Below are 57,276 nucleotides of genomic sequence, written 5' to 3' on the forward strand. Positions count from 1 at the left end.
ACGACGAAGGCCCGGACCGCTGTGCGGTCCGGGCCTTCTGCCGGCGGAGGATACGAGATTCGAACTCGTGAGGGGTTGCCCCCAACACGCTTTCCAATTCCCCTCGGCTCCGTTCAGCGGGGTCCACACCAGTACTGACCTGGAGCGGTGTGATTGCCCCAGCCTCTTCCGAACGGCTTCGGACGGTGGCGAACGAGACCAGAAGTGAGACCAGCTGCCTCTGGCTTGTCGGTGGGCGTAGGCCTTCGTGTGCGTCGCGGGCTCGTCTGTTCGCGAATTCCGACCGCTCCACCTGGGGCTCTGCCAGAAGGTTCTTCAATTGGTTAGAGGAGGCAGCACTGCCAGTCGCGGCGGCGCCGTAGTGAGGGCTGCGACGGGACGAGGCTTGGGGCCGGCGGGGTCTCGAACCCCGGCTCCACGCATGGCGCCGTAACGTCGGACGGCGTGCTCTGGAGTCACCGCAAAGAGGCAACGGACAACTCGTCCGGATCGCCCCTTTGCGGGCGGAGTGCGTGCCAAACTCTCCCTCAGAGCAGTGGGATTGCTCCGATCACCCGCCCAGATCACCCAGATTCAGGCATCGCCATGGGAAGGATTGGCATGATCATGTCGTTTGATTTCGGTCGGGAACTGCGCCGACTGCGAGATGAGGCCGGTCTCACCCTTGGGGGTCTCGCCCAAGAGGTGAACTACAGCAGGAGCCATCTCAGCCGAATCGAGCGTGGCGAAAAGCGGCCCTCCGTCGGCTTGGCCCGGCGGTGCGACGCATTGTTCGGATCAGCCGGACGCTTGCAGGCATTGGTGGGCCCGCACCCGTCCAGCCGTCTCGGACGGATGCCCGGGACAGGTCGGTTGATGGCACGTCGTGGCTTGCTAGCAGCTGGAGCGGCGTCGCTGATCGGGTTCAGTCCAGTTGATGGTGAACGGATCGACCTGCCGGACGGCGTGTCACTTGTCGGGCCGTTCCGGGCGCAACTCGATCAGATGCGACAGCTCGGCCAGGCCACCGAGCCGTCCGCTCTCCTCGACCTGCTCGAAGCCCAAACCCGTACCGTTGCCAAGGTCGCCGCCAGCAGCGGTCCGCGTGACGGTGCACGACTGTTCGTCCTTGCCGCCCACTTTGCCGACTACACGGGCTGGATGGCACAGGAGGCCGGCGACAACGCTTCCGTCCTCGACTGGACCGCCAAGGCTGTTGGGCTCGCTCAGGCGGGGGGTGACCGTGACCTCGCCTTCTACGCCCTTGTCCGGCGTGCACTCGTCACCTTCTACGACACCGATGCCGAACAGACCATCGCGCTCGCGAGCCGAGCGCAGGAGAGCCGACTGCCACCGCGGATTCGCGGGCTGGCCGCTCAACGCGAGGCACAGGGACACGCCTTGGCCGGAGACGAGCAGGCCTGCATGCGCAGCCTGGACCGAGCCCGTCAGCTGCTCGACTCTGCCTCGGCACGGGCCGGCACCGGACCGGTGATCGGTACCAGCCACCTGGTCGATCCGGCCGCCATGGTGACTGGGTGGTGCCTGTTCGACCTTGGACGGCCTCGTGAGGCCGCCGAAGTCTTCGACCGGGAGTGCCTGCGCATTTCGCCGCAGGCACTACGAACCCGGGCCAGGTACGGACTGCGGCGGGCACTGGCGCACGCCGCGGCCGGCGAGATCGAACACTCCTGTGAAATTGCGGGCGAACTGCTCGATTTGGCCGTAGCTGTGCGTTCGGCCACGGTGACCGCGGACATCCGGCGTCTTGCGAAGGAGTTGGCGCGCTTTCGCACTAACCGATCTGTCCGCAATCTCCATCCTGCGCTGACCAGCGCCCTGCACCCGAGCCGGTCCTGATACCACGGGCCGGCCTGAGATCGAGGGAATCCCGCTTCACCGGATTCCCTCCTGCGTGGCACCTCCTCGTGTGGGAGCCCGATGTGACTGCTCCATTGCTGTACTCGAAAACACCGACCCTCTGGAGGGGAATCCGCCATGCCTGACATTTTCATCAACTACCGCACCGGCGATGAGGAAGGTACCGCCACCCTGATCGAGCGGGAGCTCTCCCGACGCTTCGGCAGCGAGCGCGTCTTCCGGGCCAGCAAATCGATCGAAGCAGGCCGGCGTTTCCCAGAGGCCCTGATCACCGCCGTCCGTCGCAGTAGTGTCCTGCTGCCCGTCATCGGTTCGCGTTGGGTGGACGCGCGGAGCTCGGACGGGGGGCGGGCACTCGACAATCCCGAGGACTGGACTCGTAGGGAGATCATCGAGGCGTTCGAGTCCGGTGCCCTGATCATTCCTATCCTGGTTGACCGCGCACCGAGGCTCCGACGGGTGGAACTACCCTCGGAGCTGGCTGGACTTGCGGATCACCAGTATCGGCGACTGGACTTGCGCAATGCCGATGCCGACCTCACCCGCATCGCGAACGACCTGGCCGATCTCGTTCCGCAACTGGCTGCTGTCGCCCGCCAGGAGGTCGGCGACGACCAGCGGCGGTCAGCCGAGGATGACGACCCCCGGTACCAGGGCGTCCAGATCCGAGCCCATGAGGTCCGCAGCCGTCAACGCGGCGGCATCGGCAACCTCGCCGGAGGATTCTCCGGCACCTTCGTCAGTGAGCCGAGCGGACCGGTTCACACAGGGAGCGGAGATCAGCACACAGCTCCGCGGTTCTCCGGGGACGGGATGGGCGTCACCTACATCGCTGGCAAGCACTCCGGCACCCTTCGTACCGACGTCGACAACCGCCGTCGCCCCGAGGGCGGAGCCAGGTGAGCGGCGGGGAAAATACTTGGGTCAGCGAGTCAGCGGGCCCACTCCACAGTGGGAGTGGGCCGCAGTACAACTTCTGGCACACCGCTGTCACCTCCGACCGCCTGATCCGGTCAGGCGTGAATCCGTTGGTGATCGCCCACCAGCATCGGCTGCGGCTCAGTCGCTGGTTCGTGCCGCCCGACCACTACGGCACCGCCGTCGAGAGGCTGACCGCCCCTGGTTCCGTCGTCCTGCTGGAGAGCGCAGAAGGTTGCGGTCGACGGACCGCAGCGACCATGCTGCTTCACCAACTCGACCTCCCGACAGGGAGGTTCGAGGAACTGTCGGTGGAGCGCGAAGAAGGCGGCCTGGACGCCGCTCCGCACGACCGGTTCCTTCTCGATCTGTCCGGAACGCCCGACGACAGGTACCTGAGCGCTCAGCGCGTCCTGACCTCCTACCGAGCGGTGGTCGAACACAGCGGCGCTCGTTTGGTTGTTGTTCTGCCAGCTGGTCTCGATTACCTGCTGAAAGCCGAGTTCGTGCCACTCGTCGTACGGGTCGGGAGGCCGTACGGGCCGGCGGTGCTCAGCCGATACCTCCGAGTGGCCGGCATCGGCTTCGACCCGGGAGAGCTGGACGAACCAGAACTGAAACAACTCCTGCATGAGTCCCCGATGCGCGAGCTCGCCAGACTCGCTGAGATGATCGGTCGCGCGCGGGACAGCGGCCACTACGGCTCCGAGTTCTCCTCTTGGCGCGCCGAGGCGGTTGCCGCAGTCACCAACTGGGCCGGTGAGGTGGCCAGGCAGGTCAGCACCCATCGCACCGCGCAGAATCGAGCCCTGTTGCTCACCGCCGCCATGCTGAACGGCGCCACCTCCGACGCTGTCTTTCACGGAGCACTCGGCCTACTGGCCGAACTCCAGCACAGCGGTGACGAGACGCACCGATTGGCCCAAGCCGATCTGGGTGAGCAGCTGACGTCATTACATATCCAGCGTGACCACGACAGCCGGATCGGTTTTGAGCGACTCGCTTACGACAGTGCTGTACGGACTCACTTCTGGGTCAACTTTCCAGACCTACGGGGGAACCTTCGAAACTGGGTTGGCCGGGCCGTCATGCTGCCGGCACTCACGGGTGATGACCGGTCGAACCTGGTCGTCCGCTTCGCCGAGCAGTCACTTGCTGCAGGCCGCCCTGGCGACCTCTTCACCCTGGCCGAACTGTGGACACGTCCTGGCAGCCCCAGACGGTTGAACACCGAGGCGGCGACCCTCCTTGAACAGGGACTCACCCACGAGCGGTACGGCGCCAAGGTCCGCTCGAAGATCTACGAATGGGCGGTTGGTCCGCGGCTCGGCCCGGATCTCGTCCGCGTGCTGACAGGCGTCTGCCGGCACATCATTGCCCCAACCCACCCCGATCAGGCGGTCGTGCGGCTGCACCACCTTGCACTCCGTTCTGGTGGTGAAGAGATCGACGCCGCTCGGGCGGAGCTTCTGGAACTGGTCAGGGCGAACCGGCGCCTCTACCAACAGTTGGTCGACCGGGTGCTCGCCCGATTGCGTACCGCGCCGGGACCCAACTTGACGTTGCTGCTCGAACTTCTGGAACCCGCTGGGATTCTGTTCCCGCCGCCGTGGCGGACCCTGCGTGCTGGATGGCAGGCGGTGCTCGTGCTACCCGCGGACCGCTGGGCGCCGATCGCACACGAGTGGCTCACCGCAGTAGACGCTGATGAATGGCCGCGCGCGTTGGATGTCATGCTTCAGGCCGCCGAGGGCCGCCAGTCCGTCCTGAACGACTTCTACCTGATCGCCCGTGACTGGGCCGAGGCCGGGGCTCAGGTGCCGCCCGAGCAGGCGGCCTCCCGGATGGCGACCGCATACCGGTTTTGGCAAAAGATCGACTTCGAGCAGGGTATCGAGACCCTTGACGGTCGTCTTGGTGCCTCAGAAAAGGAGCACCGATGAATTTCAAGAGCAAGTCGCTGCCCATCCTGCTCGTCCTCGTCTGCGGGTCGGCACCAGTCCTGGCTGGTCGGTTGTCGGGCTGGCCGGTCTGGTTGGACGTCTTCCTCGCAATGACCGTGGCAGCCGGCCTGTGTCTGTTGGTGACGCGCCGTCCCGTCCCGTCTCCCCAGGTGGTCGAGGTACCGCCGGAGCCGCTGTACGTCGGCCCGGGCGCTCCCGTGGAACCGCCCTTCCGAGAGACCCGGGTGGAGGGCCTGGCGCTTCCGAGTGCACTACCCGACTACAGCTTCGTGTTCTCCGCCACCGTGCGCTGGCGGCCGACCCACAACCTTTCCGACCTTGCACACGCCAACTTGGTGAACCTCGCCGTGTCCGCAGTACTGGAGCGGGCGCAGTTCGTCACCAACCACGAACATCCATACCACTCGGTCGCTGCCGGCTATCGGTTGGCGGGCACGCTGGGCGCGGAGGCCGCGGACGCGTCGGCGCGTGTCACCTCGCTGGCGACCGACGTTTCACTGACCCTGTACCCGGCTGACCACGACCGTCTTGAGAAGCTGGCAAGGCTCCACAAGACGGAGGATGCCTGGGAACAGCACCGGCACTATGAGCGGAACAGGCGGACCTACCTCGGTGAGGAGGTGCTCAAGAGCCCAGGTAGTGCGGTGGTGTGGTGGTTGACACGCCATGAAGACGAGGTCGAGAAGGCAGTGGACATGATCGGCCCGCTCGCCCAGCTTTCCGCCGCCGCCAACAACACCGAGGTCCCCGAGCCTTTCCGGCGCCTCGTGGCAGGCGCTTCGACCCCCGGGCCCGTATGCCCCATGGGCGACCCCGCCTCGCCGGAGCATCCGGCTGAGGACCGCGCTGGAGTGGCGATTCCGCTCGGCCCCAGCGCTCCGCCGGTGGTGGAACCGGACGAGGCCGTTGTCGAACATATTCGCCAACTGCTGGACGAACTCGGCCTCAAGGAGGGATCCGCCGAGCGCGAGGTGCTCGTGCACCGAATCGCGCGCTCGACCGACGCCGCCGGCCGAGTCGCCGCCGCGGAGCGAATCCGGCAACACCTGTCGGGTCGATGGCCTGGCAAGGCGTCTCCTGCTGAGGAGACGCAGGGCGAACAGTCGCAGATGCCGACCCCCTCTCCGGGCTCCGGCGGGACCGTCCAGGAGCAGCGGGCCGAGCACCAAGGCCACCGAGATCACGGTGGCCAGGTCGATCAGGTACCGATCACCGACCGAGCTGAGAGGCTCAACACAGTGGACGACTACTACGACATGAATCGCGTGACCCGGGGCGCGTTGTCGCGGCACGAGGTGACAGACGCCTCCATGCTGTCGGCAGAGTCGGAAGCTCCCGCCGGACAGGAGCCGTCGGAACGCGGCTGGGACACCGATCACTGACGTTTGCTGCGTTCTACAGCCGGTGAATCTGCCGACTGCGACCATGAAACGACGAAGGCCCGGACCGCTGTGCGGTCCGGGCCTTCTGCCGGCGGAGGATACGAGATTCGAACTCGTGAGGGGTTGCCCCCAACACGCTTTCCAAGCGTGCGCCCTAGGCCTCTAGGCGAATCCTCCGTGGGAGAGCTTAGTACATGTTTCGGGGTGGTCGCGACCACCTGTCCCGCAGGCGGAGGGATGGGGTGGCCTGTGGATCGTCGGGGCCGGGATCCGGTACTGTGGGGGTCAGCCCCTCGTGTGGCGTCATCTCTCTGAACCCCCCCAGGGCCGGAAGGCAGCAAGGGTAGGAGGGCTCTGGCGGGTGCACGGGGGGTCTTTGCGTTCCCGGGGCCGGGGCGAGGGGTGAGGGGCGACGCGTTTGTCGGTCCGTCCCGATATCGTCGGGGGTGTGTCCCTAGCCCTGTACCGCCGCTACCGCCCCGAGACCTTCGCGGAGGTCATCGGGCAGGAGCACGTGACCGCTCCGCTCCAGCAGGCCCTGCGCAACAACAGGGTCAACCACGCGTACCTGTTCAGCGGGCCGCGTGGCTGTGGAAAGACGACGAGCGCGCGCATCCTGGCCCGTTGTCTCAACTGTGAACAGGGGCCGACGCCGACGCCCTGCGGGGAGTGCCAGTCCTGCCGGGACCTGGCGACCGGCGGGCCCGGGTCGATCGACGTGATCGAGATCGACGCCGCCTCGCACGGTGGTGTGGACGACGCGCGCGAGCTGCGCGAGCGGGCGTTCTTCGCGCCGGTGCACAGCCGGTACAAGATTTTCATCCTGGACGAGGCACACATGGTGACCTCGGCCGGCTTCAACGCGCTGCTCAAGGTCGTCGAGGAGCCGCCGGAGCACCTCAAGTTCATCTTCGCGACCACCGAGCCGGAGAAGGTGATCGGGACGATCCGGTCCCGGACGCACCACTACCCGTTCCGGCTGGTCCCGCCCGGCACGCTGCGCGACTACCTGGCGGAGGTGTGCGGCCGGGAGGGGATCCAGGTCGAGGACACCGTGTTCCCCCTGGTGGTGCGGGCGGGTGCCGGGTCGGTGCGTGACTCGATGTCGGTGATGGACCAGCTGCTGGCCGGGGCCGCCGAGGGCGGCGTCACGTACCAGATGGCCACGTCGCTGCTCGGCTACACCGACTCGGCGCTGCTGGACGAGGTGGTGGACGCCTTCGCCGCGCACGACGGGGCGACGGTGTTCCAGGTGGTCGACCGGGTGGTCGAGGGCGGGCACGACCCGCGCCGCTTCGTCACCGACCTGCTGGAGCGGCTGCGCGACCTGGTGATCCTGGCCACCGTGCCGGACGCCGGGGAGAAGGGGCTGATCGACGCCCCGGCCGACCGGGTCGCGGTGATGCAGGCGCAGGCGGACGCGTTCGGCGCGGCCGAGCTGAGCCGGGCCGCCGACATCGTCAACACCGGGCTGACCGAGATGCGCGGCAACGCGGCGCCCCGGCTGCAGCTGGAGCTGATCTGCGCCCGGGTGATGCTGCCGGGCGCCTACAGCGACGAGCTGTCGCTGCAGGCGCGGCTGGACAAGCTGGAGCGACGGGCGGCGGCGGGCGGGTTCGCCGCGCCGATGGCGGCCCCGGTGGGCATGCCGATGGCGGCCCCGGCGGCGGTTGCCCCGGCGGCGGCTGCGCCGGTGGGCGAGGTGCCGGTGGCGCCCGTCCCGGCCGCGCCCCCCGTGCAGGCCGCTCCCGTGCAGGCCGCTCCCGTGCAGGCCGCGCCGCCCGTGCAGGCCGCGCCGCCCGTGCAGGCCGCGCCGCCCGCCGCTCCTGCCGGGTCGGCGCCGGGTGCGTGGCCGATCCCGCGCAGCTTCCCGCCCGCCGGTGGCGCCCCCGCTGCGGCTCCGGCGACGCCCCCCATGGCGCAGCCGCAGGCGGCCCCGGCCCAGGCGGTTCCTGCTCCCGTGCCCGCTCCGGCCCCTGCTCCGGCCGCCGCCCCGGCGGCGGCCCCCGGCGGGCAGCCGTCGGCGTCCGCGCAGCAGGGCGCCGCGCAGGTGCGGCAGCTGTGGCCGCAGATCCTGGAGGCGGTGAAGAACCGCCGCCGCTTCACCTGGATCCTGCTCAGCCAGAACGGCCAGGTGGCCGGGTTCGACGGCAGCGTGCTCCAGGTGTCCTTCATCAACGCCGGTGCCCGGGACAGCTTCGTCGGCAGCAACAGCGACGACGTGCTGCGCGCCGCGCTGGCCGAGGCGCTGGGCGTGGACTGGCGGATCGAGTGCATCGTCGACCCGTCCGGCGGCGCCGGCGGCCCGGGTGGCGGGGCTCCGAGCGGCGGTGCCCAGGGCGGCGGGGGCTGGGGAGCCCCGGCGCGCCCGGCGGCGGCCGCGCCGTCGATGCCCGCGCCCGCGCCGGCGCCCGTGCAGGCTCCGCCGGTCCAGGCCGCGCCGGCGCCCGTCCAGGCGCCGCCCGTGAAGCCCGCACCGGTGCAGGCCCCGCCGGTCCAGGCCGCGCAGGCCCGTCCGGTGCGGTCGGTGGCCCCGGAGGACGACATCCCGGAGGCGGACGATCCGGACCTGAAGGAGGACGTGTTCTCCGGGCAGGAGCTGATCATCCGCGAACTGGGCGCGACGGTGCTGGAGGAGATCCACCACCAGGGCTCCTGAGCCGGGCCCGGGGCCCCGCCCGCGTGCAACGGCACCGGTCCGGGCCCGAGCCCCGGGGCCGTCCCCGAGTCGACCCTGAGCCGCCCCGGAGCCGGGCCCCGGAGCGGTGGGCAGCACGTAGGCTCGGCGGTGACGAACGAAGCACCGCATGACAGCCGTGACAGCAAGGAGACAGCCGTGTTCCCCGGTGGTGGCCAGCCCAACATGCAGCAGCTGCTGAAGCAGGCGCAGAAGATGCAGCAGGATTTCGCCAAGGCCCAGCAGGAGCTGGCCGAGACGAAGGTGAACGGTTCGGCGGGCGGCGGCCTGGTCGAGGCGACGGTGACCGGCGCCGGTGAACTGGTGGCGCTGACCATCGCCCCGGCGGCCGTGGACCCGGAGGACACCGAGACGCTGGCCGACCTGATCCTGGCGGCCGTCCGGGACGCCAACCAGACCGCGCAGAAGATGCAGGCCGAGCGCATGGGCCCGCTGACCCAGGGCCTGGGCGGCGGCATCCCCGGCCTGCCGTTCTAGCGTCGGCCGTTCTAACGTCGGCTCTACGTTCCAGAAGGTCTGAAGTTCAGACGACGGACCTATGTGATTTATGTGGGAGTCGGGCGTCGGGCGCTGTGTCCGACGCCCGATTCGTTGGATGATGGCACCGGAGCACCACCGGCCGTCCGGTACCACCGGTCGTCCGCCACCCGGCCGTCAGGCCACCACCGGCCGCCAGGCCACCACGGACCAGCAGGCCACTACCGGCCGTCACCGGCCACCACCGGGCATACGGCACCATCGACCATCCGAGGGAAGGCGCGACGTTGTACGAGGGCGTGGTTCAGGACCTGATCGACGAACTGGGCAGGCTGCCCGGCGTCGGGCCCAAGAGCGCCCAGCGGATCGCCTTCCACGTGTTGCAGGCCGACCCGACCGACGTGCGCCGGCTGGCCCACGCGCTGCTGGAGGTCAAGGACAAGGTCCGCTTCTGCGCGGTCTGCGGCAACGTCGCGGAGGCCGAGCAGTGCCGGGTCTGCCTGGACCCGCGCCGCGACCTCGCCGTCATCTGCGTGGTCGAGGAGTCCAAGGACGTCGTCGCCATCGAGCGCACCCGCGAGTTCCGCGGCCGCTACCACGTGCTGGGCGGCGCGATCAGCCCCATCGAGGGCGTCGGCCCGGACGACCTGCGCATCCGCGAACTGCTGTCGCGCCTCGCGGACGGCACGGTCACCGAGCTGATCCTGGCCACCGACCCCAACCTGGAGGGGGAGGCGACCGCCACCTACCTGGCCCGGCTCTGCAAGCCGATGGGCCTGAAGGTGACCCGTCTGGCGAGCGGCCTGCCCGTCGGCGGGGATCTGGAGTACGCGGACGAGGTCACCCTCGGTCGCGCCTTCGAAGGGAGACGACTGCTCGATGTCTGACCGGACGATCAACCAGCAGCCCCACACCCCCCACCAGCAGTCCCACGGGGAACCGGGGGCGCACGCCCCGCACATCCACGGTCACGGTTCGGAGCCGGACGACTTCGCCGTGCAGATCGCCGACTCGGTGGAGAGCTTCGTGCTCGCCGTCACCGAGGTCGCCAAGGGCGACGAGCCCGGCAGCGCGGTCTCGCTGCTGCTCCTGGAGGTCTCGCAGCTGCTGCTGACCGGCGGCCGGCTGGGTGCGATCGAGGACGTCGTCCCGGAGGACCGCTTCGAGCCCGACGCCGGTCCCGAGCCGGACGGCGAGCAGCTGCGCGAGCGCCTCGCCGAGCTGCTCGCGCCGATCGACGTCTACCACGAGGTCTTCGACCCGTACGGCCCGCCGGAGAAGCCCAATGCCTTCCGGATCTCGGACGACCTGGCCGGCGTGGTCAGCGAGCTCCAGCACGGGCTGACCCACTACCGCGAGGGCCGGATCAGCGAGGCGCTGTGGTGGTGGCAGTTCTCGTACCTCTCCAACTGGGGCACGACCTGCACGGCGGTGCTGCGGGCCCTGCAGTCGCTGATCGCCCACGTCCGGCTGGACAGCCCGCTCGGCGCGGTGCCGGACGGCGCGGACACCGACGACGACGGGCTTACCGACGAGCAGCTCGAACAGCAGGCGGGCGACCTGATGGCGGCCGAGCTCGGCCTCGGGCGGTAGGCGGCAGCCGGTGGTCGGTCGGCGGCAGCCGGTAGGCGGTATTCCGCGACGGCCCTCCCGGATTGTGATGAATGCCTCAGTGGCCCGGCCGGAAAAGAAATCCGGCCGGATCGCCGTCCCCCGATCCGCCGATTCTTCGGAGCCGTACCGAATCGCCCGCAGACCTGACGGCGGAGCCACCCGCACGGCCGCTCACGTGCTGAAACTACCGTCTCACCATATGGAAAGCGCCGGTCGGAGCACCCCTGCTCGGTAGACTGACGACGACCGCACCCCCCTCTCCCCAGGGGGGTACGGGGGCCCGGAGCCCCCGGAAAAGACTTCGAGTCGAGGAGCGCACGTGGGCCTTGTCGTGCAGAAGTACGGCGGCTCATCCGTTGCGGATGCCGAAGGCATCAAGCGCGTGGCCCGCCGGATCGTTGACACCAAGAAGGCCGGCCATGAGGTCGTCGTCGTGGTGTCCGCGATGGGCGACACGACGGACGAGCTCATCGAACTCGCGGAGCAGGTGTCACCGCTGCCTGCCGGCCGTGAGTTCGACATGCTGCTGACCGCTGGAGAGCGCATCTCCATGGCGCTGCTGGCCATGGCGATCAAATCCCTGGGGCACGAGGCACAGTCCTTCACGGGCAGCCAGGCCGGTGTCATCACCGACTCCGTCCACAACAAGGCGCGCATCATCGACGTGACGCCCGGCCGCATCCGCACCGCCCTGGACGAGGGCAACATCGCGATCGTGGCCGGTTTCCAGGGCGTCTCCCAGACCAGCAAGGACATCACCACGCTGGGCCGGGGCGGCTCGGACACCACCGCCGTGGCGCTCGCCGCCGCGCTCAGCGCCGAGGTCTGCGAGATCTACACCGACGTGGACGGCGTGTTCACCGCCGACCCGCGCGTGGTGAAGAAGGCCCGCAAGATCGACTGGATCGCCTACGAGGACATGCTGGAGCTGGCCTCGTCGGGTTCCAAGGTGCTGCTCGATCGGTGTGTCGAGTACGCCCGTCGCTACAACATCCCGATTCACGTACGCTCGTCCTTCTCGGGTCTTCCCGGGACGATCGTCAGCAACGACAACCCGAACAAGCCCGAAGGGGGCGAGATGGAGCAGGCCATCATCTCCGGAGTCGCCCACGACACCTCCGAGGCCAAGGTCACCGTCGTCGGCGTGCCCGACAAGCCGGGCGAGGCGGCGCGCATCTTCCGCGCCATCGCCGACGCCGAGGTCAACATCGACATGGTGGTGCAGAACGTCTCCGCCGCGTCGACCGGCCTGACCGACATCTCCTTCACCCTGCCCAAGACCGAGGGCCAGAAGGCCATCGACGCGCTGGGCCGGGTCAAGGCGGGCATCGGCTACGAGTCGCTGCGCTACGACGACGCGATCGGCAAGATCTCGCTGGTCGGCGCCGGCATGCGCTCCAACCCGGGCGTCACGGCGACCTTCTTCGAGGCGCTGTCCGCCGCGGGCGTCAACATCGAGCTGATCTCCACCTCGGAGATCCGCATCTCGGTGGTCACCCGTGCCGACGACGTGCCGGAGGCCGTCCGCGCCGTCCACAGCGCCTTCGGCCTGGACAGCGAGAGCGACGAGGCCGTCGTCTACGGCGGCACCGGGCGATGACCCGGACGCGGGGCCGGATCACCGGGTCCTGCCGGGGCGCCGGGCGATGACCCGGCGTCCGAACCTCGCCGTCGTCGGCGCCACCGGCGCGGTCGGTGAGGTGCTGCTCGGGCTGCTCTCCCTCCGCCAGGACGTCTGGGGCGAGATCCGACTCGTCGCCTCCCCGCGCTCGGCCGGCCGCAAGGCGGTGGTGCGCGGGGAGGCCGTCGAGGTCGTCCCGCTGGCCGAGGAGGCCTTCGCGGGCATCGACGTGGCGGTGTTCGCCGTCCCCGACCCGGTCTCGGCGCAGTGGGCGCCGATCGCGGCGGCCAAGGGCGTCGTGGTGATCGACGGCTCGGCCGTCTTCCGCACCGCCGAGGACGTGCCGCTGGTCGTCCCGGAGGTCAACGCGGCCGCGCTGCGGATCCGCCCGCGCGGCATCGTCGCCAGTCCGGCCGCCACCGCCCTCGCGATGATCGCCGCGGTGGGGGCGCTGCACGCCGAGTACGGGCTGGCGCAGCTCGTGGTCGCCTCCTACCAGGCCGCCGACGGCGAGGGCCGCGACGGCGAGGCGGCGCTGCGCGCGCAGACCGGGCTGGTGGCGGGTGCCGCCGTCGGCCGGCAGACCGGTGACCTGCGCGCGCTGATCGCCGATCAGGGGCCGTTCGCCGCCCCGCTGGTGCTCAACGCGGTGCCCTGGACCGGCGGACTGCGCGAGGGCGGCTGGTCCGCCCAGGAGACGGGCATCCGCGACGAGTCCCGCAAGGTCCTCGGCCTGCCCGCCCTGAAGGTCTCGGCGACCTGCGTCCACATCCCGGTCGTCCGCACCCACGCGCTGGCCGTGCACGCGCGGTTCGAACGCGAGGTCACCCAGGAGCACGCGCAGGACATCCTGCGGGACGCGCCCGGCGTGGTGCTCTACGACGACCCGGCGGCCGGCGAGTTCCCCACGCCGAACGACGTGGTCGGGACGGACCCGGTCTGGGTCGGGAGGGTCCGGCGGGCGCTGGACGAGCCGGACGCGCTGGACCTCTTCCTGTGCGGGGACAACCTGCGCAAGGGGTCGGCGCTCAACCTGGTGCAGCTGGCCGAGCTGGTCGCGGCGGAGCTGACAGCGGGCGAGCCGGTGGACGCGGAGCCGGACGGGGAGTTGGACGCGGCGGCGACGGCTGAGCCGACGGGGCCGACGGGGCCGACGGGGCCGGAGAAGCCGGAGTACTAGGTCCCGGGGCCCTCGCGCGTTCCGAAGTGCCCGCTTGTGTCCACAGCTGTGTCCATACCTGTGTTCGCTCCTCGACACAATCTGTCCGGAATCCCGGGGGAATCCCCTGGAGGCCTCTTCCGCCGATGCGGAAGAATGGGCCCCGAGCCGGGCAACCATGACAGGGGATCGAGTGTCCAACGTGCGTGGCGAACGTGATGGTGGGGGCAAGGGCGGGCATCCCGGCGAGAGCCGCGGTGCCCTTCCCGTCGCGCGCCCCGTGGGCTGCGAGTAGGCCGGAAGAAGACCAGATGACGGCGGCCGCACGCGGTGCGGCGGACTCCGGCGCCGGTACCGACGCGGGTACCAGCGAGGACCTGCTCACCGAGACCTACCAGGCGCACTACCGCTCGTTGCTGCGGCTCGCGGCACTGCTCCTGGACGACCTCTCGACGTGCGAGGACGTCGTCCAGGAGGCGTTCATCCGGGTGCACGCCGCCCGGCGCAGGGTGCGCGAACCCGAGAAGACCCTGGCCTACCTGCGGCAGACGGTCGTCAACCTGTCCCGCTCCACGCTGCGCCGCCGCATCCTCGGGCTGCGACTGCTGCCGAAGCCCATGCCTGACATGGCCAGTGCAGAAGAAGGTGCCTACGATGCCCTGGAGCGCGACCAGTTGAAGGCCGCGCTGCGTGGTCTGCAACGCCGTCAGCGGGAGGTTCTGGTGCTGCGTTACTTCGTGGACATGACGGAGGCGCAGGTCGCCGAGACCCTGGGCATCTCGCTCGGCTCGGTGAAGGCCTACGGCTCCCGCGGACTCGCCGCCCTGCGCGTCCAGATGGAGGCCGGACATGGCTGAGGCGGACGACGGCCGTCGGCGACCGGTCGACGGGGCGTCCGAGCCGAACGCGTCCGAGCCGAACACGTCCGAGCCGCACGCGCCCGAGTCGACGGCGCCCGAGTCGAGTTCGCCGGGTACGCGCGCACCGAGTCCGAACGCACCGAGTCCGCACGCGTCCAGTGCGCACGCGTCCGGTCCGAACGCGGCCGGGAAGCCCGGTGCGGACGGCCCCGCGGGGGAGGTCCCGGAGCTCCTGGACCTGTCCGCCGACGAACGGGCGCTGCGCGAGCGGCTGCACGGCGCCGTCTCCGGCATCCAGCCCGCCGTGGGCGGGCTGCCGCGGATCCGGCGGGCCGTGCCCCGCCGCCGGGCCGCCCGGCGCGGCGCCTGGACCGGGGCGGCCGCACTCGCCTTCGCCGTCGCGATCGGCCTGCCCGTCCTGCACGAGGGGGAGCACCTCGGGCTCTCCGGCGGTCCCGGCTCGGCCGACGCCAAGAGCCCTGCTGCCGCGTCCCCCAGCGGTGCCGCCGGTACCGCCGGCGGTACCGGGGCGGCCGCGCAGACGGGCGCGGGCGGCACCGGCGCCGCCATCTCGCCGACCGGTACGGCCTCGGCCCCGCACACTCCCGGCGGCGGGCTGACGCAAACCGACGGCGGCGTCGCGCCCTCCGGGACCTCCGGGGCCGGCGACGGCGGCATCGTCCCGCTCTGCACCCGGACGGACCTCGGCGAAGGCGTCGCGCAGGTCGGCACGGCCGACGTCGACGGGCGGATCTACGGCTCGTTCACCGTCTACAACGTCTCCGTGCGCAGTTGCCGGCTCGGCGGGCCGGGCTCGGTGGCGGTCACCGCCGTCAGCGGCGGCGACCGCGGCCGTATCCGCACCGCCGACCACGCGCCGGGCGACCCGGCGGCCGGCCTGCCCGCGATGGACGGGGAGCCCCCGGTGCTCGCGCCGCGGGCCGGGTACCGGGTGCAGTTCGCCTGGGTCCCCGACCGGACCTGTGCCGGCTCCGGCAGCCTGACCACCCCGTCGAGCGGCGTCAACCAGGTGGCCCTGCGCTCGGACGTCCCGGCCATCGAGCCCGGCGCCCCGGCCTCCGTCCCCTCCAGCGAGCCCAGCGCCAACCCGCCGGCCTCCTCGTCCCCGTCGGCGGGCCCCAGCACGGCTCCCAGCCCGACCCCGACCCCGACCGGCGGCCCGACCGCCGCACCGTCCACCGTGACCATCGCCCACACTCCCGCCCCCGGCAGTCCGGCGGCCGCCACGGCGACCCTGCCCGTGGCGTGCAGCGGCACCGTCTACCGCGGCGGCGTTCAGAACCTGGGCGGTTCGGTGCCGCAGCCGTCGGGCTCGCCGACGGCGGGGTGACCGCGGGCGCGGCCGTGGCCCGGGGCCCGGGGGCCGGGCGGGTGTGAGGAGTGGTTACCGTGGGGGTGTGTACCGGTTCCTCCTGACTTCGCGCTGGCTCGGCGGCACCGTCGTGGCCGTGGCGGCCGTGGCGGTGTGCCTGTGGCTGGGTTCCTGGCAGCTCGGCCGGTTCGAGGACCGGGTGTCCACGCACCAGGAGGCCAAGCAGGCGGTCACCGCTTCGAGTGACGCCCGGCCGATCGACGCACTGCTCAACCAGGCGACTCCGCAGGTGAGCACGGAGACCGTCGGCAGGACGGTCACGGTGACCGGCACCTACGACAGCGAGCACCAACTGCTCGTCCCCAACCGGGTGGTGGACGGCAAGCAGGGCTACTACGTGCTCACCCCGCTGCGCACCGCCGACGGTCACGCCGTCGCCGTGGTGCGCGGCTGGGCGGGTGGGGACCCGGCCGCGGCCGGGCCGCCGCCGGGCGGAGAGGTGACGGTGACCGGGCGCCTGCAGGCCAACGAGGCCGTGGGCAGCAACGGCGCGGTGGCGGGCGGTCTGCCGACCGGGCAGCTCGGCATGATCAACCGGGCGTCGCTGCTGAACGTGCTGGAGTACGACGGCTGGTACGACGGCTGGGTGGCCGTCGACGACGCGCCCGCCGGGCTGGCCCCGGTACCGACCGTGCAGCCGCAGGGCGGCGACGGGCTCACCCTGCGCGCGTTCCAGAACCTGGGCTACACCCTGGAGTGGTTCGTCTTCGCCGGGTTCGTGGTCTTCATGTGGTTCCGCCTGGTGCGCCGTGAGGCGGAGGCGGAGCAGGACCGGGCCCTCGGGCTGGACCCGGTCCTGGACTGACCGGCGCGTCCTGGTCCGACCCCGCTCTCAGCGCTTGGTCGGCAGGGCCGGTGCCGCTGTCGGCTTGACCGCCGGCGGGGGCGCCGTCGGTGTCGGTGCCGCCGGTGTCGGCGTCGGGAGCGGCTGCTGGGTCGGGGAGGACGAGCCGGTGGGCAGCGGCGTCGGGTCGCTGTGGCAGTGGCCGTTGCCGTTGCCGCTGCCGTTGTGGTCGTCGTTGTCGTAGTGGTCGATGTGGTGGTGCACGGTGCGACCGGTCTTCGACCCCTTGGAGCCCTTCGAGCCGGAGGAACCCGAGGAGCCCGAGGAGCCGCCGGACCCCTTCGAACCCTTGGCGAGCTCGACGGTGCCATCCGGGTCGGTCGACTCGTAGGCCGCCGCCAGGACGGCCGTGCCCGCGATCCCGCCTGCGATCCCGTCTGCCCTCCCCGCGCCCGGTGCGCTCGCCTTGGTCGCCGTGGCGGGCGGGACGGCACCGGCGGGCGGGACGGCGCCGGCGAGCGGCGTGGCACCGGCGGGCGGGACGGCGCCGGTCGGCGGTGCGGTGGTGGGCGGCACGGCCGGCTTGGGCGCGACGGCCGAGGAGCTCGGCGCCGGCGGGCCGGCCGGAGGCGGGCAGGAGGCGACCGCCGGCCGCGACCCCGAGCAGCCGCTGAGCACCAGGGCCCCGGCCACCGCCACCCCCGCGAGCAGCAGCAGACGTCTCACGCCGCCCCTCCGTCTGCGTCGCTCCCGGCCGCGCCCAGGTACCGCCGGACGAACTCGATCTCCAGCCGCAGCTGCTTGATCCGCTCCTCCACCACCAGCGAGCCGTGCCCGGCGTCGTAGCGGTACACCTCGTGCGGCTTGCCGAGCTGCTCCAGCCGCTCGACGTAGTTGTCGATCTGCCGGATCGGGCAGCGCGGGTCGTTGACCCCGGCGCTGATGTACACCGGCACCCGCACCTGCTCGACGTAGGTCAGCGGCGAGGAGGCCGTGAAACGCTCCGGCACCTCCTGCGGGGTGCCGCCGAAGAGCGTGCGGTCCAGCGACTTGAGCGCCTCCATCTCGTCGGCGTACGCGGTGTGGTAGTCCGCGACTGGCACGGCGGCGACACCGAGGGCCCAGCTGTCGGGCTGGACGCCGAGGCCGAGCAGGGTCAGGTAACCGCCCCAGCTGCCGCCGGTGAGCACCAGCCGGGCCGGGTCGGCGAGGCCGCTGTCGACGGCCCAGGCGCGGACCGCCGCGATGTCCTCCAGCTCGATCAGGCCGACCCGCTCGTGCAGCGCGTCCGTCCAGGCCTGGCCGTAGCCGGTCGAACCGCGGTAGTTGACCCGGACCACCGCGAAGCCGTGGTCCAGCCAGGCGGCCGGACCGGCGGCAAAGGAGTCGCTGTCGTGGTGGGTCGGGCCGCCGTGGATCTCGAACACGGTCGGGTACGGGCCCGGCCCGGCCGTCGACGGCCGCTGCACCAGGGCGTGCACCCGCCCGCCGGGCCCGTCCACCCAGACGTCCTCGACCGGCACCGAACCGGGCGGCACCGCGCCGGGCGCCCGCAGCACGACCGTACCGGCGGTGGAACGGACGGCGGAGGGCTCGGCGGCGGAGGACCACAGGTACTCGACGGTGCCGTCCGGACGGGCGGTGGCGCCGCCGACGGTGCCGCGCGGGGTGTCCAGGCGGGTCAGCCGGCCGTCGGCCAGCCCGTACGAGAACAGCTCGCTACGCGCCTCGTACTCGTGCTCCACCAGCAGCTCACCGGCGCCGGGGCGCCACTGCGCGGAGACGTCGCCGGGCAGTTCGCGGCCCTGCTCGTCACGCAGCGGGAGGGCGGTCTCGGCACCCGTGGCGACGTCCCAGATCATCGGCTCCCAGCGGCCGGTGCGCTGGTGGGCGACCAGCAGCCGGGTGTCGCCCTCGACCGGCGCGAAGCCCAGGCAGGCGACGCCGCGCGGCTCGTCCCGGCCGGTGACCTCGTCCAGCTCGGCGACGGTCTCGACCCCGCCGTCCCCGGTGACGCGGACGACCCGGATCGCGGAGTGCATCGCGTCGCCGTGCTCGGTGTGGTCGATGGCGAGCAGGGTGCTGTCGTGGCTGAGGTCGCCGATGCCGCCGTACTCCTCGTGCCGGTAGATCTCGACCGGCTCGGCGCTGCCGGGGCGGCGCAGGTGCAGGGTGGTGCCGTCCTCGTCCGTCGAGCGGCCGACGACCACGGTGCCGTCGCGGCCGAGGGCCAGGCCGGCCGAGTAGGAAGCGGCGAGGCCGGGCACGGCCTCCTCGTCGGGGCCGCCCGCGAACGGCTGGCGGCGCCAGACGCCGAACTCGTCACCGTCGTGGTCGTCGAACCACCAGACCCAGTCGCCGTCGGGGGACAGCTCGGCGTCGGTGGTGCCGTTCGGACGGTCGGTCACCCGGCGGTGGGCGCCGGTGGCGCGGTCCCAGGCGTAGACCTCGTAGGTGCCGGTCGCGTTGGACACGTACAACGCCCGGTCGGGGGCGTCCTCGGCCCAGTCGGGCAGGGACACCCGGGCCGCCCTGAACCGCTGCTCCCACGCCGGTACGGCGCTCTTCTCCTCGCTCATCCGACCATCCAACCCGATCGGGGGGAGGGAAGGGAACGGGCGGGTGGGCTTCGGCCACCCGCCCCGCGTGCCGGGATCCCGCCACGGCCGCTCCGGGGCGTGCGGGGACCGGCCCCCGGGCGGCGTTCCCAGCGGCAGGAACCGGACCGGGCCCACGGGCACCGGCCACCGGACACTGCCGTCCGCGGCGCCGTACGCGGTGAGGGCCCGTCCGGCGCCGAGGGCAGTCCAGCGCCGAGGGGCAGTCCGGCGCCGAGGGGCGGGCGCGGTGGGGGCGGCCCGCCCTCGGGCGGCGCGGCGGTCTGCGGCTCAGGCGCCCGGCGCCCGGCACCCGGTACGCGGGTTTGCGGCTCAGGCGCCCGGTACGCGGTCGAGGAAGCCGTACACCGCGCCGATCCGGCCGTCCGGGGTGGCCGCCAGAACGTCGAAGCCGATCACCACCGGCTCCGCGCCGGCCGGGCCCAGGTTCCAGGTGAAGCGGGCGACGTCGTGGTGGGCGTCGACCGGGCCGAGGGTGAACTCCAGCCCCGGGAACTGGGCCTGGGCGGCGCCGATCAGCGCGTCGACGGCGTCCCGGCCGGTGACGGCGGCCAGCGGGTCGGTGTAGCGGCCGTCCTCGGCCCACACCTCGTCGACCAGCTTGCGGCGGGCCGCCGGGTCGGTCTCGTTCCACACCGCGAGGTAGCGCTCGGCGAGCTGCTGGAGGGCGGCGGTGGTGATCTCGGTCATCGTCATCTCCCGTTTTCCGGTGGGTGGTTGGCCGGGTCGTTCCCGGTGCTCACCACGGTACGGACGGGCGGCGGGCGGCGAATCCGTCACGTATGGGCATGGGGGTACGTAGCCTCCGCCGGGGTGTGCCGGGGCGCGCGGCGGTGTGCCGGTACCGGTGCCGCTAGTGGCGTCGCTGCCGGTGCCGACGGCGGTGCGGGCCCGGGTGGGTAGGGTCGGGGCATGCTGTACGGGAGGGAAGGCGAACAGGCCGCCGTGGACGGCCTGTTGGACGCGGCGCGGGCCGGCCGCAGCGGGGTGCTGCTGTTCCGGGGCGAGGCCGGCATCGGCAAGACCGCGCTGCTGGACGACGCGGTGGCGCGGGCGGGGGAGTCGTTCCGGGTGATCCGGGCGGCCGGCGTTGAGTACGAGGCCGAGCTGCCGTACGCCGGGCTGAGCCTGCTGCTCGCACCCGGCTTGGACCGGCTGGACGCCCTGCCCGGTCCGCAACGGCGGGCGCTGGAGGCGGCGTTCGGGCTCTCCGACGAGGGCCGGCCGGGCGGCCACGGGGCGGACGGCGTTCCGGCCGCCGGTGGCTCGGTCGCCGGTGGCCCGGCCGCCGGTGAAGGGCGCGCCGACCGGCTGCTCGTCGGACTCGCCACGCTCGGTCTGCTCGCCGAACTCGCCGCCGACCGGCCCCTGCTGTGCGTCATGGACGACGTGCAGTGGCTGGACCGGGCCTCACTGGAGGCGCTGCTGCTGGCCGCCCGACGCCTCCAGGCCGAGGGGGTGGCCCTGCTGCTCGCCGCCCGCGCCGCCGGTGCCCCCGGGGCCACCGGCGGCGCGGCGGAGCGCCCGCTGGGGCTGCCCGAACGACAGGTGACCGCACTGTCCGAGGCCGACGCCACCCGGCTGCTGGCCCGGCGGGCCGGCCCCGGCCTGCCCGCCACCGCGCGCGACCGGCTGCTCGCCGAGGCGGCCGGCAACCCGCTCGCGCTCACCGAACTCCCCGTCGCCGTCGGGCCGCACATGTCGGCGCCGGGCGGCCTGCCGCTCACCAGCCGGCTGCTGATCGCCTTCCACGGCCAGGTCACCGGCCTGCCCGCGGCCACCCAGACGCTGCTGCTGGTCGCCGCCACGGAGGAGAACGGGGCGCTGGACGTCGTCCTGCCCGCAGCGGCCGCCCTCGGCGTCACCGCCGAACACCTCGCGCCCGCCGAGGAGTCCGGCCTGGCGACGGTCACGGCCGACCGCCGGATCGCCTTCCGGCACCCCCTGCTGCGCTCCGCGATCCTCCAGCGCGCCCCGCACCACCAGAAGACGACGGCCCATCAGGCCGTGGCGAGGGCCCTGCCGGACGGCGACCGCCGCACCTGGCACCTCGCGCTGGCCGCCACCGGCCCCGACGCGGGCCTCGCCGACGCGCTGGAGCGCGCCGCCGTCCGCGCCGAGCGCCGCGGCGGCCACGGCGGGGCCGCCGCGTACGAGCGCGCCGCCCGCCTCACCCCGGACCGCGACAGCGCCACCCGCCGGCTCGTCCTGGCCGCCGAAGCCGCCACCGAGGAAGGCGAGTTGGAGCGCGCGGAGAAACTCGCCGACGAGGCCTCCGGCCGGACCGACAACGTCCTGGCGCACGCCCTGCTCGACCAGGTCCGGGCCACCGCGCACTTCTGGCGCGGCGCGCACCCGACCGCCCACCGGCTGCTGCTCGACGCCGCCGGCACCGACATCGACCCGATGCACGCCGCCCGGATGCTGCTCCAGGCCTTCCACGCCGCCTGGTACGCGGGGGAGGAGCCGGTGGTCGCCGTCCTGGACCGCCTGGCGGTCCTGCCGCTCGCCGCCGACGACCCCCTCGCCCCGCTCGCCCGCCACCTGCCCGCGGCCGTCCTGCCCGCGCTCGGCCGGCCCGCCGCGCCGCTTCGGCCCGTCCGGGAGGCCGTGGAGGCCGCCCGCCGGGCAGGGGCCGACAGCCCGGTCGACCTGGTCCAGCTGTGCGGCGCCACCCTGGTCCTCGGGCGCGACGAGGAGACCGCCGAACTCGCCGCAGAACTGATCGCCGAAGCCCGCGCCAAGGGCACCGTCGGAGTGATGCCCACCCTGCAGTTCTTCCTGGCCGAGGCCGAACTCTTCCACGGCCGGCACCGCGACGCCGAACTCACCGCCACCGAAGGCCTCGGCCTCGCCCGGGACACCGGCCAGCACCAGTGGGTCAGCCAACTCACCGCGCTGCTCGCCTGCCTGGCCGCGCTGGACGGCCGCACCGACCGCTGCGCCGAACTCGCCGCGACCGCCCTCGCCACCACCGGCCCGCAGACCGCCGCCCCCGCGGCCGGCCTGGCCTGGGTCCAGTGGGCGCTCGCCCTGCTCGACCTCGGCCAGGGCCGCGCCGGCGACGCCGCCGACCGGCTGCACACCCTCACCACCGGCCCGCACCGGCACCACATCAGCGCCACCCGGGCCGTCCCCGACCTGGTCGAGGCCGCCGTCCGCCTCGGCACCCCCGAACGCGCCGCCGAACCCTACGAGCGCTTCGCCCGCTGGACGGCCGCCGCCGACCGCCCCTGGGCCGAGGCCCTCCGCCTGCGCTGCCAGGCCCTGCTCGGCCCCGACGAACTCGCCGAGACCGCCTACCGCGCCGCCCTCTCCCGGCACGCGACGGCCCACCGCCCCTTCGAACAGGCCCGCACCGCCCTCCTCTACGGCGAATGGCTGCGCCGCACCCGCCGCCGCACCGACGCCCGCCCCCACCTGCGCGCCGCCCTGGAGACCTTCGACCGCCTCGGCGCCCACCCCTGGGCCGCCCGCGCCCGCACCGAACTCTCCGCCACCGGCACCCCCGCCCCGGCCACCCCCACCGGCACCCCGCAGTCCCCCCTCACCCCCCAGGAACTCCAGATCGCCCGCCTCGCCGCCCAGGGCCTCACCAACCGCGACATCGCCGCCCAGCTCTTCCTCAGCCCCCGTACCGTCGCCCACCACCTCTACAAGGCCTACCCCAAGCTCAACATCACCTCCCGCACCGAACTGACCACCGTCCTCTGACCCGACGCCGCCCGGCGCACGGCGTCCACTCGCGCCCGCGTGCCCGCCCCACTGGTGGTCCGAGGCCCTTCCCGCCGTCCGCTCCGGAGCTTTCCAGGGGCCGAACACGGTGCGAACCACGACCTGTTCCGGGGGGCCGCGCGGCGGGCCCCTCCGCGACGATCGCGATGGCCCCGTCGATGCCGAGCGCGATTCCGGGGCCGGAGCGGAGGCGGCCGCGGGCGAACCGGCCGGCGACGGCACCACAGGCGTCCAGGGAGCTCCGACGGGCCGTCCGGACGGGGCGTCGCCGCAGGTCCGCGATCCGGAGCCCGGCCGACGGCCGGACCCGGCACACCTGGCCGGCGGAACCCGCCGGCCACCGACCGGCGGACTCGGCGGCAGGCCCCCGCCGCCGGAGCGGCTGAGGATCGGTCACCCGGGCGGCCCCGCACAACGACAGAGGGCCTGCCGGATTTCTCCGGCAGGCCCTCTGTACTGGGTCGGGGTGGCGGGATTTGAACCCACGGCCTCTTCGTCCCGAACGAAGCGCGCTACCAAGCTGCGCCACACCCCGGTCTTGCGGTTTGTCGCTCCGTCTCCTTCGCGACGAGTAGAACTCTACCGGACGCTCGCCGAGACACGAAATCCGGTTTCGGGCGGGCGTCCGGCGGGGGTCAGCGGGGGGCCGGGACGAGGGTGAGGAGGGTGGCCTCGGGCGGGCAGGCGAAGCGGACGGGGGTGTAGCGGTTGGTGCCGCAGCCGGCCGAGACGTGGAGGTGGGAGCGGTGGCCGCCGGCGGTGTGGGTGGAGAGGCCCTTGACCCGGCGGGTGTCGATGTCGCAGTTGGTGACCAGGGCGCCGTAGAAGGGGATGCAGAGCTGGCCGCCGTGGGTGTGGCCGGCCAGGATCAGCGGGTAGCGGTCGGCGGTGAAGGCGTCGAGGACGCGCAGGTAGGGCGCGTGGACGACGGCGAGGGAGAGGTCGGCGTCGGCGGAGGGGCCGCCGGCGACGTCGCTGTAGCGGTCGCGGCGGATGTGGGGGTCGTCGAGGCCGGTGAATTCCAGGTCGAGCCCGTTCACGGTGAGCCGGCCGCGGGTGTTGGTGAGGTCGAGCCAGCCGGCTCCGTCGAAGCCGTCGCGGAGCTTCTCCCACGGGTTGTGGACGGCTCCGGTGATGCCGCGGCGGGCGGTGCCGTCGGGGTTGTTCATGCCGTGGGCGCCGCTGCGCATGGCCTGGAGGTAGCGTGCCGGGTTCTTGCGGGCCGGGCCGTAGTAGTCGTTGGAGCCGAAGACGTAGACGCCGGGGAACTCCATGAGGGGCCCGAGCGCGTCGAGGGTGGCCGGGACGCCGAGCGGGTCGGAGAGGTTGTCGCCGGTGTTGACCACCAGGTCGGGGCGCAGGCCGGCCAGGCTCTTCAGCCAGCGCTGCTTCTTGCCCTGCCCGCTCACCATGTGGATGTCGGACACCTGGAGGACCCGGATCGGGCGGGCGCCGCGCGGGAGGACGGGGACCTCGATCCGGCGGAGGCGGAAGGCCCGGACCTCGTACCCGACGGAGTAGGCGAGGCAGGCGGTGCCGGCGGCGGCGATGCCGAGGGGAACGGAGTACAGCGGTCGCATCAGCCCATGCTCTCAGACGGTGGATCAGCGGGCGCACGCCCGGAGTCGGCGGGGAGGGCGGCGGCCGGGGGCGTCTCCTCGGTCTCCCGGCGGGCGCGCAGGGAGCGGACCTTGTGGCGGTTGCCGCAGCGTTCCATCGAGCACCAGCGCCGGCGGCCGGGGCGCGAGGTGTCGACGAAGATCAGTCGGCAGTCGTGGGCGCCGCATTCCCGGATCCGGTCCGCGTACGGGCCGGTGAGCAGGGCGATGGCGTCCCGGGCGAGGGTGGAGGCCAGCTGGGCTCCGTCGGCGGGTGGCGGGGCGGCCGCGGTGCCGTCCGGGGCGATCCGGGGGACCAGCGGCGGGTGCTCGGCGGCCCGGTTGAGGACGGTGTAGTCCTCGGGTTCGCCGGGGCGGCCGTGGGCGCGGGCGGCGGCCAGGTGCCACAGGGCGTCGCGCAGGGTGCGGGTGGCGGTGAGCTCGGCGGGGGAGATCCGTACGGCGTCGGCGGGCAGCCGCAGCCGGGACGGCGGGAGCCAGGCGGCGAGGTCGGCGGGCCGGTGCAGCACCTCGTACCGGGCGTACGGGCCGGGTCCGCCGGTGGTGAGCAGTTCCAGGCAGAGGGCGCCGGGGTCGAAGTGGAAGCGGCTGCCTCCGGGGGTGGTGAGGACCAGCCCGGGCGGGGCGTGCCGGCCGGCCGTGCCGTCGGGCGGTGCGGCGGCCGGGTCGGCAGGGCCGGTCGCGTCGGCCGCGTTCTGGGGGACCGGGTCGTCTCCGTCGGTCATGCGCCCCAGGATAGGTGTAACCGGGAAGACGGGTTACGGGGCCGGAGGGGAACGGAGAGGGGTGGGCCGCTGCCGGGCGGAAGGGCTGACCCTTGGTCAGGAGGTTCCGCCCGGAGGTGCGGAGCACCCCGTCGCCCGGCGCCCCCGTCGCCCGGAGCGGCACTCCGGGCGACGGGGGCGCGGGCCGGCCTCAGGCCGGAATGGCGTTGACGTACTCGCGCATCATCCGGGGGACCCGGTACGCGTACTGGTGGCCACGATTCACCTGGACGACGGAGAAGTCGACCAGTTCGGCCAGGACGTCGAGGTTGCGGGAGGGCTCCCGGCCGGCCGGGCCGCCGCCGTCGACGGGCTCCTGCCGGATGTCGTCGATGGAGAACTCCTCGGGGAACCGGGAAAGCCGTCTGAGTGCCCGGCGCTGCCGTTCGTCGAGCAGTCCGTACGCCCAGGCGAGGCTGCGGTGCAGCGAGCGGTGGTGGGAGAGCCCGCCGACCTCCTCCTGGCCGAGGATCGGCAGCACCCGGCACTCGTCCACCAGGACGTGCAGGGGCACCGAGCGCATCCGCACGGCGGCGTTCTCGATCGCGAGCGCCAGGCCGCCGAGGCGTCGGCAGAGCTCGACCACCTGCGGCATCTGGTCGCCGAGGTCGAGCGTCGGGGCGACCGAGTGCACCCGGTGGCAGAACAGCTCGGCGGCCGGCGGGCAGCCGTAGGGGCCGTCCGGGTGGTCGACCGACAGCGGCGAGACCTCCCACAGGTCGGCGGGGACCCCGGCGGGCGCCCGCAGCGAGGTGATCATGATATGGAGTGCCGGGTGCCGCGCCAGCAGTGTCCTGACCTGCCGGGCCACCGTGTCGATGACGTGCTCGGCGTTGTCGACGACCAGCAGCAGCTGCAGCTCGGGGCCGGTCCGCGGGTCGCGGCCGAAGCCCCGGAGGAGGGCGTCGAGCGCGCGCTGGGCCTGGGCCGAGGCGGCCGCCGGGTCGACGGCCTCGGGGGTGACCGAGCCGAGCTCCAGGACCACGACGCCGTCCCGGAAGCGGTCCAGCAGGTGGGCGGCCGAGTCCAGCGCCAGCCGGGTCTTGCCGACCCCGGCCGGTCCGGTGAGCACCAGCGGACGGCCCGGTCGCAGGGCGGTCACGACGTGCAGCAGGTCGGCCCGTCGGCCGACGGTGATGTCCGTCTTGGGCCGCAGTCCCCGCCACCGCGCGTTGTCCGGGAGCTCGGCGACGCGGGCCGGGAATCCGGGTTCCGGCCGGGTGGGCGGCAGCCCGGCCGGGGCGCCCGCGTGAACGACCTGGGAGAGCAGGGTGTCGTCCCGGTTGGTCGCCGCGGCGAACAGCGCGCCCACCAGGAGTTCCACGGAACTGCGGCGCGGATTCTTGATGGCGCCGGTTTCCAGGTTGCGAATGGTGCGGACGCTGACAGTGGAGTGTTCGGCTAATTGCTCCTGGCTCCAGCCGACCATCTTCCGTTGGGTCACCAACATCGATCGAAGCTGATTGTTGTCCATTCCCCCGCGCTTCCTGCTGTTGTGAGCAGAATAAAAGTCAGAACTCGATGCGCCGCTTTTACGGCGCCCATCGCTCCGAAAAGCGATCACTGTCGCCGGGCGGTCGGGCAGCCGGGCGGAGCGCAGGCGTGCGCGCTCGTTCCGGCAGGGGGCGCAAGGGACCCGGGCCGCCAGGTGTCAGGGCCGCCAGGTGCCTGGGCGGCAGTGTGCCAGTGCCGTGGAATAATGAATCGGGGACGTGATGACGGGTTGTCGCAGTTGTTCGTGGCGGTCTTCGGCGATGATTCGACGGTGATTCGAGGTGAGGTGATCGCCGCCATCGGCTGCTCAAGCGACGCGCGAACGAGTGTACTACGCGGACTATTTTCGGCGAAGCGGTCACAGCGTTCGATTTGCCCCTCCGGGACCGGCAACTTCGCTCCGGATCCGGCAATTTTCGGCATTGCGGCCGATATTGTGCAAGCATTATCGGCCACCGTGGCCGAATCCCGTCGCTTGTTCCCGGAGTCGGGCATCGATTGTTCATGGAATCGACCGCCGCCCGTTCCCGGGTCGGATCGGCACCGTCCGGCGGGCTGTCGGGCGCCCTCGGCCGGGGTTGTCGGGGATGCCGGCCGGGGTTCTCGGGGGATACTCGTTCAACTGCGGAAACCCCGGTGGACGCCCAGGGAAACCCGGTTGAGCCCACCCACAGCCGAAGGATAAGAAGAGGAAATGACAACGCTCAAGGAGCAGCTGCACGAGAACCTCACGGCTGCCATCAAGGACCGGGACGAGCTGCGCGCGTCCACCATCCGGCTCACGCTCGCCGCCGTCACCAGCGAGGAGGTGGCGGGCAAGCAGAAGCGCGAGCTGTCCGACGCCGATGTGCTGAAGGTGATCGGCCGCGAGGCGAAGAAGCGCCGGGAGGCGGCCGAGGCCTTCGACACGGCGGGCCGGACGGAGCAGGCGGCCCGGGAGCGGGCCGAGGGCGAGGTGCTGGCGACCTACCTGCCCAAGCAGCTCTCCGACGAGGAACTGGCCGCGATCGTGGCGGCCGCCGTGGCCGAGAGCGGTGCGAGCGGCCCGCAGGGGATGGGCGCCGTCATGAAGCTGGTGAAGCCCAAGGTCGACGGCCTGGCCGAGGGCGGCCGGGTCGCCGCGGCCGTGAAGGCCGCCCTGGCCTGAGCCGGGTGCCGGACGCCCCAGTGGGCGCCGGTCCGCCGGTCCTGTCCCGTCGCCCAGGTGACGGGACAGGTGACGCCCCCAGGTGACGCGCCGCCCCGGTGACGCCCCGCCTCGGTCATGCACCGCCCGGCGATGCGCCGCCCCGGCGACAACGCCGAAGGGGCGCCCTCCGCACTGGAGGGCGCCCCTTCGCCGTGCCGGCCGTTCGCGGCCCGGACGGGTCAGCCGTTCCCGTTGCCGCCGCCGTGCCGGCCGCCGTTCCCGTTCCCGTTGCCGGGGAAGGGCGGGAAGGTGAACCCGCCGGGGAAGCCGCCGGGCAGTCCACCGGGGAGCCCGCCGGGCTGGCCGCCGGGCTGACCGGGGTTGCCGCCCTGCTGCGGCGGCGGGGGGTTGCCGCCGGGCTGCGGGGCGTTCGGGTCGGTGGCCGGTGCGGTGGCGCCCGCCGGGGGAGTGGCCGGCAGCGGGTCCGGGATGTTGGCGGTCTGGATCGGCTCCAGCGGCGTTCCCTTGAGCGCCTGGTTCATCGCCATCGCCCAGATCGGGCCGGGGCCGTCGGCGCCGAACACCTCGGGGTAGTACTTGCCGCCGATGGTGATGTTCTTCATCTTGACGCCGCCGGCCGGGCCGCCGAGCCAGACCGCGGCGGCCAGCGACGGGGTGTAGCCGCTGAACCAGGCGGCCTTCTTCTCGTCGGTGGTACCGGTCTTGCCGGCGATCTTGCGGCCGTCGTCCATGGTCAGGGCGGCCGCGGTGCCCTTCTCGGTCACGTTGAGCAGGACGGCGTTGAGTGAGTCCGCGGTCTGCTCGGAGAAGGCCTGGCTGCACTGGGACTGCGGGACCGGGATGTCCTTGCCGTCCACCGTGGTGATCTTGTTGATCGCGATCGGGGTGCAGTACTTGCCGCGGGCGGCGAAGGTCGCGTAGACGTTCGCCATGGTCAGCGGGGAGAGCTCCAGGGTGCCGAGGACCATCGAGGGCACCTCCTGGAAGGCGTCGCCCTTGGCGGACTGGGTGATGCCCAGCTTGTTCGCCATCTGCTTCATCGCGCAGAGGCCGACCTGCTGCTCCATCTGCACGAAGTAGGTGTTGACCGAGCGGGCCATGGCCTCCTTCAGCTGGTACGGCCCGACCTCGCTGTCCTGCTCGTTCTTCACCGTCTCCTTGGGCTTGACGGTGTTCTTCCAGGTGCCCGAGCAGGTGGACATCTGCGGGTACTCGATCTTGTTCTCGGACGGGAACGCCTGGGTGTTCGACATGCCCGACTCCAGCGCGGCCGTGGCCAGGATCGGCTTGAAGGTCGAACCGGTCTGGAAGCCGTTGCCGCCGCCCATCGCGGCGTCCACGTTGAGGTTGACGACGGTCTGGTTCTTGTTCGGGTCCAGGCCGTACGGGCGGGTCTGGGCCATCGCCAGGATCTTGCCGCTGCCCGGCTCCATCATGGTCGCGGCGGCCGACACCGTGTCGGTCACGTTGACCTTCTTGGTGACGGCGTTCTGCGCGGCGGCCTGCTTGTCCGGGTCCAGCGTGGTGTAGATGTTCAGGCCGCCGGTGTTCCACACCTTCTTGCGCTCGTCGGCGTTCTTGCCGAAGGCCGGGTCCTGCTTGACCACGTGGCGGACGTAGTCGCAGAAGAAGCCCATGCCGGCCTGGGCGGTGATGCAGCCGTTCTGCGGGTCCTTGTACTTCAGGCCCAGCGGGGCGGCCTTCGCCTCCTTCGCCTGGTCGGCGGTGATGTGCTTGTTCTCCAGCATCTTGTCGATCACGACGTTGCGGCGCTTGACCGTGTTCTCGGGGTAACGCACCGGGTCGTAGGACGACGGGTTCTGCACCATGCCGGCCAGGGTGGCGGCCTCGGCGACGGTCAGGTCCTTGTTGCTCTTGCTGAAGTAGCGCTGGGAGGCGGCCTCGACCCCGTAGGCCTGGTGGCCGTAGAAGGTGATGTTGAGGTAGTTGGTGAGGATCTGGTCCTTGGACAGGTCCTCCTCCAGCTTGATGGCGACCTTGAGCTCCTGGATCTTGCGGCCCAGGGTCTTGCGCTGGGCCTCCAGGACGGCCGCCTGGTCGTCGCCGGCCTTCTCCACGTTGACGTTCTTCACGTACTGCTGGGTCAGGGTGGAGGCGCCCTGGGAGGCGGTGCCGCTCTCCGCGTTCTTGCTGACCGCGCGGAGGATGCCCTTGAGGTCGACGGCGCCGTGCTCGTAGAAGCGGGCGTCCTCGATGTCCACCTGGGCGTGGCGCATGAACTGCGACATCTGATCGGCGGTCAGAACCGTGCGGTCGCGCTCGTAGACCTTGGCGATCAGCCCGCCCTTGGCGTCGAAGATCTGGGTGGCCTGGGTGAGCGGCGGGGTCTTGAAGTCGTCCGGGATGTTGTCGAAGCTCTCCGCCGTGTCCTTGGCGGTCAGCCCGATGGCGCCGACGGCGGGCAGGGCGAGACCGGCCAGCAGGACTCCGGAGAGCACGCTGACGCCCAGGAACTTCACGCCGTTGCCGGCGTGCTCCAACGGTGATCCGCCGGTCCTGCCGCGCGGAGCTCCGGTGTTGCCTGGGGGCTGGGGTGCCTGTGGGCGCTTCGGTGCCATGGGGAGAACCCTACGTCGCGGATTCCCGCACACAGCGGCAGGCGTTCGCCTAGGCTTGTCACAAGCTTGCGACAGCTTCGGTGCGTCAACATCGCTCACTCTTGTGGGCGAGGAGACTTGCCCGAAATGCCCCGTGATGGCCGGGTTTTGAGGCAGCTGTGGCCTGCTGTACCCGTGTGTTCAGTCACGCTCCGTGGTGACTCCTGTGGCGAGAGTGCGGGCTCCGCTTTTGGCAAGGCGTGCGACCTGCGATCACTCCAACGAGTGAGCTGATCGATACCCATAGTCCAATCGGGTCATTCGAGATTGAGCCCGAAGGGGCTGTTGCAAGCTGTCGTTCTTCCGTAACGTCCTCAACTGGCAACGGTGAATATGCCGTTGCCGCCGTGGGGGAGCCTCGAAACGGGAGAGGACGGCGCCGGCATGGGCTGGGTTGACGACTGGAGTGCGCAGGCCGCCTGCCGCACGAGTGATCCGGACGAACTGTTCGTCCAGGGGGCGGCGCAGAACCGCGCGAAGGCGGTGTGCAGCGGCTGCCCCGTCCGGACGGAGTGCCTCGCGGACGCCCTGGACAACCGGGTGGAGTTCGGGGTGTGGGGAGGGATGACGGAGCGCGAGCGCCGTGCGCTGCTGCGCCGACGTCCGACCGTCATCTCGTGGCGGAGGCTGCTGGAGACGGCACGCACCGAGTACGAGGAGTCCCTCGCGACCGGAGTGATACTGACGGACTACGCCCAGGCGGGCTGAGCCCGGCCGCACCGCGCGGTCCGGGCCGGTCGGCCCCCGGGCGCGGGCTACACCGCGCCGTTGAGCCGGTCCCCGATGGCCCGGAGCCCGTCCAGGTCGTGCACGTCGCCCGGCAGCGCCGGCACCTCCACGATCGGCACGTCCGGGTACACCGAGACGAAGCGGTCGCGGGTACGGCGTTCGCGCCCCATGATCTGCATCCGCTCGGCGTGCAGTCGCAGCAGCCCGGCCGCGAGCAGTTCCGCAGCGGGCGAGGCGTGCTCCGAGCCGTTCTCCTCCAGGGCCTCGGCGGCCGCCAGCGCCCGCTCCGCGGTGAGCTGCGGTGCCCCCGTGTCGTGCACCCGGTTGAGCACCAGCCCGGCCAGCGGCATCCGGTCTGCGGCCAGCCGGTCCACGAAGTACGCCGCCTCGCGCAGCGCGTCCCGCTCCGGCGCGGCCACCACCAGGAACGCCGTGCCCGGCGCCTTGAGCAGCTGGTACGTGCGGTCCGCGCGCTCCCGGAAGCCGCCGAACATCGAGTCCATCGCGCTGACGAAGGTCTGCACGTCGGTCAGCAGCTGAGCACCGAAGATCTTGCCCAGGGTGCCGGTGAGCAGTCCCATCCCGACGTTCAGGAAGCGCATCGCGCTGCGCCCGCCGACCTTGGCCGGGGCGGTGAGGATCCGGATCACCCGGCCGTCCAGGAAGGACCCGAGCCGGTTGGGCGCGTCCAGGAAGTCCAGCGCCGAGCGGGACGGCGGGGTGTCCACGACGATCAGGTCCCACTCCTCGGCGGCGCGCAGCTGACCGAGCTTCTCCATCGCCATGTACTCCTGCGTGCCCGCGAAGCCGGCCGACAGGGACTGGTAGAAGGGGTTCTCCATGATCGCCTTGGCCCGCTCGGGCTCGGCGTGGGCCAGCACGACCTCGTCGAAGGTCCGCTTCATGTCCAGCATCATGGCCTGGAGCTCGCCGTCGCCGGTGACCCCCTTGACCACCCGGGGGGTGTTGTCGAGTTCGGTCAGGCCCATCGACTGGGCGAGCCGGCGGGCCGGGTCGATGGTCAGCACCACGACCTTGCGGCCGCGCTCGGCCGCCCGCAGGCCGAGCGCCGCGGCGGTGGTGGTCTTGCCGACGCCGCCGGAGCCGCAGCAGACGATGATCCTGGTCTTCGGGTCGTCGATCAGCTCGTCCACCGCGAGTCGCCGCCCGGTGCTCCGCACCCCGCTGTTCGAGGTCATGCCGCCCCCTGCCGCTTCAGTTCGCCCGCCAGCCGGTACAGCCCGCCGAGGTCCACGCCCTCGCCCAGCAGCGGCAGTTCGTACGTCGGGAGCCGCAGCTGCTGGATGTCGGCGCGCTGCGCGCGCTCCAGCTCGACCCGCTCGGCGTGCTCCCTGGCCTGCGCCAGCAGGGGGTCGATCAGCGGCTCCACCGCCGCCCGGACCTTCTCCGCGGCGCGCGTGCGGCCGCCGAGTCCGGCCTCGCCGAGCGCCACGGCGACCTCCTCGCGGTGGTCCCCGTCCACCGCGGCCACCGCCGCCGCGTCCAGCACCGGCGGCCGGACCATGTTGACCATCACCCCGCCCACCGGGAGCTTGGCCTCGCGCAGCTCCCCGATGCCGTCGACCGTCTCCTGCACCGGCATCTCCTCCAGCAGGGTGACCAGGTGCACCGCGGTCTCCGGTGACTTCAGCACCCGCATCACGGCCTGCGCCTGGGTGTGTATCGGGCCGATCCGGGCCAGCCCGGCGACCTCCGCGTTGACGTTCAGGAACCTGGTCAGCCGCCCGGTCGGCGGGGCGTCCATGACCACCGCGTCGTAGCGCCGCCGGCCGTCCGGGTCCTTGCGCCTGGTCGCCTCGCAGGCCTTGCCGGTGAGCAGGACGTCCCGCACACCGGGCGCGATGGTGGTGGCGAAGTCGACGAAGCCGACCTTCTGGAGCGCCTTCCCGGCCCGGCCGAGCTTGTAGAACATCTCCAGGTACTCCAGCAGCGCCAGCTCGGTGTCGATCGCCAGCGCGAAGACCTCGCCGGGCCCGCCCCCACTGGCGGCCAGCCCCAGCTGGGCGCGGGAGACCGAGGCGATCCGGCGCTCCTCGTACGGCAGCGCGGCGATCCCGAACAGCTCGGCGATGCCCTGCCGGCCCTCGACCTCGATCAGCAGCACCCGTCCGCCGTCGGCGGCGAGCGCCAGGGCCAGCGCCGCGGCCAGCGTGGTCTTCCCGGTGCCGCCCTTGCCGCTGACCACGTGCAGCCGGACGCCCTCCCAGTCGGGGTCGCGCCGGGCCGCCTGGCCGGGGGTGCGTGCCACGCTCCGTCTCCGTCCGTCTCCGTCCTACGGGCGTCCCCTCCTGACGAGGGTGCCCCTCACCAGGGTCCCCTCCCGACGGGGGTGCCCTTCACCAGGGTGCCCTCTCGCGAGGGTAACCAGGGAGCGCACCGGATGCCCGGAGCACCTGGGCCGTCAGGCCGGATCATGCCCTCTTTGTGCCCCACCTCACACGCCTCGCGGCCGTCGGAGCGGATCACCGCGACGGCTCGTCTAGAGTCTGGCCATGACCAAGTGGGAATACATGACGGCGCCCCTGCTGGTGCACGCCACCAAGCAGATCCTGGACAACTTCGGCGAGGACGGCTGGGAGCTCGTCCAGGTCGTGCCCGGCCCGAACCCGGAGCAGCTGGTGGCCTACTTCAAGCGGGAGAAGAACGCATGAGCAAGGTCGAGGAGAAGCTCGCCGAGCTGGGCCTGACCCTGCCTCCGGTGGCCGCCCCGGTCGCCGCCTACGTGCCGGCCGTGCACTCCGGCGACCTCGTGTTCACCTCCGGCCAGCTCCCGGTCGTCGGCGGCAAGCTGCCGACCACCGGCAAGGTCGGTGCCGAGGTCTCCCCGGAGGAGGCCAAGGACCTCGCGCAGATCTGCGGGCTGAACGCCCTGGCCGCCGTGAAGTCCGTGATCGGCGACCTCGACCGGATCGAGCGGGTCGTCAAGGTCGTCGGCTTCGTCGCCGCCGCCCCCGACTTCATCGGTGTCCCGGCCGTCGTCAACGGCGCCAGCGAGCTGCTCGGCAAGGTGCTGGGCGACGCGGGCGTGCACGCCCGCAGCGCCGTCGGCGTCGCGGTACTGCCGCTGGACGCCCCGGTCGAGGTCGAGCTCGTGGTGCGCGTCAAGACCGTCTGAACGTGATCGCGGGGGCGGGGCCGGGACCGTCCGGCCCCGCCCCCGTGTGGCCGGAGTGTGTCCGATCGATCCGTGAGCCTGGCGGGAATCGCCGGGCACGCCCTAGCATCCGGGCATGGACCATCGAGCGACGACGCTCCCGATGCCGCCCGGCTGGCCCGCCCGGATCCGGGCGGTCGCATCCGGCGCGGTGACCCCGCCGGTGCCCAGGCCCGCCGCGACCGTCGTGCTGCTGCGCGACGCCGCCGGGGGGCCGGAGGCCTACCTGCTGCGCAGGCGCACCTCGATGGCCTTCGCGGCCGGGATGTACGCCTACCCCGGCGGCGGGGTGGACCCGCGGGACGCCGAGGTCGAGCCGGGCTGGGCCGGGCCGACGCCCGGGGAATGGGCGCGACGGCTCGGGGTGGACGCCCGGACGGCGCGGGCGGTGGTCTGCGCGGCCGTCCGGGAGACCTTCGAGGAGGCCGGCGTGCTGCTGGCCGGCCCGGACGCCGACAGCGTCGCCGCGCCGCGCGACTGGTCCGCGGAGCGGGCCGCGCTGGAGGCGCACGAGCTGTCCTTCGCCGAGTTCCTCCGCGACCACGGCCTGGTGCTGCGCAGCGACCTGCTGGGCGGCTGGGCCCGCTGGATCACCCCCGAGTTCGAGGAACGGCGCTACGACACCTGGTTCTTCGTCGCCGCGCTGCCGGCCGGCCAGCGCGCGGCCCTGGAGGTCGGCGAGGCCGACCGGGTCGCCTGGCTGACCCCCGCCGAGGCGGTGCGCGGCCACCGGGAGGGCCGGTTCGGCATGCTGCCGCCGACCGTGACGGTGCTGCGCGAGCTGTCCTCGGCCCGGACCGCGGCCGAGGCACTGGCCGCGGCCGCCGACCGCCCGCTGACGCCGGTCCTGGGCCGGGCCGAGATCCGCGGCGACCGCCTGACGGTCCGCTGGCCCGGCTACCAGGAACTGACCATCGACGGGGAGTTCCCCGAGGGCTCCTGACCGTTCCACCGGTGGGGCCACCCGGGCCCCGTCCGGCTGCGGGTCGTACACCCCGCAGGACGCGACCTTCCCGTACCGACGCAGAGAGAGGACCGACGCCCGATGACCCACAACGACGTGGCTCGCCGGACGGCGCCCGAGATGCCCGCCCGCCGTCTGACTCCCCGTGACCCCGCCTGCGAGAGCCAGGTCCCGTTCGTCGAGGTGGCGCAGCGCGCCCTCGTCCGGGCACTGCCGCTGCGGGCCCTGCACCGAGACGGCGGAGGCGGCCGGTGAGCGGACTCCTGCCGGGCGACCCCGCCGCCGCCGTCGGCGGCGAGGCCACCCCTCGGGCGCTGTGCGTGCTGGCACCGAACCCGTCGCCGATGACGCTGGACGGCACCAACACCTGGCTGCTCTCCGAGCCCGGCTCGGACCTCGCGGTGGTGATCGACCCGGGCCCGCTGCACGAGGGCCACCTGCGCCGGGTGGTCGACCTCGCGCGGGAGCGGGGCAAGCGGATCGCGCTGACCCTGCTCACCCACGGCCACGCCGACCACTCCGAGGGCGCGGCCCGCTTCGCCGAGCTGACCGGCTCCGAGGTGCGGGCCCTGGACCCGGCGCACCGGCTGGGCTCGGAGGGCCTGGTGGGCGGCCAGCGCCTGGACGTCGGCGGCCTCGACCTGCGGGTGGTGGCCACCCCGGGGCACACCTCGGACTCGCTGACCTTCCACCTGCCGGACGACGGCGCGGTGCTCACCGGCGACACCGTGCTCGGCCGCGGCACCACGATGGTCGCGCACCCCGACGGCCGGCTGGGCGACTACCTGGACTCGCTGCGCCGGCTGCACACCATGGCCTCCGACCACGGCGTGCGCACGGTGCTGCCCGGCCACGGCCCGGTGCTCGGGGACGCGCTGGGCGCCGTCGACTTCTACCTGGCCCACCGGGCCACCCGGCTCGCCCAGGTGGAGACCGCGGTCGAGGCGGGCTGCCGGACCGCGCCCGAGGTGGTGGCCCGGGTCTACTCCGACGTGGACCGGGCGCTGTGGCCGGCCGCCGAGCTGTCGGTGCGGGCCCAGCTGGACTACCTGGAGGACCACGGGCTGATCCCGGGCGCCGAGTGATCCCCCGACCGCGGGAACTGCGGGGGTGAACGCGGAGGGGCCCGTCCGGATCGGACGGGCCCCTCCGCGTTCGCGGGCGTCAGCGGCGTTTCACCGGCGTCAGCGCGAGCGGCGCGACAGCCGCTCGACGTCCAGCAGCACCACCGCGCGGGCCTCCAGCTTCAGCCAGCCGCGGCCGGCGAAGTCGGCGAGCGCCTTGTTGACCGTCTCGCGGGAGGCGCCGACCAGCTGGGCCAGCTCCTCCTGGGTGAGGTCGTGGGCGACGTGGATGCCCTCCTCGGACTGCACGCCGAACCGGCGGGAGAGGTCCAGCAGGGCCTTGGCGACGCGGCCGGGCACGTCGGAGAAGACCAGGTCGGACATCACGTCGTTGGTGCGGCGCAGGCGGCGGGCGATGGCCCGCAGCAGCGCGATGGAGACCTCGGGGCGGGCGTGCAGCCAGGGCTGGAGGTCGCCGTGGCCGAGGCCCAGCAGCTTGACCTCGGTCAGCGCGCTGGCGGTCGCGGTGCGCGGACCCGGGTCGAACAGCGACAGCTCGCCGATCATCTCGCTGGGGCCGAGCACGGCCAGCATGTTCTCGCGGCCGTCCGGCGAGGCGCGGTGCAGCTTGACCTTGCCCTCCGCCACGACGTACAGCCGGTCGCCCGGGTCGCCCTCGTGGAACAGCGACTCCCCACGGGCGAGGGTGACCTCGGTCATGGAAGCGCGCAGCTCGCCGGCCTGTTCGTCGTCGAGTGCCGCGAAGAGTGCGGCGCGCCGCAGAACGTCGTCCACGTGCTTCCTCCTTCTCGGCCGTACGGCGGGTGGGCCGTCCGGCGCAAGTTCCGTTCAGTGTTCTGCATCACCAAGCATGGCGCATGTCGCTCCGATCATATGAGGAGGGGGTGTGCCGAGGTGCGCCGTGCGGGGCCATTCGTACCGGGGGGTCACCGGCCGGACCCGGTGACGGGAGCCCGGGGGAGGCCGCCGATCGAACCTTTGTCCATTCGATTCGAACAGGGAAACGGACCCCGTCGTGCGGGCGTGTCCCGCCGCCGGACCGCCCGGCGACGAGCGCCGGCGGAGCCCCTCGGTCCGCCCCCGGTCCGCCCGGCTCAGGGTCCGGGCGGACCGTACCGGAGCCGGGCGATCAGCCGGTGAAGCCCAGCTCGGCGAGGGCCCGGTCGATCCGGGCGCGGTGCGCGGCCTCCCAGTCGTCCAGGGTCTCGGCCGCCTCCTTGGCCAGCTTCGCCCGGGCCGCCTCCAGGACCCGCGCCCGCTCGGCGGCGGGCACCACCACGACGCCCTCCTCGTCGGCCACCACGATGTCGCCGGCCGCCACCGACACCCCGGCGCAGGTCACCGGGGCGCCGTGGGTGCCAAGCCGCTCCTTCGCCCCGGGGATCGGGATCACCCCGCGGGCGAAGACCGGGAAGGCCAGCTCCCGCACCTCGGCGAGGTCCCGGATCAGGCCGTCGGCCACGAAGGCCGCCACGCCCCGGCGCTGCGCCACCGCGCAGACGTTGCCGCCGGCCAGCGCGTGGTCCGGGTCGCCGGACTCCACCACGATCACCGAGCCCGGCCCGGCCCGGTGGATCGCCGCGTGCAGCATCAGGTTGTCGCCGGGCGGGCACCGCACGGTGAAGGCCGGTCCGGCCACCCGGGGCATGCCCGTCCACAGCGGGCGCAGGCCGGCGTCCATGACCTGGGCGCGGCCCAGGACGTCGGCCAGGGTGGTGGTGGGGATGTCTTTGAAGTCCTCGTCCATGCTTCCTCGTTGGTCGTTCGTCGTTGGTTGTCCGTCGTTGCTTGTCCGTCGGGTGGGTGCGCGCCGGAGATGCGACGCCGGGGATCGTCGGAAGACCGGACGGTGCCCCCGGGCCGCGCGTCAGGCGTAGAACTTCAGCAGTTCCGGCGCCAGCACCTCGGCGGACACCTCGTGGGTCTGGCCGTCCAGCGTCCGGTACTCGGCGTCCGGCACGGCCGCCGCCACCGCGCGGGCCGGGGCCCGCAGCGTCTCCGGGCTGGCGCCGCCGTCCAGGACCAGGGTCGGCACGGCGATCGTGGCCAGCAGGTCGACCGGGACGACCGCGCCGGTCCGGTCGCCGAGCGCCGCCGCGTCGTACGCCAGGGTCGGGGCGACCGCCTCGAACAGCGGCCACACCGGCGCGCCGCGCATCCCGTCCACCATCTCCGCCGGCGATCCGGCGTAGACCATGAGGGCCGCGACCGCGTCCCCGCGGCGCCCCTCGGCGAGCGCCGCCGTCAGCTCGGCGACGTACTGGCGGAAGCGCTCGCTCTGCGCCTCCCCGGTGCTGAACGGCGGCTCGTAGACGGCGAGTCGGGTGATACCGGTACCCGCGGCGGCGGCCCGCAGCGCGAGTGCGGCGCCGGAGGAGTGGGCGAGGACGTGGGCCGAGCCGCCCGCCGCCGCGATGACGGCGGCCAGGTCCTCGATCTCGCGCTCCACCGCGAAGGGCGGGGTGTCCCCGCTGTCGCCGCGACCGCGCCGGTCGTAGGTCCACACGGTGTGCCGCGCCGCCAGCTGTTCGGCGATCGAGGCGCTCGGCCCCATGCCGCGGTGGCACAGCGCGCCGTCGACCAGGACGGCGGCGGGGCCGGATCCGGTGACGGAGCACGCGAGGACGGTGCCGTCGGTGGAGACCACGGTGTTCATGGGTGTTCCTTACTGTCGTACGAGTCGGTCGTGGAGGTAGACCGGGGTTCGCCGCAGAACTCATCGCTCCGGCCGAAATTTTCTTCCGGACCCTCCGGACCCCTGTGGAGAGGTGTCCGAGCGCATATGTTTCACGGGTAAATTACCTGCTAACCTTTTTTGCATGGTCACAACCGCCCAGTTCCGCCAGGCACTTCGGGTCGGTCCGGCCGGGGACGGCTGGCACAAGCCCGCGCTCAGCGCCGTGGTCACCCTCGGCGCGCTCAACCTCACCCTGCTCGGCCTCGGCCGGCTCGACCTGGCCCTCTACACCTCGGCCGGCGGCCTGGGCGCGCTGTACGGGCACGGCCTGCCCTACCGGGCCCGGGCCCGGACGCTGGCCGGCGTGCTGCTCGGCACCGTGCTCAGCACCGGCGCCGCCCTCACCGCCGCCGCACTGACCCGCGACGCCGCCGTCCTGGTCGCGATGGCGGCGGTGCTCGCCGCCCTGCACAAGCTGTTCTGCGACGCCGCCCGGATCGGCCCGCCCGGCAGTCTGATCATCACTTTCACCTCCGCCAGCTGCGCCTTCCTCCCGCAACGGCTCGCCGAGGTCCCGCCGCACCTGGCGCTCACCGCGCTCGGCGCCGCGCTGGCCTGGCTGGTCTGCATGGCCCCGGCCCTGGTGCGCCCGTACGGGCCCGAGCGGATCGCCACCGCCCGCGCCCTGGAGGCCGCCGCCCGGCTGCTGCGGACCAGGCCCGGCCAGCCGGAGCCGGACGCCGCCGTCCGAACCGCCCTGGTCGGCGCGGTCGAGACGGCCTGGCAGAGCCTCGCACTCTCCACCCCGTCCCGGCGGCGCGACCTCGGCGACGCGCCCGAGCGGCTGCTGGTGCGCGCGGAGTCAGCACTGGCCGGACCGGCCCGGCCCGAGGACGCCGCGCGGTACCTCGGCCTGGCCCGCGACCTGCGGCGCGGGCGCCCGCTGCCGACGCTCGACCTCACCGAGGCGGAGGCGGCCGAGCCTTCCGCCCGCCGTCCAGGCCCCCGACCGCCGCTGCGGCGGGCGCTGCGGCCCGGTTCGGCGCTGCTGCCGATCGCGCTGCGGGTCGCCGTCGGCTGCGCCGGTGCCGGGTGGATCTCGCTGGCGCTCGGCGTCGGCCGGCCGTACTGGGCGGTGGTCACCGCGGCCTCGGTGTTCCAGGCCAACAGCACGCTGTCCTGGCAGCGCGCGCTGCAGCGGGTGCTGGGCAACCTGCTCGGCCTGCTGCTGTTCACCGCCGCGCTGCCCGTCGCGCACACCGGCCCGCTGGCGCTGATCGGGCTCGGGCTGGTCTGCCAGTTCGGGGCGGAGGCGACGATCGCCCGGAGCTACTGGCTGGCGACGGTCTTCGTGACCCCGATGGCGCTGCTGATGACGGAGTTCGCGGGCCCGCAGCCGGCCGGGGTGCTGATCGCCGACCGCTGGCTGGACACCTGCGTCGGGGCGCTCGCCGGCCTCACGGCCTGCCTGCTGGTCACCAACCGCCGCACCGCCGCCCGGCTGACCCGCGCGCTCGCTGGAGCGGAAGCGGCCGGCCGCCGCGCGTCGGCCGCCGTCCGCGCCGCCTCGCCCGTCGCGGCCGCCTCGCCCGGCCCGGGCGTCCGGGCCGTCGCGGGCGCCCTCGCCGCGAGCACCCCGGACGCCCTCGCCGCCCGCACCGGCCTCGCCGCGGCCCTGCTGGAGCTGCGCGAGGCCACCGACACCGCCGCCGGCGAGTGGCGCCGGCCCGCCCTCCCGCACCAGCGCGCCACCGCCACCGAGCAGCAGGCCCACCACCTGCTGGCCGCGCTGCTGGAACACCGCGGCCGCGGCGGCCTGTCCGATCCCGGCCCGGCCCTGCCGGACACGGCCCGGGCCGCGACGGGCACGGCCGGGGCCGCGACCGGCACGCCCTAGGATCGAAGCCGAACGGCAGGCCGCAGAACGGGAGCAGCACACGTGGAGGACGTCGTCGCAGGTGTGCTGCGCCAGTGGGAGCGGGCCTACCCGGGGCTGGACACCGCTCCGATCGCCGTCCTCGGCCGGATCAACCGCTGTGCCGCGCTGCTCCAGCAGACCCCCGACCCGCTCACCCGGGCCGGCCTCACCCGCGCCGAGTTCGACATCCTCGGCGCCCTGCGCCGCCTCGACCGCGAGCTGACCCCCACCCAGCTGGCCCGGGAGAGCTTCGCCTCCGGGGCCGCCGTCACCAAGCGACTGCGGCTGCTGGAGGAGCGCGGCCTGGTCAGCCGCCGCACCGACGACCGGGACCGCAGGGTCGCCCACCTCGCGCTCACCGAGGAGGGCCGGACGCTGGTGGACGGTCTGATCCAGGAGCTCGTCGCCTACGACCGCGCCCTGCTGGCCGGACTCACCCCCGCCGAGCAGGACCGGCTCGCCGAGGCCCTCAGCGGCCTGCTGAACAGCCTTGAGGGGACGATCGGCCGCACCCCGGCCTGAGCCGGCGAACTGTGGCGGAGCGTCAACGGTGGTGCTCCGGCGGGAAACTATGCTCGTGGTGCGGGCGTACGGGGGCGCCGGGTGCGCGGCGGGCTCCCGCTGGGCGCGCGGTGTGTCGAGCCGTCTACCGGGAGTTCCCCTTGGGCCACAGCGCGGACCGAACCGACACCGATCGCTCCCGTCCGAAGCACGCCGGCGGATTCGGCAGCCCCGGCAGCGCCGGCGGCTCCGGCGGCTTTGGCAGCTCCGGCGACCCGCTCGCGCGGCTCACCCGGGGCATCGTGGCCATGGTCGCCGTCGGCTTCTGCGCCGCCTCGGTGGTGGCCACGGTCCGCAACCACGACGGCCTGGCCTACCAACTGCCCGCCGTCGCACTGCTGCTGGTCCTGCTCGGCCTGCAGATCGGGCACGCCGGTCCGTGGCGTCTGGCGCGGCGCTGGTGGCCGTGGAGCCTGGTCGTCCACGGGGTGCTCACCTACCTGCCGTTCCTGTTCTTCGACGGGGCGTGGGTCGGCATCCCCGGGTCGTTCGCCGGTTCGGTGCTGCTGACCGTCGCACTGCCGCGTTCCTGGGTGCTGTTCGTCGCACTGGTGGCCGCCCAGTACCCGCTCTGCGCGGCGCTGGGCGGGAACCCCGGCCAGTGCGTCAACGCGTCGGTGTCCACCGCGGTGGGCGGCATCGTGGTCTACGGGGTGGCCCGACTCGCCGATCTGACAGCCGAGTTGAGGGCGGCCCGGACCGAGCTGGCCGAGCTCGCGGTGGACCGGGAGCGGCTGCGTTTCGCGCGCGACCTGCACGACCTGCTCGGCTCCAGCCTCTCGGTGGCGGCGCTGAAGTGCCAGCTCGCCGAACGGCTGGCCGCGGAGGAGCCGGAACGCGCCCGCGCGGAGATCGCCGAGGTGCTGGCACTGGTGCGGCAGGCGATGGCGGACGCCCGCCGGCTCCCCAGCGGCGACCTCGGGATGTCCCTGGCGCGGGAGGCGCGTTCGGCGGTCTCGGCGCTGCGGGCGGCCGGGATCGGGGTCGAGGCCGAACTGGACTGCGAGGGGCTGCGGCCCGAACTCGACGGGGTGCTGGCCACCGTGCTGCGTGAGGCGGTCACCAATCTGCTGCGGCACAGCGCGGCCCGGCGCTGCGGGATCCGGGCCGGCCGGGACGAGTTCGGCGCGGTGCGCCTGGTGGTCTCCAACGACGGCGTGCCGCCCGAACCGGGCGGCGCACCGCGCGAGGACGGCGGCGGCCACGGCATCGGGAACCTCACCGAGCGGCTGCGGGCCGTCGGCGGCCGGCTGACCGCCGAGCGGGACGGAGCGGGCTGGTTCCACCTCACGGCCGTCGTCGAGGCCGAGCCCGCCCGGGAAGCCGCTCGCGCCGCCTGAGCGGGGCCCGGCCCGGGGCCGCTACTCGCGCGCCCCCATCGTCTCGATCGGCTTCCGGCGCAGCGCCAGCCGGGTGGTCAGCAGGACGGTGCCCATCCCCAGCAGCGCCGCCCCGCCCAGCACCGCGGCCACCCAACTCCCGGGCGGCGCGGGCCAGGCCGTCCCGGTGAGCGCCAGGCTGACCGGGACCAGGACGGCGGCGGTGACCGCCGTACCGAGGGCGAGGGCCACCGCGACCGTGATCCCGCCCTCCCAGGCCGCCATCCGCAGCACCTGCGGCCGCGTGGTGCCCACCAGCCGCAGCAGCGCGAACTCGCGCCGCCGCTCGCCGGTGGCCATCACCAGGGTGTTGACCACGGCGATCGCGGTGAACAGGCCGATCATGCCGAGCAGCAGCCGTCCGACCGCGGTGGCGGACTCCTGCCGCTGCCGGCGGGCCGCGTCGTACTCGGCCCGGTCGCCGACCCGGGCCATCGGGTAGGCCGCGGTGAGGTCGTGGAGTTCCCGGCCGACCTGCCGCGGGTCGGTTCCGGGGGCGGTACGGACCAGGACGGTCGGCGTGAGCGGGTCCGGGGCGTGGGCGGCGGCGAAGGGGGCGGGCAGCAGGGCGTCCGCGAACCGCGCGTCGCGGTCGTACACGGCGGCCACCGTCGCGGTGCTGCCGGTGCCGTCCGGCCATTCGATCCGGACGGTGGTGCCGACGCCGGCCTTGAGTGCGGCGGCCGTCCGCTGCCCCAGCGCGATGTCCGCGTCGCGCAGCCCGTCCAGCGAGCCGGCCGTCACCCCCGGGTCGACCAGCTCCGCCAGCCCTCGCGGCTCGACGATCCGGGCGTTCAGCCCGTACTCGTCGGCGTCCCCGGCGGAGGCCCGGACGGTCGTGGAGACCGTGCCGTCGGCCGCCGCGACGCCCGGCAACCGCCGTATCGCGGCGGTGAATTCCGGCGGCAGGCCGATCCCGACGGCCTGGACCACGTGGTCGGCCAGCAGCCGTCGGCCGTCCTCGGCCGCGGTGGCCCGGGCCTTGACCACCGGGACGAACAGCACCGTGCCGGTGAAGGCCACCGCCAGCACCAGCGGGGTGACGGCGGCGGCGAAGCGGCGCGGCTGGGCCCGCAGCGCGGCCGAGGCGAGGAAGCCGGCCGCCGGGAAGAGCCGGCCCACCGGCCCGCCGATCGCCACGCTGGCGACCCGGCCGATCAGCGGTCCGAGCAGGGCCACCCCGAGCAGCAGCACCAGCACCATGCTCTCGGCCGTCCCCGCCCCGCGGTGGCCGTCGGTCGAGTCGGCCAGCACCGCGCCGGACCCGGCGAGCGTCACGAGCCCGAGCCCGGTCCGGATCCGGCCGATGCCGGGCGGCGGAGCCGAGGCGTCGCGCAGCGCCCGGGTGGGCTCGACCCGGGAGGCCCGGCGCGCGGCGGCCGCGACGGCCAGCTGCGCGGTGACGACGACGCCGCCGAGGACGATCAGCGGGGCGGTCGGCCCGATGTGCAGCGGCACGTCCGAGCCGACCACCCCGCGGTCGACCAGTTCGCCCCGCAGCAGCGCGGCGAGGCCGGTCCCGGCGGGGAGGCCGACGACCGCGGCCGCGAGGGTCAGCACCAGCGTCTCCAGGGCGATCATCCGCCGCACCTGTCCGGTGGTGGCGCCGACCGCCCGCAGCAGGGCCATCTCGCGCAGCCGCTGCTGGACGGAGAGCGCGAGCGCCCCCGCGACCACGAAGGCCGCGACGAACAGCGACAGCACGCCCGTCGTCCCGGCCAGCGAGGAGAGGCCGTCGCCGGGCCCGGGAGTGCCGGAGAACTCCAGCTCGCCCCGCTCGTCGCCGGTGTGCACCCGGGGTCCGGACCAGTCCGGCGCGCCGGCGCGGTCCCGTGCCGCGGCGAGCACCCGCCGGGCCTGCTCGGCCGGTGCCCGCAGGTCGGTCCCCTCCCGCACGGTGAGCCCGATCGCGTCCGCGCCGGCCGCCGTCCCGGCGAGCCGGGCGGCCTGCCCGGGGCTGAGGAAGAGCGCGCTCTGACGGGCCAACTCCTGCGGTGCCGCGGCCAGTCCGGTCACGGTGTAGCCGCGGGGCGCCTCGGTGGTGGCCAGCCGTACGGTGCCGCCGACCGTGACCCCGGCGCGGGCGGCCGTCGCGGTGTCGAGGACCACCTCGTCCGGCCCGGTCGGGGCGCGGCCGGCGGTCAGCCGGAACGGGGTGAGGGCGGCGCTCGTCCAGGAGTGCCCGAGCGAGGGGCCGCCCTGCGGTCCGGTGAGGACCTGCCCGGAGGCGGTGACCACGGCGGCCGGGAAGGAGACCTCCGGGACGGCGGCCGTGACGCCGGGCAGCCGGGCGAGTTCCGCGGTCAGCGGTCCGGCGTCCGGGATGCGGGTGCTGTCGCCGACCACCACCGGGGCCCCGGCGTAGCGCTCGGTGGGGGTGCCCGCGCGCAGGGCGGACTCCAGCAGGACCCCGCAGGCGACGGTCAGGACCAGGGCGCAGACGAGCGCGGTGAAGGCGCCGGCGAAGCCCGTCTTCCGGGCCCGCACCGTTCGCCAGGCCAGCTTCAACACGCGGCTCTACCCCCCGGTGGTTCGCCCTCGATGACATCGCGAGCCTAGCTCCGGGGGTATCGGCCGGATTTCGGTTCGTCGGCGAAGGGAGGCCTGGTTGAGACGGTCCATGGGCCGTCCATGGGCGGATCCATGCGAAACGCACGGTCCGTCGAACCGGCGGGGCCGTCCTGCAGGGGTGTTGGGGCGGCGCCGGTCGCCGAAAGCGCGCGGGGCGCGGGGCGCGCGGGGCGCGGGGAGTGCCGGGGGCTACGCCGTCGGCAGCCAGCCCATCTCCTCGGCGATCCGGATCGCGTCGACCCGGCCGCGGCCTCCGGTCTTGGCCACCGCGGCGGCCAGGTGGTTGCGCGCGGTGCCCGTGGAGATGAACAGCCGGCCGGCGATCTCGGTGGCGGAGTCCCCCTGCGCCGCGAGCCGCAGGACCTCCGACTCCCGGGGCGTCAGCGGGTTCTCCCGGGTGTCCAGGGCGGCCAGCGCCAGCTCCGGGTCGACGACGCGCTCGCCGGCGGCCACCTTGCGGATCGCCGCCGCCAGTTCCTGAGCCGGGGCGTCCTTCCCGAGGAAGCCGAGCGCGCGGGCGGAGAACGCGGCGCGCAGGTGGGCGGGTCGCACCAGTCCGGTGAGGACCAGCGTCCGGCACCCGGGGAGCTTCTCGTGCAGTTCGGCCGCCGCCCGCAGCCCGTCCAGTCCGGGCAGGTCGATGTCGAGCACCGCGACGTCCGGGCGCACCTCCAGGGCGGTCGGCACCACCAGGTCCCCGCGCTCCACGTCGGCGACGACCTCCAGGTCCTCCTCGTACGCGAGGAGGGCCACCAGCGCGCCGCGCACCATGCTCATGTCCTCTGCCAGCAGGACTTTGATCATCCGTACTCTCCCCCTGTCAGGTGACGGCCACGGGCGGACTTCATTAGACAACAGGCCTTGCCAGGGCCGGTTTCCGTGCTTGATCGGCCGCGAGCGGTCCGCCGGTCGGCGTAGCCTTCGTGCATGGCAGAGAGCAAGGTCCGGAAGGCCGCGGCGCAGGAGCCGGTGGCGAAGAAGGCGGCGGTGAAGCCGAGGAAGCCGGAATCGCGCCTGGCGATGGTGCGGCGGGCCCGGCGGATCAACCGCGAGCTGGCGGAGCTGTACCCGTACGCGCATCCGGAGCTGGACTTCGAGAACCCGTTCCAACTGCTGGTGGCCACCGTGCTGTCGGCGCAGACCACCGACCTGCGGGTGAACCAGACCACCCCGGCGCTGTTCGCGAAGTACCCGACGCCGGAGGACATGGCGGCGGCGAACCCGGAGGAGCTGGAGGAGATCATCCGCCCGACCGGCTTCTTCCGGAACAAGGCGAAGTCGCTCCTGGGTCTCTCGATAGCGCTGCGCGACGAGTTCGGCGGCGAGGTCCCCGGCCGGCTGGCCGACCTGGTGACCCTGCCCGGCGTCGGCCGCAAGACCGCCAACGTCGTCCTCGGCAACGCCTTCGGGGTCCCCGGCATCACGGTGGACACCCACTTCGGGCGGCTGGTCCGGCGGTTCGGCTGGACCACCGAGGAGGACCCGGTGAAGGTCGAGGCGGCCGTCGCCGAGATCTTCCCGAAGTCGGAGTGGACGATGCTCTCGCACCGGGTGGTCTTCCACGGCCGCCGGATCTGCCACTCCCAGAAGCCCGCCTGCGGCGCCTGCCCGATCGCGCCGCTCTGCCCCTCGTACGGCGAGGGGGAGACCGACCCGGAGAAGGCACGCAAGCTGTTGAAGTACGAGATGGGCGGCCGGCCCGGGCAGCGGCTGCGGCCGCCGGCCGACTTCCCCGGCGAGGCGGCCGCCCGCGCGGACGCCGCCGGCCACCACGGGCACGTCGCGGACCTGGCGGTGGACGCATGAGCGGGCGGTGGGGCCACCCCGGGCCGGAGGCCGGGGGAGTCGCCCGGGGCATCGAGCCGGACGGGCTGCCGGGCTGGCTGGAACCGGTCCGGGAGGCAGCCGAGCGGGTGCTGCCGGAGCAGCTGAGCCGCTTCCTGCCACCGGCCGAGGGCGGCCGGCCGGCGGCCGTGCTGATGCTGTTCGGCGAGGGACCGGAAGGTCCGGACCTGCTGCTGATCGAGCGGGCCCGCTCGTTGCGCTCGCACGCCGGCCAGCCGTCCTTCCCCGGCGGCGTGCTGGACCCGGAGGACGGCGACCCGAACGGCCCGGGCCCGATCGCGGCGGCGCTGCGCGAAGCCTGGGAGGAGACCGGCCTGGACCCGGCCGGGGTGCAGGTGTTCGCAGAGCTGCCCCGGCTGTACATCCCGGTGAGCAGCTTCGTGGTGACCCCGGTGCTCGGCTGGTGGCGCGAGGAGACGCCGGTGCGCCCGGTGGACGCGGCCGAGACCGGCGCGGTGTTCCGGGTCACGATCACGGAGCTGGCCGACCCGGCGAACCGGGTACGGCTGCGCCACCCGTCGGGGCACATCGGGCCGGCCTTCGCGGTCGCCGGGCGGCTGGTCTGGGGCTTCACCGCCGGGGTGATCGACCGGGTGCTGCACCACGGCGGCCTGGAACTGCCCTGGGATCCGTCCCGGATCGTCGACCTCTCGGACGACGCGCTGGCCCTGGTCCAGGGAGACCTCGAACACTCCCGGGTGCTGCCGGGCGGCGACGCCGACGCTTCGTGACCGGACGTCGGCGCGTGCGGCGCGCGGACCGTGGGAGGGTGTCCGAGTGAACGTCCTGGATGTGCTGCTGATCGCCGCGGCCGTGGCATTCGCCGTGTCGGGCTATCGGCAGGGCTTCGTGGTCGGCGTGCTCTCGTTGGTCGGCTTCCTCGGCGGCGGCCTGCTCGCCGTCGAGCTGCTGCCGCTGCTGGTGCTCGACCACATCGGCCCGGGCACCACGGCCTCGGTGGTGGCCGTCGTGGTGGTGATCGTCCTCGCCGCGATCGGCCAGGCGATCACCGCGCACTTCGGCTGGAAGCTGCGCGGACACATCGGGCGCCGCCCGGCCCGGGTGCTGGACGCGAGCGGCGGCGCGGTGGTGAACGTCGTCTCGATGCTGCTGGTGGCCTGGCTGATCGGTTCGGCGCTGGCCGGGGCGTCGCTGCCGACGGTCTCCAAGCAGGTGCGCTCCTCGGCGGTGCTCGGCGGGGTGCAGAACGCGCTGCCCGGCGACGCGCCGAACTGGTTCTCGGACTTCTCCAAGGTGCTCGCCCGCAACGGCTTCCCGCAGGTCTTCAACCCCTTCGAGCACGAGCCGATCACCCAGGTCGACACCCCCGACCCCGCGCTGGCCAACAGCCCGGCGGTGACGCGGGCCCGGCAGAGCCTGGTCAAGGTGGTCGGCACGGCGACCTCCTGCGGCAAGACCCTGGAGGGCAGCGGCTTCGTCTTCGCCCCGCACCGGGTGATGACCAACGCCCACGTGGTCGGCGGGGTCAACGAGCCGACCGTGCAGATCGGCGGGGTCGGCCAGCTGTACGACGCGACGGTGGTCCGCTACGACTGGCAGCGCGACATCGCCGTCCTGGACGTGCCCAAGCTGAACGCGCCCGCACTGACCTTCGCCGGCGAGGCGAAGACCAACGACAGCGCGATCGTGGCGGGCTTCCCGGAGAACGGGGCCTTCAACGTCCAGCCGGCCCGCATCCGCGGCCGGATCCAGGCCAACGGCCCGGACATCTACCACCGCGGCCAGGTGGTCCGCGACGTCTACTCGGTGCGCTCGGTGGTCCGCCAGGGCAACAGCGGCGGCCCGCTGCTCACCCCGGACGGCGAGGTGTACGGCGTGGTCTTCGCCAAGTCGCTCGACAGCGCGGACACCGGCTACGTGCTGACCGCGGCCGAGGTGCGCGAGGACGTCGAGCAGGGCGGCGCCGCGACCGTCCGGGCGGACACCCAGGGGTGCGCGCTCTGACGGGTGCCGGCGGGGGCGGGGCCGGCGAGGGGCGGGGCCGGAGTGGGGTTGGGGCTGGGGTGAGGTCGGGTTGGGGCTGGGGCTGGGGTGAGGTCGGGTTGGGGCTGGGGTCGGGCTGTGGCCTGGAGGGCGCGCCGGGCCGGGTCGTCCGATATCCGTCGCCCCGTCAGGCAGCCCTGGTAGCCTCGGCCGCGCTCACCCGTTCGGCTCAACCGGGCGCCGTCCCGGCGTGGGCCCGACGAGAGGTCGTGGCAGTCCGATGATGGGTCACTCGCACGCGGTGAGCGGGGCGATGCTGTACGCGGCCTCGGCTCCCTTCCTGCCCCCGCTGCTCCTGCACACCACCCTGCAGCCGGCGGACATACTGATGGGCACGGTGCTGTGCGCGGGCGCGGCCCTGCTGCCGGACCTCGACCACCACGACGGCTCGATCGCCAACTTCCTCGGCCCCGTCTCCAAGGTGCTCTGCCGCTTCGTGGCCTGGATCTCCGGCGGCCACCGGCACGCCACCCACTCGCTGCTGTTCGTCGCGCTGATGGGCGCCGGCACCTGGGCCGGCGTCACCTACCTGGGGCGCAACTTCACCCTCGGACTGACCTTCTTCCTGCTGGCGCTCGCGATCCGGGCCCTGCGGCTCTGCCCGCCGGGCGACGGACCGGAGGCCTGGATCACCGTCATCGGCCTGGCCGCGCTCGGCACCTTCGGGATGAACACCTGGATGCCCAACTCGCCCGGCTGGCTGCCGTACGCGGTGGCGCTGGGCACGCTGGCGCACCTGCTCGGCGACTGCCTGACCAAGAAGGGCGCACCGCTGCTCTGGCCGCACAAGGAGCGCTACGAGGTCGTGCTGATCAAGCGCAGCGGCAACAGCGTCGAGACCAAGGTGCTGGTGCCGATCATGTCGGTGGCGACCTTCGTCCTGCTCTGGTTCACCGCGCTGTCGCCGACGATCGTGAACTGAACGGGCCGTGCCGGTCGGCCGGCACCGGGCGCACTGGTGCTCGGTGTGCCGGTGTTCGGCGCACTGGTGCTCGGTGTACCGGTGCTCGCTGTGCCGGCCGATGCGATGCGGCGCGGGGCCTCAGGTCTCGCGCCGCAGCCGTGCGCCCACCCAGCGGGCGCGCCGGCCGAGGATGCGGGGGATGCCGAGCTGCCGCCGTTCCGTGCGCCGGCGGCCGTCGGGGCCGTCGAAGCCGAGGTCGTCCGCCCGGTCGGGCCGGTGGGCGGAGCGCTGGGGGCTGTTGTGACGTCGGCCGCGCGGGGCGCCGCCGCTTTCGGGCATCCAACTCATACCGGAATGGATGCCCCTGGGCCGGTGGAGGTAACCGCCCGGGCCGCGCCGAAATTGGCCTATGCGGTTGTCATATGAGCGTCAACATAAGGGAGTTGGGCCCGAGAGCCCTCCCGGTCGGCCGAGCGTCCGACCGCACGTACGGCCGCGTCCGGCGGCGTACGGGATCCCCGGTTCCGCGCGCCCGTGCGGTGGTGTCCGGTCGCGCCCGGTGGCGTCCGGTCGCGTCCGGGGTCACTCCTTGTGGCGGCCGACCCAGTCCAGCAGCTCGGCGGTGAACTCCTCCGGCGCCTCCTCGTGCGGGAAGTGCCCGACGTCCGGCAGCAGCCGCCAGCGGTACGGCGCCGCCACGTACTCGCCGCCGCCGAGCGCGGTGTGCGACAGCAGCACCGGGTCCGCGGCGCCCTGGACGTGCAGGGTCGGCGCGGTGATCGGCTTCTTCATCCGCCGGGCGAACTGGATGCCGTCCGGCCGGGCCAAGGAGCGCAGCAGCCAGCGGTACGGCTCGATCGAGCAGTGCGCCGTGCTGGGGATCTGGATCGCCTGCCGGTACGCGTGCAGCGCGGCCTCGTCCAGGCCGTTCGGACCGGTCCACGAGGTCAGGTAGCGGCCGACCTGCTCGGCGTCGTCGGCGACCAGGCGGCGCTCCGGTATCCACGGCCGCTGGAAGCCCAGCACGTGCTCGAAGGCGGCGAACTGCCGGCGGTCGGTCAGCAGCGCCCGGCGCAGGTCCCGCGGGTGCGCGGCGGAGACCACGGTGAGGCTCTGGATGACGGACGGCCGCATCACGGCCGCCACCCAGGCCAGGGTGCCGCCGGAGGCGTGCCCGACCAGGTGCGCCCGGCGCTCGCCGAGCGAGCGGATCACCCCGGTGATGTCCAGGGCGAGGTTGCCCGGGTCGTACCCGCGCGGGGTGCGGTCGCTGCCGCCGATGCCGCGCAGGTCGAGCGCCACCGCCCGGTAGCCGGCCTCGGCGAGCGCGGTCAGCTGGTGGCGCCAGGCCCACCAGTACTCGGGCCAGCCGTGCACCAGCAGCACCAGCGGGCCGGAGCCCAGCTCGGCGATGTGGAAGCGGGCGCCGTTGGCCGCGAGGTCGCGGTGCGTCCACGGGCCGGTCTGCCGGATGCTCCAGGCCTCCGCGTCGCCCGCGGCCGGGGCCCCGGAGGAGGCCGCCGCGAAGGCTTCCCGACCGGTCTCCCGCCCGCTCTCCCGCCCAGGCTTGCGCGCGGGTGCCGGGCCGGTGCCCCCGGGGGCGGCGCCGGGGTCCTCGGGACCGGCCGGGCCTTCGGGGGTGAGTCCGGCGCCGGAGTCGGGGCCGGATTCGGCGGACGGCTGCGCGGGCACGGGCTTCTGGTCAAGCGGCATACCGAGAGCGTGTCACATCCCGGCGCCGGACACGTGCCCGGCACTCGTGGTCGGCGGGTTCGGAGCGCGCCCGGGCGGCCTCTCCCCGCTCACGGCGCGGCGCCGTCCCCGCCCGCCCGGGCCGGTCACCGGCGCCCCGCCGACACCGGGTCGGTTACGGGATGCGGCCGAAGGCCCGGTCGATCTCCTCCTGGGTGGCCGGCCGCGGCCGGGCGTTCTTCAGCACGTCGGCGGTCTTCTGGGCGCCCTCGATGCTGCGCACCGGCTTCTCGATCTTCTTGAACGAGCGCCAGGCCAGCATCCCGAGCAGCACCGCGAGCAGCAGGTAGGCGCCCGCCACGACCAGGAAGGACCAGCCCAGCGACAGGCCCAGCGCGTGGATGCCGAAGGCCGCCGCGGCGCTCAGCATCGGGATGGAGAACAGCGCCACCACACCGGCGACGATCAGCGAGACGCCGCCGGAGACGCCGCGCTTGACGTCCGCCCGGATCTCGGCCTTGGCGAGCGCGATCTCGTCGTGGACCAGCGCGGACAGGTCGGCGGTGGCCGCCGCGAACAGCTGCCCCACCGAACGCTCGCCCTCGTAGGGCACCCGGCCGTTGCTGGACGGGTCTGCGGCTCCTGCGGGCATCAGCGGTTCTCCTCTGCGGCTGTGCGGCGTGACGCCGCCGCGGGTGTGCGGTTCCGGGGCCGCTGGGGGGTCCGGAGGCGTCTGTGGGTTGTCGACAGTTCAGAATCATGCCCCTACCGGTCAGTCGGACACCACTCCGGGGCCCCGCCGGAGGGATGTGTCCCGGCGGCGGGGGTGCTCCGGGCGCCTGCGCCGGGGCCTGCCGGAGGTCGTCGTCCCCGGTCGCCGGGTGCCTCGGTCGGGCCCGCCGGACCGTTCCCCGCCCCGGTCCTCCGGGTGCCGGCCGAAGGCCTTCCGCGGCCCCGGCAGGGAGGCCCCGGGCGGGGGCTTCCGGCTGGGGCGCCCCAGCCGGGGCTTCGGGGAGGGGCGTCGGGGGAGGGATTCGGTCAGGGGCGTCGGGCAGGGCTTCAGCCGGGGAGTCTCAGTCGGTGCGGCCGGGCCGACCCTGGTGGCGGGGGCCGGGGTTGCCTTCCTCACCGGTCGCCGGGCGGGGCGACTCGCCGACCCTGGCCTGCCAGGCCGGGTCGTCCTCCTGGTAGATGTCGGGGATGCCGTCCCCGTCCACGTCCCGGTCCTCCTCCTCGCACAGCTCGCGGTAGTGCCGGTTGCGCAGCTTCAGCAGGACCGTGGCGACGACCGCGGCGAGCACCGAGCCCACCAGCACCGCAGTCTTGGCCCGGGCGGCGAGCGCCGGGTCGTCCGGGAAGGCCAGCTCGCTGATCAGCAGCGAGACGGTGAAACCTATGCCCGCGAGCACCGAGACCGCGACCATGTCGGCCCACTTGAGCCGCGGGTTCAGCTCGGCCCTGGTGAACCGGGCGGTCAGCCAGGCCCCGCCGAACACGCCCACGGACTTGCCGACCAGCAGGCCGATCACGATGCCCAACGGGGCGGCCTGGGTGAACACCTCGCGCAGTTTCGGGCCGGAGACGGCCACTCCGGCCGAGAACAGCGCGAACAGCGGGACGGCGAGGCCGGCCGAGAGCGGGCGGACCAGGTGCTCGATGTGCTCGCCGGGGGAGTGCTGCTCGTCGCCCTCCCGGTGGCAGCGCAGCATCAGGCCCATCGCGACGCCCGCCACCGTGGCGTGGATGCCGCTCTCGTGCATCAGCGCCCAGGTCACGAAGGCCAGCGGCACGAAGAGGTACCAGCCGTGGACGCCGCGCCGGTGCAGGAACCAGAACAGCGCCAGCCCGACGAAGGCGAGGCCGAGCGCCCAGAACTTGATGCCGTGGCTGTAGAAGATCGCGATGATCAGGATCGCGATCAGGTCGTCGACCACCGCCAGGGTGAGCAGGAAGGCGCGCAGCGGGGACGGCAGGTGGCTGCCGACCACGGCCAGCACGCCGAGTGCGAAGGCGATGTCCGTGGCGGTCGGGATCGCCCAGCCACTGGGATGCCCGCCGCTGCCGGAGTTCACCAGGGCGAAGAGGATCGCGGGCAGCGCCACCCCGCAGACGGCGGCGACCACGGGCAGCAGCGCGGCACTGGGCGTGCGCAGCTCACCCGCGACGAACTCGCGTTTGAGCTCGATCCCGGCGACGAAGAAGAAGATCGCCAGCAGGCCGTCCTTGGCCCAGGTGGCCAGGGAGAGGTTCAGGTGGAGCGGGGCGGAGGGGCCGACGGTGTAGTCGAGCACGCTCTGGTAGGCCTGCGGCCAGGCGTTGGCCCAGATCAGTGCGACGACGGCGGCGCCCAGCAGCAGCATGCCGCCGACCGTCTCGGTGCGCAGGGCGTCGGTGATGAAGGTGCGCTCGGGCAGTGACAGCCGGCCGAGGAACTGCCGGCGGCGGGTCGTCGGCTCATGGACGGGCGGCTGGTCGGTCACGCGGGACCTCCTGGGGCTGGGAGCGGCAATGGATGCACGTGTGGTGCAGTTGCCGACCAGACTTCCCGGCGCGCCCTGTGACGCCCGCGACTCCCGTCAAGGGATCTTGATGCGTCCTTAATAGTCTAGCGGGACGTTTGGGTGACATCCGGATTGTCCTAACAAAGGACTTAATCCCTGCGGGCTGGTTTCGCACTCCGGGGGAGCAGCGGCCCGTCCGTGGAATGGCGGCCTGTCCTCGGAACGGCGGCCGCGTACCCGACGGGCGGCCCCGTGCTCGAACGGCGGCTCGGCACCGGACGGCGGCCGGGTCGCTGGGAGAAGGCGGGATGCCCGGGTGGGCCTCGCTGTCCGAACGGGTGACCGACGGGACGACTGTGCCCCGGGCGGTGATCACCGCCCGGGGCACAGTCGTCGTCTCAGTGGCGCTCGGCGGTTGCCGGGGCCGCGGGCTCAGCCGTTGTCGTGGGCTCAGCCGTTGCCGTTGCTGTTGTCGGAGGGCGGCAGCTGGGCCTGGATCTGGCTCATCACCGTGCTGTCGGCCAGGGTGGTGGTGTCGCCGACCTCGCGGCCCTCGGCGATGTCACGCAGCAGGCGGCGCATGATCTTGCCGGAGCGGGTCTTCGGCAGCTCGCCGACCACCTTGATCTGCTTCGGCTTGGCGATCGGGCCGAGCGTGCGGCCGACGTGCGCCCGCAGCTCATCGACCAGCTCGGGGCTCTCGGTGACGCCGCCGCGCAGGATCACGAAGGCGACGATGGCCTGGCCGGTGGTGGCGTCGGTCGCGCCGACCACGGCGGACTCGGCCACCGAAGGGTGGCCGACCAGGGCCGACTCGACCTCGGTGGTGGAGATGTTGTGGCCCGAGACGAGCATGACGTCGTCCACCCGGCCGAGCAGCCAGATGTCCCCGTCCTCGTCCTTCTTGGCGCCGTCGCCGGCGAAGTAGCGGCCCTCGAAGCGCGACCAGTAGGTGTCGATGTAGCGCTGGTCGTCGCCCCAGATGGTGCGGAGCATGGACGGCCACGGCTCGGTGAGCACCAGGTAGCCGCCGGAGCCGTTCGGCACCTCGACGGCGTTGTCGTCCACCACGGTGGCCGCGATGCCCGGCAGGCCGCGCTGGGCCGAGCCCGGCTTGGTCTCGGTGACGCCCGGCAGCGGGCTGATCATGATGGCGCCGGTCTCGGTCTGCCACCAGGTGTCCACGATCGGACAGGTGCCGCCGCCGATGTGCTCGCGGTACCAGACCCAGGCCTCGGGGTTGATCGGCTCGCCGACGCTGCCCAGCACCCGCAGCGAGGACAGGTCGAACTTCGCGGGGATGTCGTCGCCCCACTTCATGAAGGTGCGGATCGCGGTCGGCGCGGTGTAGAGGATGGTCACGCCGTACTTCTGGACGATCTCCCAGAACCGGCCCTGGTGCGGGGTGTCCGGGGTGCCCTCGTAGATGACCTGGGTGGCGCCGTTGGAGAGCGGGCCGTAGACGATGTACGAGTGGCCGGTGACCCAGCCGATGTCGGCGGTGCACCAGTAGACGTCGGTCTCCGGCTTGAGGTCGAAGACCGCGTGGTGGGTGTAGCTGGCCTGGGTGAGGTAGCCGCCCGAGGTGTGCAGGATGCCCTTGGGCTTACCGGTGGTGCCCGAGGTGTAGAGGATGAACAGCGGGTGCTCGGCGTCGTGTGCCTCGGGGGTGTGCTCGGTGGACTGGCGCGCGGTGATCTCGTGCCACCAGACGTCGCGGCCCTCGGTCCACGGGACGTCCTGCTCGGTGCGGCGGACCACCAGGACGTGCTCGACGCCGTCGACCTTGGTGAGCGCCTCGTCGATGGCCGGCTTCAGGGCGGAGGGCTTGCCCCGGCGGTAGCCGCCGTCGGCGGTGATGACGAGCTTGGCCTGGGCGTCCTGGATGCGGGAGGCGACGGCGTCGGAGGAGAAGCCGCCGAAGACCACCGAGTGGGTGGCGCCGATCCGGGCGCAGGCGAGCATCGCGACGACCGCCTCGGCGATCATCGGCAGGTAGACGGCGACCCGGTCGCCCTTGCGGACACCGAGCTCCAGCAGTGCGTTGGCCGCCTGCGAGACCTCGTCCTTGAGCTGGGCGTAGGTGATCGAACGGCCGTCGCCGGGCTCGCCCTCGAAGTGGATCGCGACCCGGTCGCCCAGGCCGTTCTCCACGTGGCGGTCGACGCAGTTGTACGCGACATTGAGCTTGCCGTCGGCGAACCACTTGGCGAAGGGAGGGTTGGACCAGTCGAGGGTCTCGGTCGGCTCGACGGCCCAGGTGAGGCGACGGGCCTGCTCGGCCCAGAAGCCCAGACGGTCCTCGGAGGCCTGCGCGTACGCGGCCGCGGTGACGTTGGCGGCTGCGGCGAGCTCTGCCGGCGGGGCGAAGCGCCGCTCCTCCTTGAGCAGGTTGGCCAGGCTCTCGTTGCTCAACGCGCACTCCTCATCGAGTCATGATCGGGGGCGTTCCCGTGCGTGGGGATTGTCCCGTGTGTCCCAGCGCACAGCTCACCAGGCGAACGGGGCAGTTGACAAGAGGCTCCTGGGAATTGGTGTAGACC

General features: G+C 73.3%; 47 protein-coding genes, 2 tRNA genes and 1 other RNA gene. 29 read left to right on the forward strand and 21 right to left on the reverse strand.

The annotated features are described in order from the left end of the window. Positions 1-600 precede the first annotated feature (600 nt). The 4 genes from ACFVVA_RS13460 to ACFVVA_RS13475 all read left to right on the forward strand — a co-directional run bounded on the left by ACFVVA_RS13460 (position 601) and on the right by ACFVVA_RS13475 (position 6,124). On the forward strand, positions 601-1,839 hold the full coding sequence (locus ACFVVA_RS13460) for a helix-turn-helix transcriptional regulator (protein WP_387688887.1): 1,239 nt from the start codon (positions 601-603) through the stop codon (positions 1,837-1,839). A gap of 138 nt (positions 1,840-1,977) precedes the next feature. Beyond that, entirely contained in the window at positions 1,978-2,763 is a 786-nt protein-coding gene (locus ACFVVA_RS13465) for a toll/interleukin-1 receptor domain-containing protein (RefSeq protein ID WP_387688889.1), read from the forward strand. A 116-nt stretch (positions 2,764-2,879) separates the two neighbouring features. Continuing rightward, positions 2,880-4,721, forward strand: a complete 1,842-nt coding sequence (locus tag ACFVVA_RS13470; RefSeq protein WP_387688891.1) for a hypothetical protein — start codon at positions 2,880-2,882, stop codon at positions 4,719-4,721. Further along, positions 4,718-6,124 (forward strand): hypothetical protein, encoded by a 1,407-nt coding sequence (locus ACFVVA_RS13475; RefSeq protein WP_387688893.1) that lies wholly within the window; start codon positions 4,718-4,720, stop codon positions 6,122-6,124. Before ACFVVA_RS13470 ends, ACFVVA_RS13475 begins: the two co-directional genes overlap by 4 nt. 92 nt (positions 6,125-6,216) lie before the next feature. Here the strand turns inward: ACFVVA_RS13475 and ACFVVA_RS13480 are convergent. Further along, positions 6,217-6,301 (reverse strand) — tRNA-Ser (locus ACFVVA_RS13480). A 110-nt stretch (positions 6,302-6,411) separates the two neighbouring features. Between ACFVVA_RS13480 and ffs the strand changes: the two genes are divergently transcribed. From ffs to ACFVVA_RS13530, 10 genes are all read left to right on the forward strand, one after another. Beyond that, positions 6,412-6,502: signal recognition particle sRNA small type (ffs, locus tag ACFVVA_RS13485), an RNA gene on the forward strand. Positions 6,503-6,572: 70 nt separating this feature from the next. Then, positions 6,573-8,783: a DNA polymerase III subunit gamma and tau gene (locus ACFVVA_RS13490; RefSeq protein WP_387688895.1), complete on the forward strand. Its 2,211-nt coding sequence runs from the start codon at positions 6,573-6,575 to the stop codon at positions 8,781-8,783. 177 nt (positions 8,784-8,960) lie between these two features. Beyond that, complete coding sequence (locus ACFVVA_RS13495) at positions 8,961-9,299, forward strand: YbaB/EbfC family nucleoid-associated protein (RefSeq protein ID WP_359905653.1); 339 nt, start codon at positions 8,961-8,963, stop codon at positions 9,297-9,299. A 287-nt stretch (positions 9,300-9,586) separates the two neighbouring features. Further along, a complete protein-coding gene (recR, locus tag ACFVVA_RS13500) occupies positions 9,587-10,186 on the forward strand; it encodes a recombination mediator RecR (protein ID WP_316522617.1) in 600 nt (199 codons plus the stop codon). Then, entirely contained in the window at positions 10,179-10,892 is a 714-nt protein-coding gene (locus ACFVVA_RS13505; protein WP_387688898.1) for a DUF5063 domain-containing protein, read from the forward strand. Before recR ends, ACFVVA_RS13505 begins: the two co-directional genes overlap by 8 nt. 340 nt (positions 10,893-11,232) lie before the next feature. After that, positions 11,233-12,513, forward strand: a complete 1,281-nt coding sequence (locus tag ACFVVA_RS13510) for an aspartate kinase (RefSeq protein ID WP_359905659.1) — start codon at positions 11,233-11,235, stop codon at positions 12,511-12,513. A gap of 46 nt (positions 12,514-12,559) precedes the next feature. Then, positions 12,560-13,714 carry an aspartate-semialdehyde dehydrogenase gene (locus ACFVVA_RS13515; protein WP_387688900.1) on the forward strand — a complete coding sequence of 385 codons (1,155 nt, stop codon included), beginning with the start codon at positions 12,560-12,562 and terminating at the stop codon, positions 13,712-13,714. 197 nt (positions 13,715-13,911) lie between these two features. Continuing rightward, positions 13,912-14,550, forward strand: coding sequence for a SigE family RNA polymerase sigma factor (locus ACFVVA_RS13520; RefSeq protein WP_387688902.1), 639 nt, complete (start codon positions 13,912-13,914; stop codon positions 14,548-14,550). Then, a complete protein-coding gene (locus ACFVVA_RS13525) occupies positions 14,543-15,904 on the forward strand; it encodes a hypothetical protein (RefSeq protein ID WP_387688904.1) in 1,362 nt (453 codons plus the stop codon). The genes ACFVVA_RS13520 and ACFVVA_RS13525 overlap by 8 nt, the downstream gene beginning before the upstream one ends. 67 nt (positions 15,905-15,971) lie before the next feature. Then, complete coding sequence (locus tag ACFVVA_RS13530; protein WP_387688906.1) at positions 15,972-16,751, forward strand: SURF1 family protein; 780 nt, start codon at positions 15,972-15,974, stop codon at positions 16,749-16,751. A gap of 27 nt (positions 16,752-16,778) precedes the next feature. Here the strand turns inward: ACFVVA_RS13530 and ACFVVA_RS13535 are convergent, their stop codons facing one another. The 3 genes from ACFVVA_RS13535 to ACFVVA_RS13545 form a co-directional block, all read right to left on the reverse strand. Next, positions 16,779-17,456, reverse strand: coding sequence for a hypothetical protein (locus tag ACFVVA_RS13535; RefSeq protein ID WP_387688908.1), 678 nt, complete (start codon positions 17,454-17,456; stop codon positions 16,779-16,781). Continuing rightward, a complete protein-coding gene (locus ACFVVA_RS13540) occupies positions 17,453-19,309 on the reverse strand; it encodes a S9 family peptidase (RefSeq protein ID WP_387688910.1) in 1,857 nt (618 codons plus the stop codon). The genes ACFVVA_RS13535 and ACFVVA_RS13540 overlap by 4 nt, the downstream gene beginning before the upstream one ends. Before the next feature lie 351 nt (positions 19,310-19,660). Further along, the gene (locus ACFVVA_RS13545) at positions 19,661-20,038 is read right to left on the reverse strand and encodes a nuclear transport factor 2 family protein (protein WP_387688912.1); all 378 of its coding nucleotides are present in this window, start codon (positions 20,036-20,038) and stop codon (positions 19,661-19,663) included. A gap of 222 nt (positions 20,039-20,260) precedes the next feature. On the opposite strand from ACFVVA_RS13545, the gene ACFVVA_RS13550 reads away from it, so the two are divergent. After that, complete coding sequence (locus ACFVVA_RS13550) at positions 20,261-23,062, forward strand: ATP-binding protein (RefSeq protein ID WP_387688914.1); 2,802 nt, start codon at positions 20,261-20,263, stop codon at positions 23,060-23,062. 482 nt (positions 23,063-23,544) lie between these two features. On the opposite strand, the gene ACFVVA_RS13555 is transcribed toward ACFVVA_RS13550, so the two are convergent. The 4 genes from ACFVVA_RS13555 to ACFVVA_RS13570 all read right to left on the reverse strand — a co-directional run bounded on the left by ACFVVA_RS13555 (position 23,545) and on the right by ACFVVA_RS13570 (position 26,910). Then, a tRNA-Pro gene (locus ACFVVA_RS13555) sits at positions 23,545-23,618 on the reverse strand. 100 nt (positions 23,619-23,718) lie between these two features. Continuing rightward, positions 23,719-24,663 (reverse strand): metallophosphoesterase, encoded by a 945-nt coding sequence (locus ACFVVA_RS13560; protein ID WP_380358346.1) that lies wholly within the window; start codon positions 24,661-24,663, stop codon positions 23,719-23,721. Beyond that, a complete protein-coding gene (locus ACFVVA_RS13565) occupies positions 24,663-25,427 on the reverse strand; it encodes a CGNR zinc finger domain-containing protein (protein ID WP_387688916.1) in 765 nt (254 codons plus the stop codon). The genes ACFVVA_RS13560 and ACFVVA_RS13565 overlap by 1 nt, the downstream gene beginning before the upstream one ends. A gap of 190 nt (positions 25,428-25,617) precedes the next feature. After that, entirely contained in the window at positions 25,618-26,910 is a 1,293-nt protein-coding gene (locus ACFVVA_RS13570) for a helix-turn-helix domain-containing protein (protein ID WP_387688918.1), read from the reverse strand. Positions 26,911-27,654: 744 nt separating this feature from the next. On the opposite strand from ACFVVA_RS13570, the gene ACFVVA_RS13575 reads away from it, so the two are divergent. Then, positions 27,655-28,107, forward strand: coding sequence for a GatB/YqeY domain-containing protein (locus ACFVVA_RS13575; protein WP_359905693.1), 453 nt, complete (start codon positions 27,655-27,657; stop codon positions 28,105-28,107). Between the two features lie 221 nt (positions 28,108-28,328). Here ACFVVA_RS13575 and ACFVVA_RS13580 read toward each other — a convergent pair whose 3' ends face one another. Next, on the reverse strand, positions 28,329-30,611 hold the full coding sequence (locus tag ACFVVA_RS13580) for a transglycosylase domain-containing protein (protein ID WP_387688920.1): 2,283 nt from the start codon (positions 30,609-30,611) through the stop codon (positions 28,329-28,331). 501 nt (positions 30,612-31,112) lie between these two features. Here ACFVVA_RS13580 and ACFVVA_RS13585 point away from each other — a divergent pair. After that, complete coding sequence (locus ACFVVA_RS13585; protein ID WP_030240986.1) at positions 31,113-31,436, forward strand: WhiB family transcriptional regulator; 324 nt, start codon at positions 31,113-31,115, stop codon at positions 31,434-31,436. Between the two features lie 47 nt (positions 31,437-31,483). On the opposite strand, the gene ACFVVA_RS13590 is transcribed toward ACFVVA_RS13585, so the two are convergent. Continuing rightward, positions 31,484-32,656, reverse strand: a complete 1,173-nt coding sequence (locus ACFVVA_RS13590; protein WP_359905699.1) for an ArsA family ATPase — start codon at positions 32,654-32,656, stop codon at positions 31,484-31,486. Beyond that, complete coding sequence (locus tag ACFVVA_RS13595; RefSeq protein ID WP_387688923.1) at positions 32,653-33,726, reverse strand: ArsA-related P-loop ATPase; 1,074 nt, start codon at positions 33,724-33,726, stop codon at positions 32,653-32,655. Before ACFVVA_RS13595 ends, ACFVVA_RS13590 begins: the two co-directional genes overlap by 4 nt. 244 nt (positions 33,727-33,970) lie before the next feature. Here ACFVVA_RS13595 and ACFVVA_RS13600 point away from each other — a divergent pair, with 244 nt between their 5' ends. From ACFVVA_RS13600 to ACFVVA_RS13620, 5 genes are all read left to right on the forward strand, one after another. Continuing rightward, positions 33,971-34,129 (forward strand): DUF4177 domain-containing protein, encoded by a 159-nt coding sequence (locus ACFVVA_RS13600; RefSeq protein ID WP_094743074.1) that lies wholly within the window; start codon positions 33,971-33,973, stop codon positions 34,127-34,129. Further along, positions 34,126-34,593 carry a RidA family protein gene (locus ACFVVA_RS13605; RefSeq protein ID WP_380541469.1) on the forward strand — a complete coding sequence of 156 codons (468 nt, stop codon included), beginning with the start codon at positions 34,126-34,128 and terminating at the stop codon, positions 34,591-34,593. Before ACFVVA_RS13600 ends, ACFVVA_RS13605 begins: the two co-directional genes overlap by 4 nt. Before the next feature lie 115 nt (positions 34,594-34,708). Continuing rightward, the gene (locus ACFVVA_RS13610) at positions 34,709-35,575 is read left to right on the forward strand and encodes an NUDIX hydrolase (RefSeq protein ID WP_359905707.1); all 867 of its coding nucleotides are present in this window, start codon (positions 34,709-34,711) and stop codon (positions 35,573-35,575) included. Between the two features lie 102 nt (positions 35,576-35,677). Continuing rightward, the gene (locus ACFVVA_RS13615; RefSeq protein WP_387688926.1) at positions 35,678-35,851 is read left to right on the forward strand and encodes a hypothetical protein; all 174 of its coding nucleotides are present in this window, start codon (positions 35,678-35,680) and stop codon (positions 35,849-35,851) included. Further along, positions 35,848-36,681 carry an MBL fold metallo-hydrolase gene (locus ACFVVA_RS13620; RefSeq protein WP_387688928.1) on the forward strand — a complete coding sequence of 278 codons (834 nt, stop codon included), beginning with the start codon at positions 35,848-35,850 and terminating at the stop codon, positions 36,679-36,681. Before ACFVVA_RS13615 ends, ACFVVA_RS13620 begins: the two co-directional genes overlap by 4 nt. Before the next feature lie 99 nt (positions 36,682-36,780). Here the strand turns inward: ACFVVA_RS13620 and ACFVVA_RS13625 are convergent, their stop codons facing one another. The 3 genes from ACFVVA_RS13625 to ACFVVA_RS13635 form a co-directional block, all read right to left on the reverse strand. Beyond that, entirely contained in the window at positions 36,781-37,455 is a 675-nt protein-coding gene (locus ACFVVA_RS13625) for a Crp/Fnr family transcriptional regulator (protein ID WP_030288117.1), read from the reverse strand. 355 nt (positions 37,456-37,810) lie between these two features. Continuing rightward, the gene (locus ACFVVA_RS13630; protein WP_387688930.1) at positions 37,811-38,428 is read right to left on the reverse strand and encodes an RraA family protein; all 618 of its coding nucleotides are present in this window, start codon (positions 38,426-38,428) and stop codon (positions 37,811-37,813) included. Positions 38,429-38,548: 120 nt separating this feature from the next. After that, complete coding sequence (locus ACFVVA_RS13635; RefSeq protein WP_387688932.1) at positions 38,549-39,337, reverse strand: alpha/beta fold hydrolase; 789 nt, start codon at positions 39,335-39,337, stop codon at positions 38,549-38,551. A 163-nt stretch (positions 39,338-39,500) separates the two neighbouring features. On the opposite strand from ACFVVA_RS13635, the gene ACFVVA_RS13640 reads away from it, so the two are divergent. From ACFVVA_RS13640 to ACFVVA_RS13650, 3 genes are all read left to right on the forward strand, one after another. Beyond that, on the forward strand, positions 39,501-41,255 hold the full coding sequence (locus tag ACFVVA_RS13640; protein WP_387688934.1) for an FUSC family protein: 1,755 nt from the start codon (positions 39,501-39,503) through the stop codon (positions 41,253-41,255). A 42-nt stretch (positions 41,256-41,297) separates the two neighbouring features. Continuing rightward, positions 41,298-41,798, forward strand: coding sequence for a MarR family winged helix-turn-helix transcriptional regulator (locus ACFVVA_RS13645; RefSeq protein ID WP_387688936.1), 501 nt, complete (start codon positions 41,298-41,300; stop codon positions 41,796-41,798). A gap of 140 nt (positions 41,799-41,938) precedes the next feature. Next, the gene (locus ACFVVA_RS13650) at positions 41,939-43,177 is read left to right on the forward strand and encodes a sensor histidine kinase (protein ID WP_387688938.1); all 1,239 of its coding nucleotides are present in this window, start codon (positions 41,939-41,941) and stop codon (positions 43,175-43,177) included. Between the two features lie 21 nt (positions 43,178-43,198). Here the strand turns inward: ACFVVA_RS13650 and ACFVVA_RS13655 are convergent, their stop codons facing one another. Both ACFVVA_RS13655 and ACFVVA_RS13660 read right to left on the reverse strand, forming a co-directional pair. Next, positions 43,199-45,727, reverse strand: a complete 2,529-nt coding sequence (locus ACFVVA_RS13655; protein ID WP_387688940.1) for an FtsX-like permease family protein — start codon at positions 45,725-45,727, stop codon at positions 43,199-43,201. A gap of 249 nt (positions 45,728-45,976) precedes the next feature. Continuing rightward, entirely contained in the window at positions 45,977-46,591 is a 615-nt protein-coding gene (locus ACFVVA_RS13660; protein ID WP_387688942.1) for a response regulator, read from the reverse strand. A gap of 123 nt (positions 46,592-46,714) precedes the next feature. On the opposite strand from ACFVVA_RS13660, the gene nth reads away from it, so the two are divergent. The 4 genes from nth (at position 46,715) to ACFVVA_RS13680 (ending at position 50,558) form a co-directional block, all read left to right on the forward strand. Then, positions 46,715-47,593, forward strand: a complete 879-nt coding sequence (nth, locus tag ACFVVA_RS13665) for an endonuclease III (RefSeq protein ID WP_380357878.1) — start codon at positions 46,715-46,717, stop codon at positions 47,591-47,593. Further along, entirely contained in the window at positions 47,590-48,363 is a 774-nt protein-coding gene (locus ACFVVA_RS13670) for an NUDIX hydrolase (protein ID WP_387688944.1), read from the forward strand. Before nth ends, ACFVVA_RS13670 begins: the two co-directional genes overlap by 4 nt. A 46-nt stretch (positions 48,364-48,409) precedes the next feature. Beyond that, a complete protein-coding gene (locus tag ACFVVA_RS13675; RefSeq protein WP_387688946.1) occupies positions 48,410-49,597 on the forward strand; it encodes a MarP family serine protease in 1,188 nt (395 codons plus the stop codon). Between the two features lie 259 nt (positions 49,598-49,856). Then, on the forward strand, positions 49,857-50,558 hold the full coding sequence (locus ACFVVA_RS13680) for a metal-dependent hydrolase (RefSeq protein WP_359901991.1): 702 nt from the start codon (positions 49,857-49,859) through the stop codon (positions 50,556-50,558). Between the two features lie 120 nt (positions 50,559-50,678). Here the strand turns inward: ACFVVA_RS13680 and ACFVVA_RS13685 are convergent, their stop codons facing one another. The 5 genes from ACFVVA_RS13685 to acs all read right to left on the reverse strand — a co-directional run bounded on the left by ACFVVA_RS13685 (position 50,679) and on the right by acs (position 57,148). Next, positions 50,679-50,888, reverse strand: a complete 210-nt coding sequence (locus ACFVVA_RS13685; RefSeq protein ID WP_359901994.1) for a hypothetical protein — start codon at positions 50,886-50,888, stop codon at positions 50,679-50,681. 234 nt (positions 50,889-51,122) lie between these two features. Next, positions 51,123-52,253: an alpha/beta fold hydrolase gene (locus ACFVVA_RS13690; RefSeq protein WP_387688949.1), complete on the reverse strand. Its 1,131-nt coding sequence runs from the start codon at positions 52,251-52,253 to the stop codon at positions 51,123-51,125. A gap of 154 nt (positions 52,254-52,407) precedes the next feature. Further along, entirely contained in the window at positions 52,408-52,884 is a 477-nt protein-coding gene (locus ACFVVA_RS13695; protein WP_387688951.1) for a phage holin family protein, read from the reverse strand. Positions 52,885-53,305: 421 nt separating this feature from the next. Continuing rightward, positions 53,306-54,712, reverse strand: a complete 1,407-nt coding sequence (gene nhaA / locus ACFVVA_RS13700; RefSeq protein ID WP_387688953.1) for a Na+/H+ antiporter NhaA — start codon at positions 54,710-54,712, stop codon at positions 53,306-53,308. A gap of 471 nt (positions 54,713-55,183) precedes the next feature. Further along, on the reverse strand, positions 55,184-57,148 hold the full coding sequence (gene acs / locus ACFVVA_RS13705) for an acetate--CoA ligase (RefSeq protein ID WP_387688955.1): 1,965 nt from the start codon (positions 57,146-57,148) through the stop codon (positions 55,184-55,186). Positions 57,149-57,276 lie beyond the last annotated feature (128 nt).

Source organism: Kitasatospora sp. NPDC058048 (genome assembly GCF_042885555.1).
Taxonomy (GTDB): Bacteria; Actinomycetota; Actinomycetes; order Streptomycetales; family Streptomycetaceae; genus Kitasatospora; species Kitasatospora lactacystinica.

What these genes read in the sequence shown, in the direction of transcription:
- ACFVVA_RS13460 (WP_387688887.1), top strand. Translation starts at nt 601, where the DNA reads ATGATCATGTCGTTTGATTTCGGTCGGGAACTGCGCCGACTGCGAGAT.
- ACFVVA_RS13465 (WP_387688889.1), top strand. Translation starts at nt 1,978, where the DNA reads ATGCCTGACATTTTCATCAACTACCGCACCGGCGATGAGGAAGGTACC.
- ACFVVA_RS13475 (WP_387688893.1), top strand. Translation starts at nt 4,718, where the DNA reads ATGAATTTCAAGAGCAAGTCGCTGCCCATCCTGCTCGTCCTCGTCTGC.
- ACFVVA_RS13505 (WP_387688898.1), top strand. Translation starts at nt 10,179, where the DNA reads ATGTCTGACCGGACGATCAACCAGCAGCCCCACACCCCCCACCAGCAG.
- ACFVVA_RS13515 (WP_387688900.1), top strand. Translation starts at nt 12,560, where the DNA reads ATGACCCGGCGTCCGAACCTCGCCGTCGTCGGCGCCACCGGCGCGGTC.
- ACFVVA_RS13520 (WP_387688902.1), top strand. Translation starts at nt 13,912, where the DNA reads ATGGTGGGGGCAAGGGCGGGCATCCCGGCGAGAGCCGCGGTGCCCTTC.
- ACFVVA_RS13525 (WP_387688904.1), top strand. Translation starts at nt 14,543, where the DNA reads ATGGCTGAGGCGGACGACGGCCGTCGGCGACCGGTCGACGGGGCGTCC.
- ACFVVA_RS13540 (WP_387688910.1), bottom strand. Translation starts at nt 19,309, where the DNA reads ATGAGCGAGGAGAAGAGCGCCGTACCGGCGTGGGAGCAGCGGTTCAGG.
- ACFVVA_RS13545 (WP_387688912.1), bottom strand. Translation starts at nt 20,038, where the DNA reads ATGACCGAGATCACCACCGCCGCCCTCCAGCAGCTCGCCGAGCGCTAC.
- ACFVVA_RS13550 (WP_387688914.1), top strand. Translation starts at nt 20,261, where the DNA reads ATGCTGTACGGGAGGGAAGGCGAACAGGCCGCCGTGGACGGCCTGTTG.
- ACFVVA_RS13560 (WP_380358346.1), bottom strand. Translation starts at nt 24,663, where the DNA reads ATGCGACCGCTGTACTCCGTTCCCCTCGGCATCGCCGCCGCCGGCACC.
- ACFVVA_RS13565 (WP_387688916.1), bottom strand. Translation starts at nt 25,427, where the DNA reads ATGACCGACGGAGACGACCCGGTCCCCCAGAACGCGGCCGACGCGACC.
- ACFVVA_RS13575 (WP_359905693.1), top strand. Translation starts at nt 27,655, where the DNA reads ATGACAACGCTCAAGGAGCAGCTGCACGAGAACCTCACGGCTGCCATC.
- ACFVVA_RS13585 (WP_030240986.1), top strand. Translation starts at nt 31,113, where the DNA reads ATGGGCTGGGTTGACGACTGGAGTGCGCAGGCCGCCTGCCGCACGAGT.
- ACFVVA_RS13590 (WP_359905699.1), bottom strand. Translation starts at nt 32,656, where the DNA reads ATGACCTCGAACAGCGGGGTGCGGAGCACCGGGCGGCGACTCGCGGTG.
- ACFVVA_RS13600 (WP_094743074.1), top strand. Translation starts at nt 33,971, where the DNA reads ATGACCAAGTGGGAATACATGACGGCGCCCCTGCTGGTGCACGCCACC.
- ACFVVA_RS13605 (WP_380541469.1), top strand. Translation starts at nt 34,126, where the DNA reads ATGAGCAAGGTCGAGGAGAAGCTCGCCGAGCTGGGCCTGACCCTGCCT.
- ACFVVA_RS13610 (WP_359905707.1), top strand. Translation starts at nt 34,709, where the DNA reads ATGGACCATCGAGCGACGACGCTCCCGATGCCGCCCGGCTGGCCCGCC.
- ACFVVA_RS13615 (WP_387688926.1), top strand. Translation starts at nt 35,678, where the DNA reads ATGACCCACAACGACGTGGCTCGCCGGACGGCGCCCGAGATGCCCGCC.
- ACFVVA_RS13630 (WP_387688930.1), bottom strand. Translation starts at nt 38,428, where the DNA reads ATGGACGAGGACTTCAAAGACATCCCCACCACCACCCTGGCCGACGTC.
- ACFVVA_RS13635 (WP_387688932.1), bottom strand. Translation starts at nt 39,337, where the DNA reads ATGAACACCGTGGTCTCCACCGACGGCACCGTCCTCGCGTGCTCCGTC.
- ACFVVA_RS13640 (WP_387688934.1), top strand. Translation starts at nt 39,501, where the DNA reads ATGGTCACAACCGCCCAGTTCCGCCAGGCACTTCGGGTCGGTCCGGCC.
- ACFVVA_RS13660 (WP_387688942.1), bottom strand. Translation starts at nt 46,591, where the DNA reads ATGATCAAAGTCCTGCTGGCAGAGGACATGAGCATGGTGCGCGGCGCG.
- nth (WP_380357878.1), top strand. Translation starts at nt 46,715, where the DNA reads ATGGCAGAGAGCAAGGTCCGGAAGGCCGCGGCGCAGGAGCCGGTGGCG.
- ACFVVA_RS13670 (WP_387688944.1), top strand. Translation starts at nt 47,590, where the DNA reads ATGAGCGGGCGGTGGGGCCACCCCGGGCCGGAGGCCGGGGGAGTCGCC.
- ACFVVA_RS13680 (WP_359901991.1), top strand. Translation starts at nt 49,857, where the DNA reads ATGATGGGTCACTCGCACGCGGTGAGCGGGGCGATGCTGTACGCGGCC.
- ACFVVA_RS13685 (WP_359901994.1), bottom strand. Translation starts at nt 50,888, where the DNA reads ATGAGTTGGATGCCCGAAAGCGGCGGCGCCCCGCGCGGCCGACGTCAC.
- ACFVVA_RS13690 (WP_387688949.1), bottom strand. Translation starts at nt 52,253, where the DNA reads ATGCCGCTTGACCAGAAGCCCGTGCCCGCGCAGCCGTCCGCCGAATCC.
- ACFVVA_RS13695 (WP_387688951.1), bottom strand. Translation starts at nt 52,884, where the DNA reads ATGCCCGCAGGAGCCGCAGACCCGTCCAGCAACGGCCGGGTGCCCTAC.